The organism is Paenibacillus sp. F024 (assembly GCF_057814255.1).
Genome location: NZ_JBVASZ010000006.1, coordinates 113,861 through 171,531, shown reverse-complemented (window position 1 = coordinate 171,531; position 57,671 = coordinate 113,861). Strand labels below are relative to the sequence as shown.

Here is a 57,671-nt window from a genome sequence, read left to right as displayed (position 1 = left end):
CGCAAATTAGCGAACTTTTGCCAGTAATCGCCCGGCATTTTGTTCAGGAGGGATTTTTTGCCGTGCACCACTTCGTCATGTGAGAGCGGCAGCACATAGTTTTCGGAGAATGTGTACATAAAGCTGAACGTCAGCAATTGATGGCTGCCGCCCCTAAAGTACGGATCCGTCTCCATGTACTTGAGCATATCGTTCATCCAGCCCATGTTCCATTTATAGTTAAACCCCAGCCCGCCCTCATGAACAGGAGCCGTTACGAGAGGCCAGGAGGTGGAGTCCTCGGCCATCATCAGCACATGCGGATCATAGCCAAAGACGGTATGATTTAATTTTTTTATAAATTCGATCGCTTCGGGGTTCTCGTCCCCCCCATGGGCATTCTTCACCCACATTTCGCGGGGTTTACCGAAATTAAGATACAGCAGGCTCGCCACAGCATCCACCCGCAGACCGTCAATGTGATACTTATCCAACCAGAACAAGGCGTTCGAGATCAGAAAACTGACCACTTCCGGCTTGGAGAAATCAAAGCTGAGCGTTCCCCATTCCGGTTTTTCGGCGCGTACAGGGTCGTTGTATTCGTAAAGCGGTTCTCCATCGAAGCGGCGAAGCCCATGATCATCCTTTACGAAGTGTCCCGGCACCCAGTCCATGATCACCCCGAGTCCCGCTTGGTGGCAGCGATCTACAAAGTACATGAAATCCTTCGGCGTGCCGAATCGGCTCGTCACCGAGTAATAGCCAGTCGCCTGATACCCCCAGGAACGGTCATAGGGATGCTCAGCCAGAGGCAGAAGCTCGATGTGAGTATATCCCATGTCTTTGACGTATTCGACAAGCTCCTCGGCCAGCTCGCGATACGTATAATAGCCTCCGTCCGGCTTCTTTTTCCAAGTGCCCAAGTGAACCTCATAGATGTTCATCGGACGATGATAGGCCGAAACGGTCTTTCTTTTCTCCCTCCACGCCTGATCCGCCCATTCGTATCCTTCGAGGGAAGCGATTCGGGATGCGGTTCCCGGCTTCACTTCGGAGCAGAACGCATAAGGATCTGCCTTATACAGCCTCGTGCCTTGTGGAGTAACAATTTCGTACTTGTAATATTGCCCCTCTTTGGCAGCAGGCACAAACAAGGACCAAACGCCCCAGAGGCTGATTTTTTGCATGATATGCTTGGAGCCGTTCCAATGATTAAAATCCCCGACGACTCTCACTTCTCTGGCATTTGGCGCCCATACGGCGAAGCGCACCCCGGAAACGCCCTCTTCCATCTTCAAATGGGCACCGAGCATGCGGTAGCTCTGGAACAAATTGCCCTCATGAAATAAATACAAATCCTCCGGGCCGGGGATTAAGCTTGTCACCATTCATTCATCCCCTTCTCGATTGAATTTCTTTGTTCTATTACACAAATACTACACTTTTGAATAATTTCCTTTCCTTCTTTTGCAAATTCTGCATGAAGGCCGCGAAAGTGTTGGATTCTGTTTTCAGGTGAGATGAATCCATGGCGTTATGCTTGGGAACCCAGATTGAAGTATATTTCAACAAGCTCAAAGATATGTTTGAAGATGTGGTGAACAAAATGTGCTATCGGATAGTCCCTTTTTTGACTCGCGGATGGATTCGGCCGCCCGAATCGTGTAGAATGTGAAAAAGGATTACGGCTTTAGGCCGGTTAAGCATTAGAACATAAACAAAGGATGGTCGCTATTTATGTATGCAGCACAGGATTGGAAGGATTATGAGCTTATCGATACCGGTAACGGTGAAAAGCTCGAAAGGTGGGGCAGCATTATTCTAAGACGCCCTGACCCGCAAATTATATGGCCATTGTCCAAAGAAACCGGTGCTTGGCGGAATGCCGATGCACACTATCACCGCAGCTCCAGCGGCGGAGGAAGCTGGGATTACAAAAAAGACATTCCGGAGCGCTGGACGATTTCTTATCACGGTCTTTCCTTTCATATTAAACCGACCAGCTTCAAGCATACCGGGTTGTTCCCGGAGCAGGCGGTGAACTGGACATGGATGATGAATAAGATTCGCAATGCCGGAAGACCGATCCGCGTCTTGAATTTATTCGCCTATACCGGGGGCGCATCGGTCGCGTGCGCTTCAGCGGGAGCTGAAGTATGTCATGTGGACGCATCCAAAGGCGTTGTGCAATGGGCTAAAGATAATTTGCAGCTTTCCGGCCTCGGTCATCGTCCGGTCCGCTTCATTACCGATGATGTGTTTAAGTTCGTCCAGCGGGAACAGCGCCGCGGAAGCAAGTACGATGCCATCATTATGGACCCTCCTTCCTACGGCCGCGGCCCGAACGGAGAGACGTGGAAGCTCGAAACCAACCTGTATCCGTTTGTGGAAACGTGCATGAGCATTTTGACCGACAAGCCGTTGTTTTTCCTGATCAACTCTTATACGACAGGCATTTCGGCTACCGTGCTTCATAACATTTTGGCGTTATCGCTCGGACGTTCGTACGGGGGGACGATATCCTGCGGGGAAATCGGGCTGCCGATCACCGCCAGCAAGCTTACGCTTCCATGCGGAATTCTTGGGCGTTGGGAGGCGTAACGAATGTCCGGCGCTTCTCATCCCCTTCAGGTGCTGTACGAGGATAATCATGTCATTGTCGTCATCAAGCCGCCGAACGTGCCTACGCAGGAGGATGACTCCAGGGATCCTGATATGCTTACGCTGGTCAAAGCCGACCTGAAGGAACGTCATCAAAAGCCGGGCAATGTGTACCTCGGACTGGTCCACCGGCTTGATCGTCCGGTCGGCGGGGTCATGGTATTCGCCAAAACCTCCAAGGCAGCCTCGCGGCTTTCCGATGCCGTTCGCACCCGCTCGATTCGCAAGGTGTATACGGCGGTGGTTCACGGACATCCTAACCCGCATCAAGGTACGCTGAGACATTATCTGTTGAAGGACCCGAAGACGAACACGGTATCTGTCGTGCCGCCGACTAAACCCGGTGCCAAGGAAGCGGTTCTTGACTATCAGGTTCTAGGTCATCAAGACGGTCTTTCGCTTTTGCAGGTAGAACTGCACACCGGGCGTCCGCACCAAATTCGCGTACAATTTGCAAAGATCGGCTGTCCGCTGGTAGGAGACCAGCGGTACGGAGGCCGCCTCGCTCGGCCGGGTCAGCAAATCGCACTGTGGTCCACGCTGCTCGGCTTCGAGCATCCGGTAACCAAAGAAGCATTAAGCTTTTCTTCCCGCCCTCCCGGCGCGTACCCTTGGAACTTGTGGAATGATTAAAACGGAGGATGCGTCGGGCCTATCAACGCTGACTTACTAGTTCAACAGGCCGAACAAAATAGGCCGAACGTCTTTTCAAAGCAGTCCAAAATGTGTTAATATAATCTTACATAATACCTTTACTGAATAATCCAAGAAGGACCGAAGATGTTCGCAGCATCCACGGTCCGAAAAACAATAGATTGCCCTCAAGGGCGATCGGCACAAGGTTAAACCAAGAATGTAGACCTCCCGGCTACCAAGGCTCAAGGGAGGTCTACTTCTTTTTCAAGTAGGAAAGTAAAGCCAGGATGAACATGCCGAACATGAACATCATGGATACCGCATCCTTTACTTCCATGGCATCACCTCCTTCCAGGTCCGCTTCCGCGAACCGGTAAGCTACGAGGTTTCGCCAACCGCCCTTGAGTGCCTATTCCATTGTCTTACACATTATACCATATGGCGCTATAAATGAGAACATATTTTCGTATTTTACGAATGTAATCAGGTTTATGCATTTGCAACTTTTCCAAGTAAATAGACGAGAAGCTGCTGGTTATGAGACGAAATGCGGCTGAGATAGTTCTGCAAAAAGCGTTCCCGAATCTGTATACCGCGTTCGCATTCATCTCTTCCCTTATCCGTCACCAGCACCCATACAATCCGCCGATCCTTCTCATCACGCTCTCTGGCAATCAATCCCGCCTTTTCCATTCGGTCAAGAAGCGTTGTAACCGCTGCCGGCGTCGTCGCCAGCACATCGGTGAAATCCGATGGCTTCATCTTCTGGTGTCCGGAAAACATCAAAAGCTCCAGCACCGTAAGCTGCCCTTCCGTCAGTGTAGGGGCCAACTCCGTTTCCATATGGGTTCTCAGATCCTTTGACAATTTCCACCAGAGCTTGGCAAACTCCTGGGTTACCACAGTCATCACTCCCGCAGGGCCATTTCTTACCTAAATTATAACATTTCTGCTTGTCTTTTTAAAGGTTAATATCATAAATATTTTAGGACATAAAACGATAAAAACAGGTACCAATTGACGCCGTTCAACATATAATGCATAAAGGACGTCCGCCTATCGGCGGAGCTTGTCAATCCGTGTAAATGAGGAGTGAACAGCATTGGAAGCCTGGAAGAAGAAAATCGGGGAAACCGCCTTGCAAAAAGGGATAATCAACGACCCACAATGGCTCGAAAAGCTGGACGATTCGATGCCGGTGTGGGCCGCGTTGCAAATGATGCTGGAGCTGCTCGAAAAAATAGAGCCGAACTACACCAGCTATGATTAAAGAATTAAGTAAATTTCAGCAGAACGTTAATCGTATCGTTCTTGCCCAGTGGAATCATCTGCTTCCCGACGGATTTGCGCTCCTCGATCGGCGCTTTTTCTGTCGAGAACTCGGCTCTTTCGCCGGTGCTTAAAACCGCGGTCAGGTCGTACGGTTCTTTCACTACAAAAGCGCCGCGGATTCCTGTTCCGTTCGGCTTCACCCGCTTGCCTTCCTTGAACTCAAAGGTAAACACACCCTTACCCCCGCGCCCTTGCACAGGGTAATCGACAACGAGCGAACGCTTGGCGTATCCCAAATCGGTTACAACCAATACTTCTCCTTCATCTCCATCCAGCCACTCTGCGGAGACCACTTCGTCGTCTTCCTTCAGTTGAATTCCGCGAACGCCCGCCGCAGCGCGCCCCATCGGGTTAACCTCATCTTCCTTGAAACGGATAGCCATCCCGTTTTTGGTTACAAGCAGCAGCTCTTGGGAGCCGCTGCTCAGTTTAACATCGATGACGGCATCCTGCTCCGCCACCTTGCAGGCGACGATTCCTGTGGAACGGTTCGTGGCATATTCCTTAAGCTCCGTCCGCTTGACCTGCCCTTTTCGCGTAATAAACAAGAGCGATTTGCCCGCCTCTTCAAAGTCCTTCACAGGAAGAACGTGAACGATCCGGTCATCCTTGGAAATCGGGATGACATTCACAATGGCTGTACCGTTCTCTTTCCACTTGTATTCCGGTATTTGATGCACCGGAAGCAGGAAATACTGGCCCTTTTGCGTGAAAATCAGCAGATTCTCCAGCGTATTGACATCCAGCAGGCTGCGAAGGTAATCGCCCTCTTTCAGTCCTGTTTTGTCAATTTCCCCGCCGGAACGGATAAATGAGAGCTTGCCGGTACGTTTGATATACCCTTCGTTTGAAAGCGTTACGAATACGTCCTCGGCGGTCACCATGACTTCCAGATTGACCTTCAGCTCCTCCACTTCATCCTGAATATTGGAACGCCTATCGATTCCGTATTTATCCCGGATTTGCGAGATCTCCTGCTTAATCACGCCAAGCAGCTTTTTTTCGCTCCCGAGAATTCCCTGCAGATAAGCGATCGTTTTCTGCACATCTGCGAGTTCTTTTTCCAGCGAGTGTATTTCCAAATTCGTCAAGCGGTACAGCTGCAGTGTCAATATAGCATCCGCTTGGCGTTCGGTGAACCCGAACTTCTCTACCAGATTCTGCTGCGCGTCCTGGCGGTTCTTCGATGCTTTGATCGCGGCAATGACCTCATCAAGGATATTCAGCGCCTTAACCAAGCCTTCCAGCACATGCGCGCGGTCCAAGGCTTTTTCAAGCTCGAATTGAGAACGGTGGGTCACCACTTCCTTCTGGTGCTCAATGTAGGCCACCAGCATTTCCCTTAGCCCGAGCTGCTTTGGTGTCTTGTTTACAATCGCGACCATGTTGAAGTTGTACGTCACCTGCAAATCCGTCTTTTTCAGCAAATAGGCCAAAACGCCCTGCGCGTCTGCATCCTTCTTCAGATCGACAACAATCCTCAGACCCTCTCGGCCGCTCTCGTCGCGAACCTCCGAGATGCCTTCGATTTTTTTCTCCAGACGGATGTTCTCCATTGCCGTAACCAGTCGGGACTTGACCACTTGATAAGGAATTTCCGTAATTACGATCTGCTGGCGACCGCCGCGCAACTCTTCGATGGACGAACGCGCCCTTACATAGATGCGGCCTTTGCCGGTCCGATACGCTTCACGGATTCCCTCCGAGCCCATGATGATGCCTCCGGTAGGAAAATCAGGGCCTTTGACGACACCCATCAGCTCCTCCAGCGTTAAGGACGGTTGGTCGATCAGCGCAATGCAGGCATCAATGACCTCGCGCAGATTGTGCGTCGGAATCTCGGTTGCAAAACCGGATGAGATCCCGCTTACCCCATTGACAAGCAGGTTAGGATACCGTGAAGGAAGCACGACCGGCTCCTTCGTCGTATTATCAAAGTTATCCTTAAACTGTACCGTGCGCTTTTCAATATCTCGCAGCAGCTCCATCGCGATTTCAGATAAACGCGCTTCCGTATAGCGCATCGCCGCAGCCGGATCGTCATCCAGCGAGCCCCAGTTGCCATGTCCGTCAACCAGAACATGTCCCATTTTCCATGGCTGCGCCATGCGTACCATGCCCTCGTAAATGGAAGAATCCCCATGTGGATGGTAATTACCCATGACGTCGCCGACAGTTTTGGCCGACTTGCGGTAAGGTTTATCCGGCGTATTGCCGGCATCGTACATGGCATAGAGGATGCGCCGCTGTACCGGCTTCAGCCCATCGCGCACATCCGGAATCGCCCGGTCTTGAATAATATATTTGGAATACCTGCCGAACCGGTCGCCTACAACTTCTTCCAGAAAGGCCGGCAAAAAGTTTTCGAGTATGCTCACAGAAGGTCCCCCGTATACTCTGTTTATAATTTCTTATGATGACTATCATCCCGCTTCAGCTTTCAGTTCATGCTGATTCAAATGCGGGATGGCACTTGTTATTCTTCGAATTCCGTAAAGTCCACATTCTCGATTATCCAGCGCTTGCGCGGATCCACCTTATCCCCCATCAGCGTGGAGACGCGCCGTTCGGCTTTGGCCGCATCTTCAATCTGCACCTGCAGCAGCGTCCGCGTAGCCGGATCCATAGTCGTCTCCCAAAGCTGATCAGGGTTCATTTCTCCAAGCCCCTTATAACGCTGGAGCTCGATATTCTTGCCAAGTTCCTTGGTCAATGTCTGAAGCTGCTCATCGGTCCAGGCATACTTGACCGAGCTTGCCTTGCCCGCCTTCTTGGTCACCTTGTACAGAGGCGGCTGGGCTATGTACACTTTGCCGGCATCGATCAACGGCTTCATGTAACGATAAAAGAACGTCAGCAGCAGAACCTGAATATGGGCTCCGTCGGTATCGGCGTCGGTCATAATGATGATTTTGCCATAGTTGCTTTCGGATACATCGAATTCCGGGCCGACGCCTGCGCCGATCGCCGCAATAATGGCCTTGTACTCATCATTTTTCATAATGTCGAGAAGCTTGGCTTTCTCCGGGTTCATCGGCTTGCCTTTCAGCGGCAGGATCGCCTGATGACGCGAATCCCGTCCCTGTTTGGCCGATCCGCCCGCCGAATCCCCCTCGACAATGAACAGCTCGTTGCGGGTAAAATCCTTCGACTGTGCCGGCGTCAGCTTGCCTCCCAGATTGGAGCTCTCGCTTTTGCCTTTCTTCCCGCTGCGGATTTCCTCACGCGCCTTGCGCGCCGCTTCGCGGGCTTTAGCCGACTGAATAGCCTTCTTCATAATCAGCTGCGCAACCTGCGGATTTTCTTCCAGAAAAACGGACATTTTCTCGGAGACGACCGAATCGACGGCACTGCGCGCAGACGCACTTCCGAGCTGGTCTTTCGTTTGGCCCACGAATTCGACCTCGCCCATCTTGATGTTGATGACCGCCATCATCCCTTCGCGCAGGTCTTGTCCATCCAGATTTTTTTCCTTTTCCTTGAGCATCCCGTTTTTGCGGGCATAGTCGTTCATCACCCGTGTATATGCGGTCTTGAAGCCGGTCTCGTGCGTACCGCCGCCGCGGGTTGGAATGGAATTGACGAACGATACCAGCGTCTCGGTGTAGCCGTCGTTGTATTGAAGGGCGACCTCAACCTCAATTTCGTCCTTCTCCTGAAAAAAATGAATCACGTCGTGCAGCACCGCTTTGTCCTCGTTCAAAAATTGAACGAACTGGCTGGCGCCGCCTTCGTATTGAAATGTCTCCTGCTTGCCGGCGCGCTCATCGGTCAATGCGACCTTAAGACCCGAGTTCAAAAACGCGATTTCCTGTAAGCGCTCATAAAGCGTATCGTAATTGATTGCGATACCGCCCTGGAAAACGCGTTTGTCGGGCTTAAACGTCACCTTGGTCCCGCTTTTGCGGGTCGTACCGGTGACTTCAAGTCCGGTGACCGGTTCACCTACATGCTCTTTACCCTGCTCGTCCACCCAGTATTCAAACCGCTGACGGTGAATTTTGCCTTCGCGGTAAATTTCCACTTCGAGCCATTCGGACAGCGCGTTCGTGACGGAAGCGCCGACGCCGTGCAGACCGCCGGACTTTTTGTACCCTCCGCCTCCGAACTTGCCGCCCGCGTGAAGAATCGTAAACACCACCTGCGGTGTGGGAATGCCTGTCTTGTGCATGCCGGTCGGTATTCCGCGGCCGTTATCCTGTACCGTCACCGATTGATCCTTATGGATGATGACGTCGATTTGCGAACAATGCTTGGCCAAATGCTCGTCCACGGCATTGTCAACGATCTCCCAGACCAAGTGATGCAGACCCGATGAGCTGGTGCTGCCGATATACATCCCCGGCCTTTTACGCACCGCCACAAGTCCCTCCAGCACCTGAATATCGTCCGCACCGTAATCCTCCGGCGCTGCTCCATTTCCAAAGAAATCTAGTTGTTCCGCCATTGAAGCCTCCTACACACCATTTATCTCCATTCAGCTAACATGCATTATAACATTTGAACGGATTAGTTCAATACATCTTTTTTCGTAAATACTACAAAAGATACAAGAACGGAAACCAGTCCCCATACCGTTAAGACGGCTAAAGAAAACGGCAAATCCATGCCTTTGATGGGCGGAAGCGAACCCGCCAAATAATCGGTGAGCTCCAAATTGACCATAAAAAAATATTTGGCCGTCTCCCACGAGGATACCATGTTGCTAAGAATCGTACCTGAAATCAGCACCGCCAGCATGATGCCCATTCCTGCCGCCGTACTGCGGAAGATCACGGATACCATCAGCGTCATCAAGGCTACCGTCAGAGCGGAATACCAAACCAGCCCAAACTGCATTAAAAGATACAGCCACTGCTCGACCGGGCGGACTAAAGAGAAATCGACCTCGGTTCCCGAGAGTTGAAAGCCGAAAAAGACAGGCATGTCCCAGCCCCCGTAACCGAAGACTGCGCCGGAAATAAGATAGGCAAGCAAGCCCGTGGCAATGACGATAATAGAAGTAAACAGAATTAGGGTAATCAGCTTGCTAAGCAATATTTTCCACCGTTGAACAGGTCTGGTAAGCAGCAGCTTGATCGTTCCGGAGGTATGCTCACCAGACACCAAATCGGCGGCGATCACCATCACCATCAGCGGGATGAACAGGCCAACCGCATTTTTGACGAACTCTCTTGTAAAGGTTACCCCGTTCGGAGAAGCCGGATTCACATCTTTATCCAGATAATACTGCGCCAGCATCACCTCGACTCTGCGCCACTGCTTCCACTCCTCGGGCATCCGGTTGCTGCCGAGGCTGCGAGTATAATCAACGATTTTCTGGCGCTGCTCCGCCCGCCAGTCCGTGGTTCCAAACTGCTTTTGGTTGTTTTGGGTCACTTTCATTTGAGCGTAGGTAAACATGGGAATGATCGCAGCAAGGATCAGCAGCACGACCAGCAGTCTCTTTTTCATCACGATCTTGATGCATTCGTTTTTGACAAGCGGATACAAACTAACCAATGCGCTCTCCCTCCGTCAGCTTCAAAAATAAATCCTCCAGCGTCGGATGCTTGATCTCAATACCGTACAGCTGCACCCCGGCCTCCACCATGCGCCGCGAAACCTCCGGTATAACCTCCGGATTCAATTGCGTTATAATTTTCGGCAGGGTGATTCCTGTCCCGGATTCGCCTGCTTCCAGTTCCGCATCTTCACCCGATGAAATCACCGCTTCAGGTACGGACTGCAAAATATCAAGCGCCCGGTCCATCGGATTTACGCTCCAGACGACCGTACTGTTCGACTCATCCACCAAGGCGGATACCTCTCCGACCTTGATGACCTCTCCTTGGCTGATGATGGCCACCCGGTCGCACATTTGCTGAATTTCGCTAAGCAGGTGGCTCGATATGAAAAGGCTGAGGCCCGAATCCGCCAGACGGCGGATAAATTCGCGCAGCTCCTTGATGCCCTGGGGATCGAGTCCATTCGTTGGCTCATCGAGAATCAGCAGCTTCGGATCGTTCAACAGCGCCTGGGCAATGCCCAGCCGCTGCCTCATCCCCAGTGAATAGGTCTTCACTTTGTCATGGATACGGCGGTCCATACCCACGATGTCGACAACCTCCCGGATCCGTTTTTCGCTTATTCCGGGCAGCATGCGGGCAAAATGCTCTAAATTCTCCCAACCGCTCAAATATCCGTAAAGCTCGGGGTTTTCCACGATACAGCCGACATACTGAAGCGCCTCGTTATGCTCCTTTTGCACGTCATATCCGCAGATTCTGATCGAGCCCTCCGTAGGCCGGATCAAATCGACCAGCATGCGGATCGTCGTCGTTTTCCCTGATCCGTTCGGACCGAGAAATCCGAAGATTTCACCGGCATTTACCTCAAACGAAATGCCTTTGATAATCAAACGTTTGCCGATTTTCTTCTTCACGTTGTTCACGGATAGAACCACTTGAGCATCTCTGCCCTTGGCCTGCGCTTTTTCCAGGGTATTGACCGGTGTCATATCTCCAACCTCCCTCATGCCCCTATTTCAAAATTTCCACAATCCGCTGCGCAATCCGTTCATAGCCCAACTGATTCGGATGGAAATGATCGGTATACAAGTATTTATTCAGATTCAGCTGGAACAGATCGTAGGTAGGTACTACCGTAATATTCGGATAGCGGCCGGCCAATTCGAAGGCGGCCGTATTCCAGCCTTGTATGACCGTAGCACCCGCACGATTCGGATCCAAATCCAGGAACGGATGGTACAAGCCCACGTACATGATTCTTGCGCCGGGGTTGGCCCTGCTGACCCGATCGAACACTTGCTCCAGACGCTTCAGCGCTTCCGGAATTCGCTGCGCAGCCGACGCCGGATTAAACCCTTCGTCCGTATCCGGTGTCCCCTGGGATGTCTGCGGGCTTGTTCCCTGCGAGCCCTCGGCCGAATCGGCAGCTCCTTGGGGCACAACCGTGCTTTGGGTATCCTGTCCGCCCCGGGAATCGAATATCCCATCACCGCCCTCAAACAGATCGTTGCCCCCGATCGTCAAAAGCACCAGATCCGCGTCGCCCAGCGCTTTCTCGATATCCGCTTTTTTGACGTCCCAATCCTTTAACAGATCATACGTTCGGAATCCGGGTATAGCAAAGTTATTATAAACGAATACCGGTTTACCAAGCTGGTCCTCCAGCCGATCCCGGACTTGTCCGACGTAACCCTTTCCCGTCAAATCTCCGGTTCCTGCTGTCAACGAATCGCCCAGAGCTACAATGCGGATCTGCTCTTTGGCTTCCCAGGCATCCTGCTTCGGTTGCTGCTCCGCAGGCTGAGAAACCTCTCCCGGAATTTCCGAAACAACGGGTTTGGGAAATATAATCTGATTTACGGCGTACGCGAACCCGGCCACGCACAGCAATGTGGACAATAGCGCTGACAGCCCGACCGTGCGCCATAACCACCGCGAAGATTTCACCTGCTCTCCCCCATTTCTTTCGTTGAAATCAAGCTTCATTCTTTTTTAGAGTAGCGGTTTAAGCCGAGTTTTGCAAACTTGCGGAAGTGTTAACATCGGGCTGCACGTCAAAAAAACGTCTTATTACGCAGACGTCTAAACAGGTATCGGACCCCATTCGGCCGCATAAACTCATGGGTATCCTATACGATTTGTATCGGGCTTTACCTGAGAGGGTGACAAAAGCCCGCAGAGGAAACAGCGAGGAGCTATAGTGCAAGAGGAAAAATCCATACCGTCGAAGTCCATCCTACCGGAGCATCCATGACGGACCGTCACGGATCGAATCGTTATAAACTGAAATATTTCATCGGGTTTAGCTGATGTCCGTTTTTGATGATTTCAAAATGCAGATGTACCCCTGTAGAGTTGCCGGTACTACCCATCACACCGATTTTTTCTCCCTTTTTAACGACCTCGTTCAAGCGGACCCCCAGCTTGCTCAGATGCCCATACAGCGTTTCATAGCCGTTTCCGTGATCAATAATAATGCAGTTGCCGTAGCCGGATTTCCAGCCGGTAAATACAACCTTTCCGTTGTCTGCCGACAAAATCCCGCGCTCATCGGATACGAAATCGGTGCCTTTGTGATTTTTCCCCCAGCGAAGACCAAATTCACTGGTCACTTTGCCACGCAGCACCGGCAGGGCGAATTTCCCTGTTCCCATCCCGGGGATCACCTTGGTTCCTTGACGAACAACGCTTTGCACAGGGGGCTCAATGAGCACCTCGCCAACCTTTTTCTTTTCCTTCAGCTCGCCATTCACACGAATGATTTGGTAAGATACCTGCTTTATACCGGCCTTGCCGCTGGATACAAGCTGAATTATTCCTGATTTCAATTCGCTGTCCTTCTCATACTTGACTCCGCTTGGCACCTTTACTTGTTCCGTTCGTGTTTCTGTCGTCACTACAGAGAGCAATGGCTGCTGTACGGTCAAGTTCAGTTTTTGTCCGATCCGGAGCAAATCGTTTTTAATCCCGGGATTATTCTGCCGAATCTGATAGGAAGAGATGCCGAATTTCCGCGCGATGCAGGAGATGCAATCTCCCTTCCGTACCGTATATTCCAAAGGCTGGACATCTCCGGTCACAATCCGGTTCAGCACCGTCTCGTAAGCCTCCACTTGTCCGGGAAACACCGCCGTCTCCAGCAGCGCCACCTTTTCCACAAAATCGGAGGTTGTCCTTACCTCAGGCATTTTCCTTTCGGATTGAGCGGAAGACAGCGCCGTTACCTCCTTCCGTTTATCGGGTACGGTATAAGGGGCCTTCACTTGCTCCAGTACAGCGGCTGCCGTTTCGGGATCCTGAACAATCCCCGCCGTTTTTCCGTCAATTTGAATCGCCACTGCATAGTAAGTAAACAGAACTTTATCGTTCAACGCGGCCAGGACCGCCTCATGGTCTATCATTGCGGGGGGCTTGGTGTTCTCTTCAAAACGAAGTCGATCCAAATTGGACGTGAACCGGTAGGCGGAGGCATGCTGCTGCACCGCTTCCTCATAACGATCCGCCTTCCAACGCCGGATGACATCCGTATCGGATACAGTACCAACCCATTGGTCGTCCAAGAATACATCGTACAAGACCACGGTATGAGCCTTTACAAACCACCGCCCCGAAGTGATGACGGCTACAATCAAAGCTAAGGCTGTAAACCATTGAACGAAAACCAGCATTTTTCTCATTGCGCTCGTGCGGTTCTTCAATGTCTTTTACCCCCTTGAGACGGTTTTACAAAATATGAAAATCCATACCCTGCGGTTTGGTACCTTCACCATATATATGTCGCTCATGCCTATATAAGACAAGAAAACAAAAAAACTCCCTAAATCCCGCTTTGAAACGAGAAAAAAAGGAGGATAACGGCGGATATCTTCCGCTGACTTCGGCGCATGTTATTTTACTCTCCAAAGCTTGAAATTCTGAGTATGGAATAACCCGTTTAGTGTAAAAAAGGGCTGCCCTCGAAACGGACAGCCCCCCAAAAAAACGATCATTTATGCCGATGGACTAATACAATTCAGTAACCGGCTGTGCTTGGCCTGCAGCTCGTTGAGGTCGAGCTTCATCTCAAGCGCCTCGATCAAGCCGGAGGCATGCTCCTCCAGCACTTGGCGCAGGCGGTCTGCCAGCTCAGCCGTCGCACTGCGCAGCTGGGCCTCATATGCGGCTGCCAGCAAGGCGGTTTGCGCTTCGACAAACCGGTCCATCGGACCGTTTAATCTGGATTCCAGCTCGCGGCGGAGCTGAGCCTTCCCGTCACCCTCGAAAAAGTGCTTAGGGTTCTTATAATAGCTCACCAGCCATTTGATTTGAATATCCTCCGCCTCCAGTGTCGGCGACAGCTCCGGTGTCCGCAGCTTCTTCGGTTCAAAGGCCGGGGCGTCAAAGGAGGAAATCCCTGTTCGCTGAATGGCCTCCACCCATGTTTTGCCCGATTGGTTCAACAGCTTGTTGATTTTGTTCTCAATGCGCAGCGTGGTGGCAAGCACCTCCTGCGTCAGGTCATAAGAAATCATACGGCGCAAGTCTTCCCAAGCGGATTGAAGCACCGTTTTGATGTCTCTGCCGTCCTCACGGAATACCGACGGATTGAACGCCAGATTGAACAGCTCACCAAAACGGTACTGCGTCCGCTGCTTGACGTAATAGAGCAGCTCCTGAATTTCCTTTGCCAGCTCCCGTGCATCGACGTCTGCGTCCTGTCTCTCCAAAAGAGAAACCCCGGCAGCCACGGATGTACGAAGCGCATCCGCTTGACCTCGTCGTTGTGCCGCATCCTCCCTTGCGCTATCCATCCACCGCTGCAGCGTCTCGGCCGCACGGCGAATTTCCGCATCTCCCGCCTGGATCGCCATTTCCATAAGCTCTTCGAAGGTAAAGCGCACAAACTCCCGCTCGAAGCGAAGGATGCCGGATTGGCTGACCATTTCATCTTCCTTGCTCAGCTTGCCTTCCAGTGCATAGTAGCTGGACAACGGGTAGATCCGGGGATTGCGGATCCCATGCTGCAGCAGGTTGCTTTCCACATGGCTCACAACCCCCTCCAGCTCCTCGGCTGAAGACGCCAGATCGGCGGCATTGACGATGAAGAACATTTTGTCCATCTCGAAGCTGTCCTTCACCCGTCCAAGCTGAAGCAGAAATTCTTTGTCCGCATGGGAAAACGCGTGATTATAATAAGTCACAAAAAGAATCGCATCGGCATTCTTGATATATTCAAAGGCTACTCCAGTATGACGGGCGTTGATGGAATCCGCTCCTGGGGTATCCACCAGCACGACGCCCTGCTCCGTAAGCGGATTGGCATAATAAAGCTCAATCAAATCGACAAAGCATGACCGCGCTTCGTCAGCCGCATAGGCACCGAACTGATCGGCCGTAATGCGAAGCTCCTGCCCGAGGCTTGGGCTCATCTCCTCCCAGCCCTTCTCCACCGCTTTGAGGAAAGCGTAGTGCGGCTTCCCTTTGCCCGGGACCTGATCGGCCTTCAAGCGGCGGATGACCTCCAATGCGTTATCCAGCGAAGTGGCCGGAACTCCAAGCACCTCCAGCGAGTAAAGCAAATCGGACGTCAGTCTGTCACGGCTTTTCATTCGAACCTTGGCCGTAGCGTGCGGCCAGCCGGCTTCCGGATCGGGCGGCATAATCTTGTTGATCGCCGCTGTCGTCGGATTCGGTGAAACCGGCAGTACCCGCTCGCCGATCAAGGCGTTGGCGAAGCTCGATTTGCCCGCACTGAAGGCGCCGAACAGCGCGACTGTGAAGCGGTTGTTGGCCAGCCGCTCCGCCTTCTCCTGCAAGGAGCGGCGGACGGATTGCAGCGCTGTCAGGCCGTCGAGCTCCTGCGTGGCGGCGTTCAGCCGCGCTGCCGTTTCGCGCAGCCGGCTGCGGTGGCCGCCCGCGGCAAGCGCAGCGCCGCCCGCGGCCGGGCCGCGGCCCGCCTGCTGCGCGAGCCAAGCGAGGGACTCGCTTGGCTCGCGCACGGCGGGCTCAGCGGCCTGCGGCGCCTGTGGCGCAGCCGTCGCGGCAGGCGCGGGCAGCGCGGGCGCCGCCGCGGCGGGCAGCTGCGCCAGCAGCGCCTCGCCGTAGGCGGCCTCCGCCTGCGCGAAGCGCTCGAGCTCGCGCGAGGCGGCAAGCCGCGCGTCCAGCTCGGCGACCAGCCCGCGCAGCGCCGCAAGGCGCGGCTGCAGCGCCGCCGCAAGGGCGTCGGCCAGCTCTTCGGCCGCAGCAAAAGCATGCTTGCGGTAGAGCGCCTTCGCCTCCGCCGCAATCTGCTTCGAATACGTCATCGTGTATTCGCCGCCAAAGCTGGCCGACTCATTCACCTGAGCCGCCAGCCATTCGGGCGTGATCTGCGCATGGATCCGATCCGCAAACTCGATCACCGCATCGGCCGGCAGACCGTGACCTTCAAAGGTCTTCTTGACCGACTGCTGAACGTGCCGCTCCACCTGCGTCTCCACCTGCGCCGCAAAATCGCGATAAAGCGCGGCAAGACGCTGCTCCCGCTCCGCAGCCGTTTTCGCCGCCGAGCCCAGCCAGCCTACCTTGAAGCCCGGCCGGCGGCTGTCGAGATAGACCTGCGCGAGATCCCGCGTCACGGCAGGAATGACGTTCGCGGCTTCGAGTACCGCCGGCACGTCCTTGCGCACCGCCGACACCAGCTCCTGCGGCAGAGCGGCCAAGCGCTCCAGCTCGGCATTCGCTTCGCGCAATTGCTCCTGCGCAGCCTCGTAGCCCTCGTCCGCGGCAATCCGGGCGCGCAGCTCCTCCTTGGCCGACTCATTCGCTTCGGCCAGCTTCGCAGCATGCGCCGCAGCCAATGCGCGCGCCGACTTCTCGAGACTGAGCCGCACCAGAGGCTCTCTGAGCTCGATCAGCCGGCCGAGCAGACGCTCCAGCTCGCCCCACTCGTTGGCAGGATGATCCGGCTTCTTCACCGAAGTATAAACGATACCTGCGGGCGTTACCCCCCAGTTCGCGAACGCCTCGCGTACCCCGGCTTGATAAGCAGCCAACGGCACTTCATGTTCACGGTGCTTGTCAATCATGTTCACGATCAGATAGAGCGGCTTGCCCCACTCCGTCAGCTTTTTCGTAAACGCGAGATTGATTTCCGATTGCACATGGTTATAATCCATCACATAGAAGACGACATCGGCCAAGTGCAGCGCCGATTCCGTGGCCAGCTGGTGCGCATCGTCCGTGGAGTCGATCCCCGGCGTATCCAGAAGCGCCGCCTGCCCCTTCAAAAATGGAATGGGGTAGCGGATTTCCACCGTTTCGATCGCTTCCCCGTTGCGGCAGTGCTCCGCCAAATCCTCCAACGCCACCTGCTCCACTTTTGGAGCGCCGCCTTCGCCATCGTTCAGCTCCCGATGAATGACACGGGCGCCGGCTTCCCCGTCTATAATACTGACAATATTTGCGCTTGTCGGAATCGGACTGGAAGGCAGCAGCGTATGTCCGCACAGCTTGTTGATCAAGCTGGATTTCCCCGCCGAAAAATGCCCGCAGAACGCCAAATGAAGCCGGCCGCTCTCCGATTTTGCCAGCAGCTGTGTAAGCTTGCGGGCATTCTCCTTGTCCCCGGCCTGATCGACCTTTGTCAGAAGGTGACGAACGGCCTCCTCCATCGTTGCGTTCAGATTTCTTTTCCCCTCTTGCTCTTGAACCGATATGGCTTCACTTGAAGTCATTACGCTTTTCATCCGTTTCTCTACCCCTAATCCTCTGTTTGAAAATAAATAAAAAAAACCGAATTGCTTCGGTTTTAGTGTACCATATTTTCCGTCTCAGGGATAAAAATTTCGAACACGTCTCGGTGCTGCAAAATGGTAATATCCTTGTCCTTCACCTTCATGACCACAACTTCGGGACGCTGCTTCATACGGTTCAAATAATTTTCCGGAACGCTGCCGGACTCCGAAACGGTAACGCCGTCCACCTGCTTTTCTTCATTTTCCTGAAGGGGAGTTTGAAGCACCTTCTCATAAATATCTGAGAACACTTCAAAATTATTGGTATATACCGATATGCATTTCATTCTTAATCCGATCCTTTCTCATTTACACTTTGACTGTTTTTCCCTTTGGTATAGATTTCCTGTTCGGGTTCGTTTTCATACGTTTTTTTCCTTCTCGGCAATGCTCCAGCAAAGGACACAGCTCACATTTCGGATTTTGCGCCTTACAGTGATAACGTCCGAAAAAAATGAGCCGATGGTGCGTCTGTGTCCATTCCTCACGCGGCACCTTTTTCATTAGCTTTTTCTCAACTTCGAGTACGGAATCCTTTTCTCCAGCCAGCCCTAACCTTTTGGACACCCGCTCTACATGAGTATCGACGGCGATCGCAGGCACGCCGAAGGCGTTGGAGACCACGACATTCGCCGTTTTTCGCCCGACACCGGGCAGCTCGACAAGCTTCTCATGCTCACGGGGTACTTCTCCATCAAACTTGTCCAATAGGAGAGCGCATAGCGCTTGAATGTTCTTCGCTTTGTTCCGGTACAGCCCGATGCGCCGGATGTCCTGCTCCAGCTCCTCCAGCGGCACAGCCAAATAATCCTCTGGACGCTTGTACTTTTGAAATAAAGTGGCGGTCACTTTATTCACCGTTTCGTCCGTGCATTGAGCAGACAAAAGAACGGCAATCGTAAGCTCGAATGGATTCGAATGGTGAAGCTCACAATGGGCATCCGGAAACATTTCGGCAATGTGATCAAGGATGACTCTAGTCTTCGTTGGTTTCATCATCTTGCCCCTCTTTCCGCCCATTTCTTACAGTTTACCGAATTGAGCAGAACGAATCAATGACCCCGACCGACAAAATGCGAACTTTTTACGAAAAAAACCGCCTGTGCAGTAAGGTTTCCTTACTAAACAGACGGCAGGCGGGCGATAAAAGTTTCTTATATATTAAAAATCAGGGCTTTTCAATCTCAATAATTTTATCGTCCAGTACATAAATCGTGACCTCTTCATTCTCCATGAATGCATTGGCAGCTACGGTTTGATTTCCTTTATGCAAGTAAGCTTTGGCGAAGAAGCTGTATGACGTCTTGTCATTGTTAGCTGTTGGCTTGAGAATCAGCTGATTTACCGTATACATGTAAGATGAAATGATACGCTTGGAAGCGGCAGCCACATGAATCGTGATTTTATCGTTTGCGTCACGAATCAGCTCCACCCGATCTTCCGGCTTCAAAGAGGTAATCGCCGACGATGTGGTCCCATTCAGCTTAATCGTAAATTGAGACCCGAGCGGCTGCACCTGGATGTTGCCTTGGAAATCCTGTACCGTGACGGTACCCAGCGAAGCGTCTACAGCCGTCACTTTGCCGCGCAGCGTATTCAGAATCCCGATGTTCTCCAGCGACGCGCCGTTAAAGCTTGCCTTTACATACTCATCTACCTGGATATCCTCAAAAGCAGGCGTTGTTTTACCCGGATTGCTAATCTTATCGTTGCTGTCTACTACAAAGGTAAGAAGCGCACCGTTCTCATCCTTCACATTCACCTGACGGGTAGCCGGTGTGGTGTAAAGCACCTTATATACTCCAGCCTTTTTCATCACAATATCGGAAATGATCGTTTGATCCCCGAGGTTGATATTCGCGCGGATCGAATCTCCTACCTTCAAATCCGCCAGCGTCCCGTTCGGTTTACTCTGCAGCTCCACTTTGGTGCTCGCATACGCCTTGAACGTCAGATTGTGTCCTCCCAGCGTACGGATGGTCATCTCGTTCGTTGTGCTGTTGATCTGTGCGACGGTTCCCTCGATATACTGCGTCATTTGAACCTGTACGACTTTATCCTTGGATACCTTCAGGTCGATTTTTCTTTTATTGTTTCCATTTGCGATGAACATCGATTGGAAATTGGAAACCGGAAGCGAAGCGTCCCCAATACGTACGGCCGTCGAGTCGGTCAGTCGGAATACGCCGAATTCTCCGTTGTCCGCTTCAATGGTAAGCAATCTCCTATCGGCATCATAGCCGACAATGGAAGCAAATACATACTGCTTCACCGTACGGCTTGTTACGGTTACCTTCACCACTTTATCGTTGACAAGGTCCAGCTTCAGCGTATCGCCGGTTTCGATATCGTACAGGCTGGCGTTCGGCAAGCCGTCGATCGATATCAATACATTGTCGGCAATGAAATAAGCGCCGAGAGCGCTGCCTCCGGATTTTTTAACCGTCATAATTTTCTTGTCATCGCTTAAACTTTCCAACGTGCCTTCCACCGATTGCGTAACATCAGCCTGCTTGCGGATGACGATGGAAACCGCCTCGTTCGATTTAATATTGTAAGTAACCGTGTCGCCGACGCGCAGCTTCGACAGGTCGGAAACCGTACCGTCAGGCAGCGTAACCGTAGCCAGCGTAGGGAAAGGATAGGTCTCGTTTTGTCCCGAAATTTGTTCCAGGAACGTTACCTGCTTTTGCTCCAAATTAATGCTTAGCACCGTACCTTCCGCGGTTTTACTCAACGGAACCTGTTTGACGATGATTTGCGAAATTTCATTTTCCTGCAGCAGCATATTGCGCTTTAACTGCAGGATGCTCCCCGGTTCAATCGAGCCTAGGCTTAGACCCCGGCCCGATGCATCCGTTACCGTCACGTTGGAAGCGAGCTTATACAAAGTGCTTTGAGTTCCCTGCTGTATAGAAATCATCATTTGATCCAGGTAAGCTTGGCCAAGCGTACCCTCGTACGTTTCCATTTGCTCCTGATCGTTCGTCAGCTCAACATACAAGGCCCCGCCTTGATTATGTACGACATAGACTTCATTCGTCAGCTTGATCGTCGACAGAGGAATCCGTGAATCGTCCTTCGCGTTATAGATGACCGTATCCGACGAAAGGGTATAGCTGTCCGTTGTTCCTTGACTGTTCAACACGCTGATTTTACGGTCGGTCAGCTCCATCACATAACCGATCGACACCCGGTCGGAACGGGTGGTCAATTCTTTGTCCGCGCGGCTTAAGAACGTAGCCATTTGGGCTCTGGTTACTTTGCCCTGAGGCTGAAATCCGTTATCTTCAAAGCCTTGAACGATCTTGAGCTCCGCTGCGGCATTAATATACCCATTGGCCCATGAGGACATCTTTTCGGCATCTGTAAACATGGACGGCGAAGCCGTCAGCTGGCGGGCAAGATCTTCTTTTCCGATCGCACGAATTACCAGCTTGGCTACCCATTCGCGAGTAGCGTCACGGGAGCCCCAAGCTGTTTTGGAGGCCGTTTCTCCCGCCTCCTCTTGTGTCAGGATCAACCCTTTGTCAAACGCAAAGGCCACATACGGCTTTGCATAATCGCTGACCTGTACAGGAAGTACCGTCTCTACCTTATTATCGAGGGCCTGCTTCTCCAGCCCCATCATTCGGATTGCCATAACAATGACATCCTGCTGGGATACCGAGTTTTCAGGACGGTATTCCGCTCTTTCATACCCTTGAATAATGCCGATAGCAGCAAGCTTGGTAATATGCTTGATGGCCCAATGCTGCGGGCTTACGTCAGAGAAGCGCTGAACGGTCCCTGTTGTTGAGCTCGCTATTGTACCCGTGGCGCTTGAGCCTGTCCCCGTTTGCTCGGCAAAAGCCGGGCCGCTCACCGTCAGAGAGAGTGCCAGTACGGCAGCGGCCAGCCTGCGTGCTTGCTTTTGTTTCTTGCTCTTCATGTACCTAATAACTCCCCTCGGATATCTTGAACTCTGAACAAATCATCTTGGCTTAGCTGCGTTTGATCGGATGCGGCAAATCCATATGGCCCATCAAGCTCTCAACCTGTTTGCCGTCTACCAGGACCTGAATCGCCTGAACCTCGGAGAACTGAAACAGTGTCTTTTGCAGAGCATCCAAGAGCATCTCCTCTCCTCCGGAACCCAAATGCGATTCGGGAGACATGGACAAATCGATGGTCAGCTGACCGCTGGATAAATGAACCGTATTAAACGTAAAGCCTTTAAACAGCGGCAGCGATTGATTATCCGGACTTGTCTTCAGCTGCTCAAGCGCCGCTTTATACTTGTCCTGATCCCGGTTATAGCTGATAGTCGCATCCTTTTCGACCAGCTTCTCAAAATTAGCGTCACTGTAGTAAGTCTTTATCTTTAGTTCCTTCTTCTGCTCCTGGTTTGGTGCCGGCGCTGTGGTCGGAGGCGGCGTACCCGTCCCCTGCTGCGATCCCTGCTCCGTATTTGCCGGGGGTGTTGTTGCTCCAGGGCTCTGCGCGGCTGGCGGCTTGCTCTGTCCGCAGCCCGCAAGCAGCAAGGTAAAGACGGCCGCAGCCGCCAAGCTTTTTTGCCATTTTTTGTGCATCGTTACCCACTCCTTAGCTGAGATTTAACTGCTTCTTAATAGCAGCAACGATGGATTCGGCAACCCGATTTTGGAATGCATCCTGATACATCAGAGCTTCCTCCGCAGGATTGGACAAAAAGCCGATTTCCAGAAGTACGGACGGCATCGTGGTGTTACGAATCACATAGAAGCGCTCCTGCTTGACCTTACGGTCGGGAAAACCTGTTGCTTCAAGAATAGAACTGTGCATCAAATTTGCAAAATTCAAGCTTTGCGGAGTCCAGTAGAACGTTTCCGTTCCGCCAACGGATTCCTTGTTAATCGCATTGGCATGAATCGAGACGAACAAATCGGCCTCGGACTGCTCCGCTTTGGCAACCCGGTCCGCCAGTTCTATGAACGTATCGTCGGACCTTGTCATAATGACTTCGATTTGGGGCTCTTTTTGCAGAAGGCTGGCTACTTTATTTCCCAGAGAAAGCACAAAATCTTTTTCCCTCCGGTTCGTGTACGAGATCGCGCCGGTGTCCTTGCCGCCATGTCCGGGATCAATGATCACCCGGAAACGATCTTTGCCCTTGTCGTTGACGAACTTGCCGGTGATCAATCCGCTTGGCAGCATGTTCGATAGAGTCAACTCTGATTTTTTCTGCAAATCTATTACTATTCTAACGATAGACGGGGCGTTTGAAAATAGCGAGAAACGAATTTTCGCGACATTTTCATGCTGTTGAGTTAAGGCAATCGTGCCTTCCTTGTTTTGATTGACAAGCGCAGTCAAGTCCGCATCAAGCTCCGCGCCCGGTAAATCGATCACGATCCGGTCCGGTCCTGATAGCTTGAACATACTAGGCTTAACTGCACCGCCGGTCGTTTGAATGCACAGCATCTCGCCTTCTAAAGCGATACCTTGGACCTTGACCAGCTTCACAGCTTGATTCTTATCCATGGCTATGCCTGTACCGGACGTATTATTCTTAACCACCGCAGACGTCAATTGGCTGTTATCGTTTTGAGGGGCGGCACAGCTGAATGCAGGATTGTTCCCACCTGGATTGGCAGGCTGCTCACCGGCTTTGACCGGATTGCCCGACCCGCCTGAAGAAGCGGGCTTATCGTTTGCAGAATTATTTCCGCCTGCCGCTGTACCCTTACCCGGCTTGCTTGGATTTCCCGTCGCTTTGTCGTCTTCTGCAGGAAGCTGATCGCTTTCAGAACTTTTTTGTTCGTACAGGAATACGGAACGGGTAGGCTCATCCCATTTGACCTCCACACCCAGATTCTCGCTTACAAAACGAATAGGAATCATGGTGTTCCCGTCAATGATGGTCGGCGCGGTCTCCAGAGTATAAGACTTGCCGGCAACCGTCGCTTGTTTCTTGTCGATAAACAACTGGATGCTGGTTCCCTCTTTTTCCACCGACACTTTGCGTAATTTCCGATCCCATGAAACCTTGGAGCCGAGCGATTCCGCAATAATACGGATCGGTACGATCGTATTATCGTTTACGATACGGGGGGCAACCTCGGGTACCAGCTGCTTGCCGTTCATGAACAATTGGATCGGCTGAGCCGCGGCCAGTGCCATCACGGGCAGCAAAAGAAGTGACAGAAGCAACATCGTGAACCAGGCAGTTAAAACCTTCATCATGCACCTCAATTTATAATATGGTTCTATGTAGAATGCCGAAAGGTTGTGAAACTTTCGGACGGCAAAAGGAAGACGGTGGTGAAATCTGCCAATATATTAGACTATCAAATTACAAAAAAGTTGCACTTTTGGCGAAACAAGCTGAAATACGGAGAAAAACAAAAAAAACCGAAGGCGAGCCGCCTTCGGTCTATCGATTTCTTCCATATTCTATGCAATTTGCTGGCTTATGGAGCTCTGCAGAAGCTCTCTGAACTGATTGCCGGACAGCACTTCCTCCGCAATCAAAATGTCGAGAGATTGCTCGAATACCTTCCGATGCCGCTCCAGCATTTGGCGTGTAGCAGTCATCAATTGATCCAGAATCGCCGCATTTTCCTTCATCAGCTCTTCCTTGGTCACCATGCTCCGATCGATAATACCGAGCCTTGTGAGCCCGGAGTCCATCATCGTACGGACCATATTCAACGCCTGCTCAAAGTCGTTTCGCGATCCTGTGCTGCGACCGCCGTAGAACATTTCTTCTGCAGCCGCGCCCCCAAGCGCAATCATGATTTGGTGCTCGATTTGTTCTTTGGTGTAAAGATACTGATCCTGCTGAGGGTTATGCCGTACAAAGCCCAGCGCTTTGCCCCGCGGACTCAGCGATACTTGCGACACCGACCCCGGACGAACCAGCTCTGCGGCAATCGCATGCCCAAGCTCATGCATCGCTACACGCTCCCGCTCCTCTTTGGTTGACTCGCGGTCCGTTTTCTCCCCGAGCATGACTTTATCGACCGCCAAAGACAGATGCTGCTGTCCGATCTTTTCCGCGTTTTCCCGCATCGCATAGATGGCCGCTTCGTTCATGACGCTCTCCAGCTGGGCTCCGGAAAAATGAAAGGTCTCCCTCGCAATCAGATCCATATCAATATGGTCCGAAAGTGGTTTATTTTTTGCGTGGATGTTTAATATATGGAGACGGCCCTTTTTATCAGGCAGATCAACTTCAATGTGCCGGTCAAAGCGTCCGGGACGAAGCAGCGCCGGATCAAGCATTTCTTTACGATTGGTCGCGGCCATGATGAGCACGCGCGGCGTATCGCTGGTATGAATCCCGTCCATCTCGGTCAAAAGCTGATTTAACGTCTGGTCGTATTCCCGATGCTGACCGCCGTCCCGCTTGCCCCCGATTACATCAATTTCATCGATAAAGACGATGGCGCTGTCTTTATTTTCTTTTGCCGCACGGTTCCTGGCGTCTTTAAACAGGTCCCGAATCCGGCTCGCTCCGACCCCGACATACATCTCTACAAACTCGCTGCCCGAAGCCGCCACAAATACCGAATTGGTATAATGCGCCGCCGCTTTGGCCATCAGCGTTTTTCCCGTTCCCGGGGGTCCTGTCAGCAAAATGCCTTTCAGCGGTCGGATGCCAAGCCTCTGAATATCTTCCGCACGAATCAGAAAGTCGAGAGCCTCCTTGAGCTCCCCCTTGGCCCGGTCTTGTCCTCCGATATCATCGAAGGTCATGTAACTAGGCGCTTTATTCCTGGTTTTCCGTTCGGCACCGACATTCATTCCGTTTCGCATCCGCGCCATATACACAAAGGTTCCTAGAATGGCAGCCATAAATACGATGGGGATAAGATTTATGCCAAGAAATAACAAAAAGGCGATGAGAACTGGTATTGCACCGATCAATATTTCTTTACCGTATTTACTCATTAGGCCACACCCCTAGCTTGGCAGGCGTTCTCGGAAGCATTACATACTTGCTGTCTTTCCCATCCGTTATCGTAATGTATACAAATTGATCATCCATCTCGGTCGATGCTTTGATCCCTTCACTTTGGGCTGTACGATCCTCAAGCGTTTTTGGAATTTGCGCATACTGCTTCGTTTCCATCGCCTGAGCTACCTCGAACAGCGCCGAAGACCACCACTGCTCCAACCGGTCGGACGGAGTATTGACCACTTTGAGTTTCAATTCTCTGCTGCCCAGCGTCGAACGCCCTTCATCTTGAATCCGATGATATACCTCACGCAGGCTTGTCCCGGGAGCAACCGTAAGCTCCAGCAGCGCTTCATTGCCCGATAATTTTATAGCTCCAAGCTCAACGCCGGGAATAGCCGACACTACTTTTTCAAGAGGGCTTTCCATAGCGTAGCTTTGATATGCGAAATAGCCGCCGAATAACAAGGAGGCTGAAACTAGAACACTCAATACAACAGGTAAAAGACGTAGTTTCACGAATCAACGTCCTCCTTCCGAATAATTAGTATATCATAATGCCTATACTGAAAGTATATCACATGATATTTACTCGTGGCGATGCAATGTGTGGAAAATGCGTGAATTCACGTTTAAACAAGGCCGCGGAAAGGTTGGCTTCTCAGCTTACTCCCCGCGGCCTGTATCGTATCTCATGCTGTTATTGTATGGATAACCGCCATGTATCCAACGGCCGTCCGTCTTTAAACGTATAATAATCGTAAAAATATTGCGTCCGGCTAGTATCCTCCGGTTTCATCTTGTAGAAAACCTCCCAAACCGGCTGTCCGTCTTGAATGCCCGGCAGTACTCTCAACACTTCCGCCTGAGGATGCTTGGCTGTCACCATAGCTTCGGCCTGTTCGGAATTCAACCCGGCAGCCCCCATTTCGGCGCGTATCTCATCTTCGCCTACCCATACGTAGACCGGCTGTCCAATTTTGTCTTCCCCAATAATGACAGTATAGGTCTTGTCCCCGACAAACCGGTCCACTTTTACGGCTTTAGCCAATATGGTCTTCTCGTATGCCGTTTGAACCGCCATTCGTTGAACGTTCCATGCGTCTTCCGTCACTGAACGAAAAGCAAAGAACAACCCGATACATAGGGCGGCCGCCGCAAGCAGCGCAGTTGCGGCGATCTTCCAGCTTTTGTTCACCGCCGAGTCTCCTCCCTCTTGATGCGTCTTCCATTAACCGGCCGTTAACCGTTCAAAGCATTGCTGCGCTTCAAATTTTATTTTCTCCTCATCCAGCGTCAGGCACTCATTCTTTCTGACCACCCACCGGCCGTCGATGCAAACGTCCGTAACGTCTCTGGAGCTCGCCGCATACACAACATGAGAAATAAAATTTGTACGCGGAAAATAATGAGGCTGCTGCATATCCAGGGCGATGAAATCCGCCTTCATACCGGATTTAAGCGCGCCTGCATCCTCAACCCATATCGATTGAGCGCCGAACAGCGTTCCGAGCTTTAACGCCTCCCAAGCGGGTACGGCAACGGGATCGCCTGAGACCCCTTTATGAATCAATGCGGCTAATCGGATTTCCTCTAACATATCCAGATTATTATTGCTCGCCGCTCCGTCCGTACCCAGTGAAACTATAACACCGGCCTTCAGCAGCTCAGGAACGCGGGCCACTCCGCTCGCCAGCTTTAAGTTGCTCCCTGGATTATGAGAGACACGCACATCATATTTCTTCAATATAGCGATTTCTTCATCTGTCAGGTGTACCGCATGAGCGACAAGCGTCGGTCTCGAGAATACGCCCAGCTTCTCAAGATGGGCTACAGGCCTTGCGCCATACTGTTTCACATTCTCCTCTACTTCTCTTGCCGTTTCCGACATATGAACATGGATCGGAAGGTTCAAATCGTGAGCCGCCTGTACAATTCGTTCAATATAGTCCGGAGGGCAAGTGTAAGGGGCATGCGGCGACATCATCGTTGTAATTCGTCCGTCCGCTTGTCCGTGCCATGTCTTGGCGAATTGGATGGCCTCCTCCAGCTTGGCGTCCTGCTCCTCACGGGAGCACAAACCGATCACACCGCGGGTCAGGCAAGCACGCATACCGCTTTCAACCGAAGCCTCCGCCACTTCATTCATGTGGTCATACATGTCCACGAACGTTGTCGTACCGCCCTTTAGCATCTCCAATACAGATAGCCGGGTGCCCGTCCGTACATCATGAGCGGTAAATTTCCCTTCCATAGGCCACATTTTCTCCTGCAGCCATACCTGCAGCGCCAAATCGTCCCCGTATCCCCGCAGCAGCGACATAGCCGCGTGACCGTGCGTATTGACCAAACCTGGCATGAACAGCTTCCCGCTTCCATCCATCGTCTCATCGAAAGAAGCCTCCGGCGACGGAGCCTGCCCACCTATATATGTAATGCGATTTCCTTCCATTGTCATAAATCCGTAAATGACCGGTGCTTCCTCATTCATTGTAATAAAAGTGCCGTTTTTAATGAGCGTTTTCTTCATTAGACCTGTTCCTTTCCCCAGCAGATACCATCTCGATTTCACTGTACAACTTCAGCGTGGCAAAATCAAGCCGGCCAAGTGCTTGTCACCACGTTAACCCTTACATAACTACAGCAAACTTTTCATATCCTAACTCGAGAAATCTTCATTGCTTTCCATCTGCCGATTGTGTTATTTTTAATTTTGTGAAAATCGGACGCCACATTTCTACATATTTTTTATGTGCCTTGTGATCTTCATTATTATTTAACATTTTGGGAGGCCAATGAACAATGCTTTTCTCTAAAAAAAACGATACGGATTTTCTTCTCCTGCTGATTAAGGCATCGGAAAATACACTGCAAGCGGCACAACTGTTTCGCACCGCCGTCATGGGTGACCAGCCTCCGGCTAACTTCTACCCGCAGCTAAAGGAACTCGAGAACGCCGGCGACCAAATCACGCATCAAATTTTCAAAGGGCTTAATAAAGTGTTTATCACTCCTATAGATCGCGAAGATATTATGGAGCTTGCCGCTAAGGTTGATGACGTAATGGACGGGATAGAGGCTACCATTGCGCGATTCGATTATTTGAATATCACCGAGTCCGATAAATATATGAAAGAATTCTCGGCCGTGATTGTCGCAAGCTGCCAGCATATTCTGGATGCGTTTAAGCTGCTTTCCAAAAAGAAATACATGCAGCTCACGGAACACACCGTTCAAATCAACAGCCTGGAAAATGAAGCTGACCGCCTGATGCGCGAAGGCATCCGTGAAATTTTCACCAATCCGAAGGACCCGTATCACGATTTCAAGCTTAAGGAGCTTTACGAACGTTTGGAGCAGACGACCGATGCATGCGAAGACGTAGCCAACATTCTGGAGAGCGTCGTGTTGAGATATTCCTGAATTACTGTCGTACCGGTCACACAGGAATACCCCAGCATGCTTAGGAGGACATTATGTTAACCATACTTATCATCATCGTAGCCTTGGCATTGATCTTTGATTTCATTAACGGATTTCATGACACGGCTAATGCGATTGCCACTTCCATTTCTACCAGGGCACTCCCGCCGCGCTTTGCAGTGCTTTACGCTGCGGTATTAAACTTTGTAGGAGCGTTATTTTCATCCGAAGTAGCCAAAACTGTAGGCGGAAGCGTAGCGAATCCGGCTACGATCGAAAATGGCATGTATGTCGTTATAGCGGCATTATTGTCAGCGATCATCTGGAACCTGCTGACTTGGTATTACGGGATACCCTCATCGTCATCCCATACGCTAATCGGGTCGTTGGCCGGAGCGGTAATCGCAGGAGCGGGCTTCAGCGGAGTCAATTGGTCCGGATTTCAACAGATCGTGCTGATCCTGGTATTATCTCCGATCGTCGCCTTTGCTACCGGATTTATTATTATGTGGATTGTCCGTAAGCTGATACTGATGACCGGAAATCAGTCACGTTCCAAGCTTAACCGTACCTTCCGCGGCTTCCAGGTTATATCGGCCGGTCTGCTGTCATTTTCGCATGGAGGAAACGATGCCCAAAAGGCCATGGGAATTATCGTATTCGGTTTGGTGGCTCTAGGTTACCAGTCGGATTTGGAAGTTCCGCTCTGGGTAAAGCTGTCTGCAGCCACCGCTATGGGACTTGGAACCTCGATCGGCGGTTGGAAAATTATTAAAACCGTGAGCAAAAAGCTGCTTAAGATCGAGCCGATCAATGGCTTTGCCTCCGACCTGAACTCTTCCATTGTCATTCAAACGTCGACCCATCTGGGGATGCCGCTTTCGACGACCCATGTCATTTCGTCATCGATTATCGGTACCGGTTCGGTCCTAAGATTCCATGATGTCAAATGGGGCACAGTCACCCGGATGGTCATGACTTGGGTTATCACCATCCCGATCAGCATGGTGCTGGCCTTCTTGATTTACAAAATCATCTTTTCCTTTGCATGATACAAAATGAAAAGCCCGGAGCAACGTTACGTTGTCCCGGGCTTTTACGTTTGATTAATCCAAATAATAAGCCAGACTTTGCAGTTCCGTCGTAAAATCCGCATGGTGGACGCGAATCAAACCGGGCACCTTGATAATCATCGGAGCAAAGTTCAGAATGGCTTCTACCCCTGCCTCGACAAACTGATTGGCCACATGCTGCGCCTCTATTGCCGGAACCGTAATGATCCCGATCCGCACCTTCAACGCTTGAATCGTATCGCAAAGGTCTTCCATCGGTTTTACCCTCAAATTGTTAATGGATTCCCCGATCTTGGCCTTCTGCGAGTCAAACACGGCCACAATTTTCATATTATCCTTAAGATAAGCGTTATAATTGCAAAGCGCACGGCCGAGATTGCCTGCGCCGACCAGCGCAACCGGAATCACCTTGTCGAGCTTCAAGATTTGCCGGATTTTTTCAATCAGGTAGTCTACATCATAACCAATGCCCTTTTTACCGAACTCTCCAAAATAGGCGAGATCCTTTCGGATTTGCGCAGGGTTCAAATCCAGCTTTTGACCCAAATCCTGCGACGACACCGTTTGTACGTTTTTCTTGCTTAATTCATTTAGAAACCGGAGATAGATCGGAAGCCGACGAACGACCGCTTCGGATATTTTCGGTGTTTTCATTCTTCGTCCTCACCCATCCACTGCTTTATTCTTGGCACCAGCTGATTCGAATACATGTGCTCAATCCTCGGACCAGGCAGCGAATATAAAAAATACTTGCCATAGTTCGTATCGATAACCCGAGTGTCGTAAATGATTACGATCCCCTTGTCCGTAGCCGTGCGCACCAGCCGTCCGAAGCCCTGCTTGAAGCGAATTACCGCTTGAGGCACGGACAGCTTCATAAACGGATTCTGGTTCTTTTGCTTTATTTTTTCCGTCTTGGCTTCAATGAGCGGATGATTCGGAGGCTGAAACGGAAGCCTCACAATCGCCAGACAGCTGAGCGCATCGCCGGGGATGTCGACGCCTTCCCAAAAGCTGCTGGTGCCGAGCAGCACACTGGCCGAGCTGCTCTGAAACAACCGGGTAAGCTTGCTTCGATTACTGCTGTCTATTCCTTGACCCAGAACGTTAACGCCGAACGGTGAGAGCATGTCCTTGAGTCCCGCATGAGCGGCCTTAAGCATCCGGTTGGATGTAAACAGCACCAGCATCCTGCCTCGCGTTTCAAGTGCCACTTCCGCAAGCGACGGCACCAGCTTATCTAGAAATTCCTTCTCGCCGCTGGCTCCGCGCAGGGTCGGGAAATCCCTTGGAATGGCAACCAGTGCCTGCTTGCGATAGTTGAAGGGTGACGGCAATTGAACGGTTTTGAGTTTCCCGTCCGAACCTCCGTTCTTCAGCCCCAGCTGCTCACAAGTGTAGTCAAATGATTTGCCGACGGAGAGTGTAGCCGAAGTCATAATCACACTGTCCTTCACACCAAAGAAGGTTTGCTGCAGCATTTCGCTGACATCTACCGGCACACAGAAAAGCTGAAGCGAACGGTTCTTGTTGTACATGCCGCCTTCAAGCCAATAAACATAATTGTCATCCGGCATCGTCATAAAAAAATGCAGCGCATCCCGGTGCCTGTGCAGCTCCTTTACGGTTCCGCTCAAATCAGTGATGGAGCTCTGCACATCATATTCGTCCTGAACCTCTTTGATTTCCGCAATCATCAGATCCAGCCGTTTCAATGCATCATTGAAATGGAGCTGCATGTTCTCTTCTATGATCAGCAGTTTGTCCCAGCCGGCCGGCAGCATGTCTTTTTTTACCCGGTAAACCAAGGAGTTCCCCTCCGTTTGGTTTCCATCCCCCCCGGAGACCAGCAATTGAAAGAGCAGCTCGCTCAGTTGATCCCATTCCTCTTTGAGCTTCACCAGATGCTCAACGGCCTGATCGATCACGCTGCACCAGCCTTGCGTGCGTTCCTCCTCAAACTTCTGCAAACGCAAGCGCAGGGAGGACAACTGACCGGACCGGGAATCTTTATACAGCCAATGCAGCGTATTCATCAAGCCATGGTAATGCAGATCGATCCCTAAATGCTTGCCGGCTACCTCTTCAAAATGATGCGCTTCATCAATTACCAAATGCTTGTAAGTCGGTAAGAGCCGGTTCTCCGCCTTCGTGTCTGTAAACAGCATCGAATGGTTTGTAATAATGACATCCGCCGTGTTGGCATCATGCCGCGCACGGTGGTAGAAGCACTTTTTAAACCAAGGGCACGCACGGTTCAAGCAGGAATCCGTATCGCTCTCCACCGTATGCCAAAACTGCTTGCCTTTGTTCGCAAAATGCAGCTCCTCTTCATCCCCGCGCTTGGTTTCCCCAAGCCACACTAACATTTGACCTGCGGTAATTCGGTCTTCCCTTCCGTTCTCAAAATCAAGCGTATTCAGTTTTTGCTCAAATTTGCGCAAGCATAAATAATGACTTCGGCCTTTCAGAACGGCCGCCTTGAAATCAACCGGAAACAAGTCCTCAAGCAGCGGAAGATCCCGCTCTCTCAGCTGCTCCTGAAGATTGATGGTATGTGTGCTTACCAGTACCCTTTTGTCCTGCTTCAAACCGTAATAAAGCGAAGGAATCAAATAGCCCAGAGACTTCCCGGTACCCGTTCCGGCTTCAATAATGAGATGCTGGCCTTGTTCCAAAGCCGATTCCACTTCTTTGAGCATCGTCACCTGAGCTTCCCGGTCCTCGTATGCGTCAAAACGCTGCTTCAGAATCTCCCTCAGCTGATTGTAAAATGAATCAAAGTCGACCGGCAGTTCACCTGCCTTGTTCCCATCATCCTCCGGTTCTTCGGTTCCCCAATCATCGACATTCAAAACGAATTGACGGAAATAACGGTCCGAATCCATATCGAGGGGATTATGAAGTTCCTTGTATTGTCTCATTTCATGGATAAACCAGCCAAAATCGTTTGCGGAGTCCTCGAAGATCATCTCTAATCTCTGGAGAGTAAGTAGTGGAAGCGATTGAAAGCGTTCCATGCATTGAAGCCAAATCAAAGCCGTTGCCTCGGCATCGCTGTCGGCTTGATGAGGCCTGTCGTGTTTGATTCCGAAAGCCTGGCTTACCATGGACAGCTGCAGGCTGGAGAGGCCGGGATAAAGAACACGTAAAGCATCCATCGTATCCAGGACTCTGCCGTCGAAAGCAAAATATCCGCACTCATCCAAAGCGCGCTGCAGAAAAGCCAAATCGAAAGGTGTGTTATGTCCTACCAGAACTGCATCCTGTAAAAGGGGCACCATTTCGGCAATGACAATGTCTATGCCCGGTGAATTTTCCACCATTTTATCATCAATGCCGGTTAGCGAAGTAATAGAAGAAGGTATACTTATGCCCGGGTTGACGAGGGAAGTATACCTATCTGTAATTGTATCATTGTTTATAATAAAGAGCCCGACTTGGATAATTCGATCCGCAGCCGTGCTCCCGGTCGTTTCAAAATCCAAAACCGCAAATTTCATTGGTAATGTGTCAATCCCTTCATTCCCACTATTTCTTTAGGATAACAATACTACGGGAAAAAAGGAATAGCAAACTTATCCTACAGTTCAAGAAGGTGCACGAGAGAGGGAAAAAGCAAATTGGAGCCCGCCTTTTTTCTCGCAGCAAACCCCCAAATCCAGCAGCGGTTGAACGCTGGCCGGATCGGTACGGTAAGCCATAGTAAAAAATTCACAAGCTTTTTCCAAATTGCACCGCTCGGCTTGAATGCAGCCCATCGCATTATATGAAATGGCCTTTAATTGCAAATTTTCCGTAAGCTGAGTCAAAAAATGAAAGTGCGTATAGCTCTCATTTGTATCCCCATTGCGCAGATAGGACATGGCAAGATAAATGCGCGCCAGGTTGAAATCCGGTTGAAGCTTGACCAGTTTATGAAATTCATGTATCGCTTCGTCAAACATATGCAGCTTATAGTAGCCTTGCCCGCGAATAAAACAATCGGTACGTTTGCCGGCAAATTCCGGATCGAGCGGGTCGCTTCCGCCAAGGGACAAGCCGGGAACGTTCATGAGCTTGCCCATCTTTTCTTCGAAAAGCATCCACTCTTCGATGCAAGCATCGCTCATCATTTTTAACGCCCGCAGCTTTTCCTGCAGCTGTTTACGTTTGCTGCCTGTAGAAGACGGGTACTCCGATATCACTTCATCGAGCATTTCGTTCATGGAAGCAAAAAGATGTTTGAACATGTCTCTAATCAGCCACCTTCGCTTCTCGCTGACCATAGACAGGAGCTTGTCGGCCCTGCTTCGGCCCTCGACTTATTGTATCTTCATTGTTTGTCTCCCCGCCCTGTTTCATTCTCTCTACAGCACAGTGGAATGAATTTCTTCTTTCAGCACACTAATGACTTTATTCTGATCGCCCATGATGGCAATATGCGGTGTGTGCGTTCTCGCTTCCTCGTCGGTAAGCATCACATAAGATAAGATAATGACCGTATCCCCCGGATGGACCAATCTAGCCGCTGCGCCGTTCAAACAGATCACGCCAGAGCCGCGGGGACCGGGAATAATATAGGTTTCGAAGCGTGCTCCGTTATTGTTGTTAACGATTTGCACTTTTTCGTTTGGAAGCATGTCGACGGTATCAAGCAGATCCTGATCGATTGTAATGCTGCCGACATAATTCAGGTTGGCTTCCGTTACGGTAGCACGGTGAATTTTGGATTTAAGCATGGTGCGAAACACGGCTTTCGCCTCCTGTACATAGAAGTTCTTACGTCCTTAAGTCAAATAAACGGTTGTCGATCAAACGGGTGCCGCCGAATTTTACAGCCAAGGCCACAATGATTCGATCCGCTTGCGTTAATGTATGCAACGGTTCCAATGCCGGGTAAATCAGTACCTCGGCATAATCAATTTCAGCTAAGGGAGCCTTACGAATCGCAGCGATCACAGCTTGGCGCAGCTCGTCTGCCGAGAGCCCCTCGCGGCTATCCCGTAGCATTCTTTCCGCCGTATCGAGCGCTTGAGAAAGTACGACAGCCTGACGCCGTTCTTCATCAGTTAAGTACACATTACGTGAACTCATGGCTAGTCCGTCGCTCTCCCGAACCGTTGGGCAGGGTACAATCGTTACAGGGATATTTAAATCCAGCACCATCTGTTCAATAACAGCCACCTGCTGCGCATCCTTCATTCCGAAATAAGCGAAATCCGGCTGGACGATATTCAGCAGCTTGGTCACGACCGTCGCGACGCCGTCAAAGTGACCGGGACGTGAGGCTCCGCACAGCCGCTCTGATACCCCGGAGACGGAAACGATCGTTTTGGTCGGAGCAGGGTACATTTCCTTTACTTGAGGAAAAAAAACGATATCGGTCCCGGCGCTTTTGGCGACGGCCAAATCCCTCTCTTCATCCCTCGGATACCGGCTGAGATCCTCATTCGGTCCGAACTGAAGGGGATTGACAAAAATGCTGAGCACAACGACGTCGCACTCCCGCCGCGCAGCATCAAGCAAAGATTGATGACCTCGATGGAGATAACCCATGGTGGGTACAAAACCGATTCTGGCCTCCGGACGGTTCACTCTGGTCTGCCGGATAAGCTGCCGAAGCTCTTGTATATGCTTTACGGTATGCATGGAACTCTGTTCTCCGATCTTTTTATCTAATAGGTGAAGCTGCGCTTCCGTACAAGCTGGCGGCAAATTCCTCTTCCATTCGGAAAGCATGCTCTTCAGCAGGAAAGCGGCGTCCCTTCACTTCATCCACATATTGGCGGATACCGCTGCGGATCGAATCTCCAATCGACGCGTACTGTTTCACAAAACGTTTCGGGTGCTGCTCCCCCCCATACCCGAGCAAATCGTGAAATACGAGCACCTGACCGTCACAGGCTGCGCCGGCGCCGATACCAATGGTAGGTATGGACAGCTGTTCGGTAACGTGTGCCGCGAGCTGATCGGTAACCAGCTCCAGCACGATGGCAAAGGCTCCGGCTTCCTCTAGTGCCTTGGCTTCATCGATGAGCTTTTTCGCAGCTGCCGGTGTTTTGCCCTGAATCTTATAGCCGCCGATCTGATGGATCGATTGGGGAGTCAGACCGATGTGCCCCATAACAGGAACACCGGCCTGCACCAATGCCTTCACGGCAGGGGCGATTTCCGCTCCGCCTTCCATTTTTACCGCTTTGCAAAGCCCCTCCTGCATGAGTCTCGCGGCATTCTTCATGGTTTCATCGATGCTGCCGTGATAGGTCATGAAAGGTAAATCCGTTACGACAAAGGTGGTTTTCACCGCTCGCGATACTGCCCTCGAATGATAAATCATATCGTTAAGCGTTACCGGAATGGTGGAATCGTAGCCTAGCACCACATTGCCCAGCGAATCTCCAACCAGTATCATATCGATGCCCGCCTGCTCCGCCAGCATGGCGGATGGATAATCGTAGGCCGTTATCATGCTGATCGGAATCCGGTCCTGCTTCATTTTTTGCAGTTTCGCCGTCGTTATCGGTTTACGTGATTCCATAAAGCACCTCCGTCCGTATTTTTGTACTTAGTATTTCATTGAAAGGCCGGATTGTTGCATAAGCAAAAAACCTTTTAGCCGGGAAAGATGAGGCTAAAAGGTCACATGTTCTGTGTCATATGATCCTTCTGTCTCGGTCCGGTCAGGCTCAGAGCAGAATCCAGCATATTGCATCGCAAAGCTTTTCAGTTGTAGTAACACAAAACGTTGGAGTGCAATTCCGGCCGGATACTGCCTCCGTGTGTTAATTATACCAATCATGACATGAAAAGTCACCTGAATTCGACATCGCCGGAATACATTTTCTTGATTGTCCCGTCCTTCAGTCTAAGCTCAAGAGCCCCCAATTCGTCAATTCCTTCAGCGTAGCCCTCTACAGGACCTTGTACGGTTTGGCAGCGGATCGATCTGTGAAGCGATACTGTCAGCGCCTCCCAAAGAAGCTTGATAGGGGTAAAGCCCTGCTCATGGTAAAGAGCATACAACTGCTCCCACTCCAGTAAAAAGCGGCACAGCAGCTCTTCTCTGTCGATGCGGTGTCCGGCCTCAATAGCTAGTGATGTCGCCACCTCACGGAGTTCGGGCGGGTAATCGTCCGGTTCCAGGTTAACCCCAATACCTACCCCGGCAACAATATGCTGCAGCGTTTCATTCTCAGCACTTGACTCGAGTAAAATTCCGGCAACCTTACGCCCTCCGATCAGCAGATCATTCGGCCATTTGATGCCTGCCTCTACGTTTACCGTATTGCGGATGGCACGGCATAAGGCAACGGAAACCAGCAGCGTAAGCTGAGGGGTAAAGGATAAGGGAATATGATTCGGTTTGAGGATCATGCTCATCCAAAGACCTTTGCCTTTCGGAGAGTGCCACTGCCTTCCCATCCGCCCCCGGCCCGCCGTTTGAAGCTCAGCCAAAACGAGTGTTCCTTCAGGAGCCCCTTCCGCTACAAGCGATAAAGCCACGGTTTGGGTTGAATCCACTTCATCATAATATTTGATCTGTTTTCCGAACCGCTCGGTCTTCAGATGGAGTATAAAAGCAGACAAATCGAACTTATCGGGCTTTGCAAGCAAACGGTAGCCCTTTCTCGGTGCAGCCTCAAATCGGAACCCCTGCCGCCTTAGTCTTTCGATCTGTTTCCAAACGGCGGTTCGGCTGATTTGCAATCGTTCGCTAAGCTCTTCTCCCGACAGGAAAGCTCCATTCGATTGCTCGAACAGCTCTAGTAGTCGATCGGTCATAAGGTCTCCTTCTCCTGCATTCTGACATACTCCTTTTCAGCCATTCGAAGCAGTTCTTCCGTTTCGTTCGGAAGCACTCCAAGGGCTACCCGCTCCAGCAAATCGTTGAGCAGTCTGCCGGTCCATGGTCCGGCCTTCACTTTCAGACGCTCAAGCACCGCTTGTCCTGTAACGGACAATTCCGACAAATCGCCTGCAGGCATCGCTTGCAGCCAATCGATTCCGTGATCCCTCCACCGCGCTGCCGAACCGGCAGCAAGGGGACTGCCCGACCTCGCTTCAAACCATAGGGCTTCGGCTTCCAGCAAATCCCGAACACCTTCTAGTGCTTCCTTACCATATTGTAAAGCCGTACGAAGCCATAATCGTTTGTAGTCTTCCTCTTCCGGGCAAGCACGGTCAAGCCGATCAAGTCCTTGAACCAGCATGTCCGCCGCGGCCACGATCCGCTTGATCTTTTCCATCATTTGTTTGGAAAAGGTCAATGCTTTCATATCCTTTGCAGCATCAACAGGAGAGACACCCGTACGAAGATAAAGATAGGCCCACCGCAGTTCCTCGCGGGCAATCCGTTTTAAATCCGTCAAGCCGCCGGTCTCATGGACTGCCGCCAGCCTGAGCTCCCTCTTGACGTGATATAAGGCTCCTGACTCGGAGAGCAGCTTGAGCGCCCGGTTCGGAGCACTTCCTGCCAGCATTCTCTCCAGCTCCAGCCGGACGCGCTCCATTGCAATGTGCCGCAGAAGCGGCATGCATGCGATCAGCGCAGCCCAAGTCGGAGCTTCCACCTGCAGGTCGTATTCCGCAGCAAAACGTATACACCGCAGCAAACGCAGCGCATCCTCCCGAAATCTCTCTTCCGCTTGTCCTACGCAGCGAAGCACACCAAGCTGCAGGTCGTCTCTGCCTCCGAAAGGATCGATCAGCCGGCCTTCTCCGTCGATAGCCATGGCATTCATTGTAAAATCCCGTCTTTTAAGATCCTCATGCAGGCTGTCGATGTATTCCACCTCGCTGGGGCGGCGGAAAGCTTCATATTCTGCCTCCTTGCGAAAGGTGGTCACTTCAAAAGGCCTTTTGCCGATCATCACGGTGACGGTCCCGTGCTGTAACCCCGTCGGAACGGTCCGTTCGAACAGCTCGATGACCTGTTGGGGTCTGGCCGAGGTTGCGATATCGTAATCCTTGACAGGACGGCCGAGCTGTTCGTCTCTGACACAGCCGCCTACCAGGCAGGCTTCAAAGCCCTTGTCGGTCAGTCGGCGAACAATAGTCATCGCTTGATCTCTTAACGATTCGGTCATAATTATCGTTTCCTTTTCAACATTGCAAAGGTTTTCTGCTCATAGCCTTCGGTACAGGCCGCTCCAGCACCCGGTAGTAAAGCTCTTCATATTGTCGGGTAATCAGATCATTGCAGAAGGTATATCTGGCTCGGTACAAACAAGCCTCTTTCATGCGTTCATATGCATCGCCGTCTGTCAACAGCATTCGCGCAAAAGACGCCATTTGCTCCACGTCCCCAATGTCGGCCAGATACCCGGTTTCCCCATGAGTAATAAGCTCGGGAATGCCTCCCGCATTCGATGCGATGGTTGGAACTCCACAGGCCATCGCCTCCAGCGCCACCAGACCGAAGCTTTCCTTTTCCGATGGGAGCAGCATAAGATCGGCAAGCGACAAAAGCTGTGCGACATCATCCTGCTTGCCGCAGAACGTGACACGTTCCTGAAGACCCAGCTCCTTCACCTTGCACAGCACTTTGGAAAGCTCAGGCCCTTCACCGACAAACAGCAATCTGGCCGGGATGTCCCGGTGAACACGATCGAATATATCCACGACATCCATGACCCGCTTAACCGGACGGAAGTTGGAAATATGAATTAATATTTTTTCATCCGGATGGGCAAATTCCTTACGGAGCATGGTAACCTCCCGCGGAAAATATACCCGTTTGTCTACAAAGTTATAGGCCAAATCGATCGGCTTCTCAATCCCCAGCAGCTGGTGCGTTTCATGAATCAAGTCCTGGGAAACGGCCGTCACCGCGTCGCTTTGATTGATCGCGTAACGGATCAAATCGCTTAGAGATTCGTCTTGAGCAAGCACGGTAATATCCGTCCCGTGAAGCGTCGTAACCACCTTCAAGTGGGAACCTACCATCTGCTTTGCCAGCAGTGCGCAGACGGCATGCGGGATGGCATAATGCACATGGAGTAAATCCAGCTCCTCCTGCTTGACTACCTGAGCCAATTTGCTGGCGAGCGAAAGATCGTAAGGCGGATATTTGAATACATAGTAATCGTTAACCTCTACCTCGTGATAAAAAATATTTTTATCGAATTTTCCCAGCCGAAAAGGCATGCTGTGGGTTATAAAATGAACCTGGTGCCCTTTCTCCGCAAGCAGCTTGCCGAGCTCTGTAGCTACGACTCCTGAACCGCCCAGCGTAGGATAGCACGTTATCCCGATTTTTAACCGTTCCATCCTGCGGCGCCTCCCTCGATCACAATCGATATTCGTTTTAAAACAAATTCGTCAAGTAAGGCTGCTTACTGATGAAGCCTTCGGCATAAGACACCGAACGCTGCTGTCCAAGCAAAAGATCTCTGGCCTCAACCCGTTCCAGGTAACCTTGATTTAACGGTGTACGGACATAATCGTTCCCTGCGCCTGCCGACTCGAATTGTGAACGGTATGCTCTCAGTGAAGAACGCTTCTTCTCATAGACAGCCGTTACGTCTACCATGACATCCGGGGCAATCACATCGTTAATGAAATAAAAGTAGCTTTCCTGCACCGTATGCGCCGGAGCATGCGGCACATATTTTCTTAGCTTAGCATTGAACAGTGCTTCTTGAACAAGCTTGCTGCATGCGGTATGATCCGGATGCCGGTCTTCCCAATAAGGAGCAAAAACGACGCGCGGCCTCCATTTGCGGATTTCAAACACGATGCGCTCCACATATTCCGGCAGAAGATAAAGCCCGCGGTCAGGAAGCTCCAAATTGCTCCTCATCGCAAGCCCAAGCTGCTGCGCGGCTTCCGCCGCTTCTTGACGTCTGCTTTCCACGGTACCGTTGGAAGACATTTCAGCTAATGTTAAGTCACAAATGCCGACACGGAATCCCTGCTCCGTATGCTTTGCGATGGTACCGCCCATTCCGATTTCAGCATCGTCCGGATGAGCGCCGAATATAAGCAAGTCTAACGTTTCATTCATTCATCTACACCCGGCTTATATTTATGTACGAGCTCTCTCCAGGCAAAATCGCCCCGATCCAGCGCCTTAACCAGTATTTCAGCTGTTGCGATATTCGTGGCGCATGGAATTCCCTGTACGTCGCATAGTCGAAGCAGCGCGATAATATCCGGCTCATGAGGCTGTGCCATCAGCGGATCGCGCAGAAAAATAATCAGATCCATCTCATTGGTGGCTACCATGGCTCCGATTTGTTGATCGCCTCCAAGCGGTCCCGACATAAAACGATGGACGCTCAGCTTGGTTTTCTCCATGATTCGCGTTCCCGTCGTTCCTGTGGCATAAAGCTTATGATTCGCAAAGACCCTTTCATAGGCCGTTACGAAATTAACGATTTCATCCTTTTTGCGGTCATGTGCGATCAATGCAATGTTCATTGACATGTCAACCAGCTCCTCTCCCGTTTCCCTATAAAACAAGGACACTCGAACGGACCTTTCAGCCTGCTCCATGTCCTCTTCTTTATTTCTTAATCGATAAAATGCTCAAATCCATACACCATGCCTGCATACTCCATCACTTTTTTGACGGCTACATTCACCCCTGGCATATAGCCTGCTCGGTCATATGAATCATGGCGAATTTTCAGCGTTTGACCAAACGCGCCGAAAACCACTTCCTGCTGAGCAAAGATCCCCGGAAGCCGAACGCTGTGAATTCGGAAGCCTCGATAATATCCGCCGCGCGCGCCTTCAATCGTCTCTTCCTCTTTCGGATTCCCTTGGCGAAGCTCTTCACGAACCTCGGAGATCAATTCTGCGGTTTTGACCGAGGTTCCCGACGGAGCATCCAGCTTCTGGTCTCCATGGTACTCGATAATTTCCACATGAGGCATGTATTTTGCCGCTTGAGCGGCAAACTTCATCATCAGAATGGCCCCGATAGAGAAATTCGGCGCGATCAGCCCGCCGATGCCTTCCGCTTTGCACTGCTTGTCCAGCTCTTCTATATCTTCAGGAGTAAAGCCCGTCGTTCCCATGACCGGACGAACCTTGTGCTTGATGGCAAGCCTTGTGTTTACGACAGCCGATTGGGGAGTCGTAAAATCGACCAGCACATCCGGCTTGGATTCGACAAGCGCCAGCTCCAAATCGTTAGTCACCTGAATTCCGCACGGCTCCAGACCGACAAGTCTTCCTGCGTCCATATTTGTCGTAGAGCGGGCCACCGCCGCCGCCAATTCCAGTTCAGGGTCGCCAAGCACCATTTTTACCACTTCGCGTCCCATTCGGCCGCTTGCTCCGGCTACAGCCACTTTAATTCGAGTCATTTCGTTGTTTCGTTCCTTTCCCCTCTGATTCGGAGTTCATATATTGTTTCCATTTCAGCTCATAATCCTTAAGCAGCCGTTTGCCTATAGCATGCTGAGGGTCCAGCTTCAAAAGCTCCTTCACCGTTCTCACCGCCAAACTGTACTCCTCAAGGCGAGAATAAGCAACGCCCAGCAGGAGGAATCCCTCAATGGAAAGCGGGTCAAGCTCCACGGCCTGTTGAAGCAGCGTAACAGCCAGCCATAAGCGTTCATCCAGCTCATCGAACAGCTTTTCCGCTTGATAGATCAATTTCTTGGCTTGCAGATGCTGCAGGTGAAACGAGTAATGCTCATCCCCCGGGTTAAGCCGAACGGCATGCGTCGCATGATCAATCGCTTGCTCCAGCTTATTGCTGCGGGCAAACGTGATCGAAAGCTTATAATGATAAGCCGCACACTGAGGATCCAAAGCGATAGCCTGCTCAAACCAAGCAATCGCTCCTTCGAAGTCATGCTTCAATATCGATTCATATGCCTTTTTGATCGCGGTTTCTCCGTTCATGATGACCATCTCCTTTCCAAACCCCGAACCATTATTCCTTCGAGATGTGGTCTGCAGCATATCAAGGTGATGGTACATTATATGAAAAAACGGAGTTACGTGTTCAATCGTGTCCACCGGTCGGCGTCACGTGTGCGAAACTTATGCATGATTTTGTCGTGCGCCTCGGTAAGATCGATACCCTGGGAGTTGGCAAAGCAGATCGTAATGAACAGAATATCGCCCAGCTCAAGCTCGATGGAGTTGTCTTCCTCCGTCGCTTTTTTCGGCTTTTCCCCGAAGTGATGATTTACCTCCCGGGCCAGCTCCCCAACCTCTTCCGACATTCGGGCCATCATAGATAGCGGACTGAAATACCCTTCTTTAAATTGAGATATGTATTCGTGCACCTCCTGCTGGAGGTCCTTTAACGATTTTTCCGACATTCTTTACGCTCACCTGCCTTATATTATATATAGTTTAACCATATGAGAGCATTATCACCATGTTAACGCAAAACACGCCGTCATGACAAATTTTTTTTGAAAAAGAAGGGAAACGATATATTATACCGAATTTCATGTTTGTTCATAACGAATGGAGGTGAACCATGCAGCTCTCTGAAGCTTCCACCCATGCAAAGAATATCATTCCAATTTGGATCGGTACGGCGATCTATGCCTTCGGGCTTCACTATTTTGTTATTCCCAATGAACTGATGGAGGGCGGCGTGACCGGCGTCGCCCTGCTGTTAAATTACATATTCCATCTTCCGCCCTCCCTAACCACGCTTTGCATGAATATCCCGCTGTTTTACTTGGGATGGCGTATTTTAGAGAAATCCTCTATGGCCTACACCATCATAGGCACATTTTCGCTATCTTTTTTTCTATGGATCATGGAACGGTTAATTGGCGCCGGATGGCTTATGCCTTATCGTACGGAGCACGATTACTTTCTAGTTACCGCCTATGCCGGCTTTACGCTGGGATTGGGACTGGGCATCGTATTCCGTTTTGGAGGGACCACCGGAGGAGCCGATATTTTGGCACGCGTCACCCATAAATTGAAAGGTTGGCGCATAGGGCAAATTATTCTGGTGATGGATGTGATTGTCATTGGGTCCTCTCTGTTTTTTTTACCGAAAGAGAAGATCCTGTATACGCTTGTCGTCGTGTTTATCGCTTCTAAGATGATCGACATTCTGATCGAAGGGGCCTATGCCGCAAGAGCCTTCACTATTATAACCTCTCTGCCCGAACCCGTTTCCTCCGCCATTACGGAAGGACTGGATCGGGGAGCAACATTATTGCCGGCTGTCGGCGCATTTTCCAAACAGCAGAAGCATATCGTCTATTGTGTAGTGGCCCGCAGTGAAATGAAAAGGCTTAAAGACCTCGTCCGTTCCATCGATCCTCTCGCGTTCATCATCATAACGGAGGTACACGATGTTGTTGGAGAAGGCTTTAAGCCTAAATAAATCAAACACAGAGTCAAGGCGTATCATCTCTGCCGCGGCGGCGAACCGGCACCAAGCCGTTGTGCTTCTTGGAAAGCCGCCACCCGGCAAAAGCAAGCGAACTCAAAATGATCAATCCGAAGGTCAGCGTCCAAAGAATCGGATTCTGCGGCTCCGGATATGGCAGATAAGCTGTCGTTTCCTGTTTCATAAAAAGTTTGTCCAACATTTGCCGCATCGCAGGGACGGCATTAAGCACATTATTGAAGGGTTCGCCTTGAAGCAAAGACTGCGTTCGGACGTACGTAACAAGCGAATCCATTTTTACCACATCGGAGGGAGCTCGGCCGATTAGCAAGCTGGGGTGTACGATACTGTAATGATGCTCTAACCGGGAGGCGGCGGATTGTAAATCCGGCTTTCTCTGGTCTCTCGCCGCTTGCTCCAAAGCGTTAACGTCATCATGAAGGCGGTTGTAATATTGAAGCCATAACGGCTGCCTGGGATGGGTTAGCGCATCGGCCGCCAGCCGGATTTTTGCCGCTGCAATTTGCCGATCATTGGGCTGCCCTTCAGCCAAATCAAAGATGCGCTGTGCATCGGTAACCGTTTGAGTAAGAGAGGTCATTCCTTCGGCCGATGTCAGACCCTCATAGTGAATTTGAGCCAATTGATCGTTCAACTGCTGCAATACGATTCGGCTTTCCCCGACCTGCCCTTGCAGCACTTTTTGATACAGGTCTTCGGCGGTCCGGTTCAGCAAATCCGCCTTCTGATACTGCTCCGGGGTAGGCTTTGGCCACTCCCCCCCGCTTTCAGCCTTATTGTTTCCGCTGCAGCCTCCAAGCAGAACAACGGCGAAACACACAGCTATGATCAAACCGAGTCTCTTTACATGATTAGCTCCGAACATCGGTACATCCCCTCCTAAGTACATCGTATGGAGGGATGTCCACATTTAGACCGACTTTATAGCGTTCTCTTTCCGTTCCTTCCATACTCTCCATCTCCACAGGAGCAAAGCTGCTGCGATGCTGACCCAGCTTAATAGCATCGTAAAAGCGGCTATTGGAGTCAAATCATCCTCCAACACTTCAGGAAGCCAAGGATATACGCCTGCGGCATAATCCATGATATCGTTTAATAGCACCCAGCAGGCGACGATTAGAACCGCTGCCCATCGGAAACGGTAAAAGCGGTAGTAGAGCAGCACCTCCAAGGCCATCCCAAGATGAGAAATCGTCAGCATCCAATCCTGCCAAACCAACCGGTCTCCTTGATAAGCTCCAGCCATAATCATGACTACCGCCCATATCCCGTATTTAAATGAAGTGATGACGGCAAAAGCCTCAACAAAGCTGCGGATTCCGCCAGATCGCAGCCGGTCAGCGTCTTTATCGTTCGCTCCTCTCAGCAGCAGCATGAGCAAAAACCATGTGAAAAACAAACTGGCCGTAGGGCTGTCCGGGACAAAGGGAAGATACAGCGGAGACATGTTTTCTGCGGTGTACTTTAATTGATTGCCGTACCATATGTATCCGTAAATTGTGCCAAGGAAGTTCACCCAAAACAAAGGCCACAGCATCCACCGGCTGCCTAAAAACTCGCGCGAGAAAAAGAAAGTCCAGCCCCGATATGACAAAAACGACCCCTCCTGCTTTCAAAAAAACCTGACCGCTTATGCGATCAGGTTTTTCTTGTTAATTATTAATTATTGTTTTTTCTGTTTGGAGAGCCAGTCCGCAAGCTGATCGATTTCGGCTGCGGTCAGACCTTTGCCAATATTGGCATCGTATTGAGCAGGCATCTGACCTATACCGTTATGGATAATACCCATAATCTCATCTTTGGAGTGCAGATCTCCAACTCCGCGAAGCGCAGGGATCTTAGCCGCAGGCATTCCCTTTAAGTCTCCGCCGTGACAGGAGAGACAAGTCGACTTCGCGTAAATTTGCGCTGCCGGGTCATCAGGAGCCACAATGGCAGCCGCTTGCTGTGCGGGCTGTTTAGCTCCGCCCCCGCCTGCGCCGCCTGCCGCACCTTTTTGGGCATGCATTTCTTCTTCACGCTTGATATGCTCCGGTATGATATTTTTCTCCTTGAGCTCCAATTGATAGTGGTGCCAGGACACAACCGTCAAATAGGTACAAGCGATCAGGCTCAAAAACATCAACGTCGATGCGATCGGACGTTTGTAAAAGCGTCTTTCCTTGCCAGTATCCAAGAATGGAGCCAACAGCAAGGCGCCGAAGGCGATACCCGGAATGGCAACGGTACCCAACACTACGAAATTCTCAGAAGTATAAGGATACTTAAGGAGCTGATACATGAACAAGAAATACCAGTCCGGCATTGGAATGAACTGGGTGTTCGTCGGATCAGCCGGATAGCCGAGCGGAGCCGCATGAGATACCGTCAGCGCCAAAATACCGACCAATACAACAACGCCAACCATCCATTCTTTCAATAGGAAGTTCGGAATAAAGACTTCCGATTTACCAGGGTAAGCAGAAAAATCTTGCGGAATCAATTTTGATGATTTTACTCGAACGCGCGAATCCCCAACGTAAACGATTTTCTCGTCCGATTTATGACCATGAGCCACGGATCGCTCCTCCTTCTCGTTTTCTTGGTAGAAAACCGTAAGCTGCAAATTTTAGCGAAAATCTTATAGCGGCCCGGAAATTCCTTGCTTGCGAATCATGAAGAAGTGTCCTGCAAGCAGAGCCAACAATGCGCCCGGAAGGAAGAACACGTGCAATGCAAAGAATCTCGTCAACGTCTGAGCCCCTACGATTTCCCCGCCTTGCAGGAGGGTTTTTGCATATGGACCGATATACGGTGCGGATTCAACGATTTTAAGTGTAACGCTTGTTGCGAAATAAGCTTTATTGTCCCAAGGGAGCAAATATCCTGTCAAACCTAGACCCAGCATGACAAAGAATATTAACATCCCGACAACCCAGTTCATTTCACGAGGAGCCTTATAGGATCCTGTAAAGAACACGCGAAGCGTATGTAGGAACATCATGACAATAACGAGACTTGCGCCCCAATGGTGCATCCCCCGTACAATCACGCCGAAGGCTACCTTATGCTGCAAGTAGTCTACGCTCGCATAAGCGTTGATAATATCCGGCACATAATACATTGTCAGGAACATACCTGACAAAATTTGTATAACTGTGATAAAGAACGTCAATCCACCGAAGCAATACACGAAAGCGGAGAAGTGATGAGCCGGGTTAACGTGCTCCGGCACCTCGTGGTCCGCTACGTCTCTCCACATCGGCGTGATATCCAGGCGTTCATCGATCCAGTTATAAACCGCTTTAAACATCTGATGTTACGCCTCCTTATTACACCCGTTTGTTAGGTCTGAGCTGACCAACATACACAACGCCGTTCTCGATCTTCACTTCGTATTCGTCGAGCGGCAATGGCGCTACGGCTAAGTTTTTCCCGTCAATCGTGTAATGAGCACCGTGACAAGGACAATAGTACTGGTTCTGGAATTGCGGGCTGCCATTCCAGTTTACCGTACAACCCAAGTGTTTGCACGTCGGATTCAGAGCAAAGATTTTGCCATCCTGGCCTTTGGCAATCCACGCTTCCAGTTCAGGATTACTCTCGTACCATCCGTCCACTTGATGCACTTGAAACTTGAAGGATTTGGGTTCGTTCGTAACCTGAGCCTCTTCAACAACCTTTACCCATTGGGCTTGAGTCTTAGGCTGAAGAACCGGATCCACCGCAAAGCGAACCATCGGAACCAGCATCCCGGCGCCCATGAATGCTCCTGCTCCACCGAGGGTGTAAGAAAGAAACTGGCGTCTGGACATTTCACGACGTTTTACAGGTTTCTCGCCGTGATGCTGCGTCTCTTGATTCGTGTGATCGTTCATTCTCGTTCTACCCCCTTTTTGCAACATATATCAGTCGTTCGACATAACTTTACACCATACACTAGGACATAACTAATAATAGCTTACACCTCAAAGTGCGTCAAGAATGGAGTCTCGTTATTCCTAGGTGTATTCCGAGGTGTCAAAGCCACATGTAACGAAATTGTCACAACTGGTGCCGTTGGGTTGATGTGTTAGACTGTTACATAGAATTCTCAACATTCCCAATAATCATACATCCCCTATACGTTTTGACTAGCACTCCATAAGCTGGCCATCCGCTCTCCCGCTTCCCGCTTCACATCGCCGCTTGAAGCCTTAAGCTCTTCCGGAGTGAAGCGCAGAACCAAGTCCGCATGCTTCGTTCCAAGAACTGCTTCTCCCAGTTCAAGCTCAGTCTTGGCCGTTACGATGACAACAAAGCGAAATCCTGCTCGCTTAAAGCCTTCACAGACCTGATCAAGCAATGCGCCTGCAGAATCTTGACCCTCACCGCTTACGAAGTGCATTGCGGGGTATGTCACGATACGGCCTTTGAACGGAAGCTCGATCAAATCAAGCGCATCGCGTAAAGCTTCCAGCTCCTTGGTGGTCTCCCAAGGCGTCTCCCTTCCAATTAACCCCGTAACCGGGAGTACCGCGGTATCCAGATACGGACGGAGCTCTTCCCATGTCCGCTCCTCTATGTCGCTAAATTTCAATGAATTCACCTTCTTTCCCTGTACCACTTTAGCACAGAAAAAAAGACATATGAACCATCTTCATATGTCTTTCAAAAAAATGTCATCATTGGCGTTCATTCCATTTAATTTGGATTCATTCACCCAAGTCTCGCAGTGTATTCAGTTCGGTTGTTAGGGCAATAAAGGATTGTTCGTCACCATTAGCCAATGCTTGGTCTATTTCTTCATACAATATCTGCTCTTTGTATTTACGCAGCGCTTCATCAAGCACCATTTCTGCAAACAAACTCAGCATCATATCGTTTGTCACGTTCATTTTGCCCATGAGAACCTACCTCCAAACCGGGTCATGATGATCCACTGAAACCAATTACTACTTACGGCTGTCCCTCAAATACTCCGAGCCTTTGACGCAGTAGCTCTCCATCGTTCGTTTCATCCGCTCCAGATCAGACTGTTGCAGTTCTCTTATCACTTTTGACGGTGATCCGAGAGAAAGCGTGTACGAGGGGATTGTTTTGTTCTCGGTCACAAGCGTTCCTGCCCCTATTAAAGCATATTCACCGATGGAAGCCCCGTTAAGTACAATCGCCCCCATACCGATTAATGTGCCTTTACCTACATGGCAGCCGTGAATGATAGCCCCGTGTCCTACGGATACTTCATCTTCGATAATCAACGGTTGAGCCGTATTCACATGGCCGATACAGCCGTCTTGAATGTTGCTTCGTTTCCCGATCCGAATAGGGGCCAAATCTCCTCGCAGCACGGTGTTGTACCAGATGCTCGCCTCTTCTTCGATGATAACGTCCCCGATAATTTGTACACCGGCCGCCAAGAACACCGTAGGATGAATCTGGGGCAGAACCCCGTTATAACTATGCAGCATAAACGGATACACTCCTTAGATAAGGCGCTGTGAAGGCCGGAAGCTCCTTTCACGATAAAGCCGCCTCGAATTTTGGAGTGATTGTAGCAGTACCCTCAAGGTTTGTCAAACTTCAAAAATGATCTTTTCTTCATCGGGCACAACCGTTCCTTCAATGATGTGGCTGCCCAGCTTGGTAACCTGAATGACGCGTCCCCACCTTTCGTCTTCGCCGATCCTCACAAGTCCCAGATGCATCAGCATATGAATAATCCTTTGCTCCAGGATCGAATCGGCCGTGTCGTAATAGTAAGGTCGAACCAATGGCGTCAACGCTTCGCTCAACGAGTGATAGGTAGTCCATGCTTTGGCTAATCTACTTAACCAATGGACAAGTGATTGAAGGTTGGGAATAGGACCTTTATACAGCCTTAACCAGAATCGGTAGACTTGAACCGGATCGTCTTTTTGACCTTCGTCCACTCTCGCCGCGCCCTTGCTTGTAAGAGCCAGTACTTGGTTGTGTTCCGTAATCAGATCATTGTAATAGCAGTAATCGTAAATGAAAGAAAATCGGTTAGGGTACTCACGGAACATCCTCCCATAGCCGAATCTCCACGCGGTCTTGCCAACAGGGTCTTCCCTTACCGCCAAGCGTTCCAGTATCTGCTGCAGATTGCGTTTGTACATGACATTCTCAGCAGTAAGAATGACTTCCTGACTCCGGAGTATATGAAGAAAGCTCCAGATATCATCCGTTATCAGCCTCTGCTCGTCCCGGTATACAGGAGGTTCTTCGGTCGTTTGAAGCTTTTGCTGAAATTGCCTGGCAAGCACGTAAATGAATCTTCTTTTCAAATCGGCAGGCACTTGAAACAAGTACCGCGTTTGATGGGAATATCCGCTAAACAACCATCCCCTTTGCTTGAAGCGTGTAATCATGTCACGCGGATTCCAGGCTTTGTTCTCGTCATCCTTGGTAAATCGGCTTTGCTGAACCCGGGCAATCAGCTCCTCCAGACTAAACGATCCGCGCTGGTCAAATAAGAGTGAGTTGAGAAAACGGATGTCTTCGAGCGATAAGGCTTCAACCTGAGTATCGAATACCTCACGCCGACCTACCGCACACAAGATCGACTGGATGAGCTCGTTTTTCGAATGGCCGTTACACTCACATTGATACGTATCGGCAATACGGCTCAGCTCCTGGATATCCGCGTAGCTTAACATGTCGGCTAGATTCATGCGTCTTTCCCTCCAGAACTTCCTACTACCCATTATGGGAAAATGTTCAGGTTTTAAACGCAGTTTGACAAAAGTTGCAAAAAAAAGCGGATTCCCATGCAGCATGATGCTTTGCATAAGAATCCGTAGTTTTCGTTCAAACCTTATGATGCTGCTCCTGCTCCAGCTTCGCCAAATGTGAAGTGCAGTTGAGGAGCCGGCAGTGCCAGACTTCTTCCACCCGCTCGATCACGGTTAAAGACGTATTTTTTAAATGCTCCTCTATCGTCCGACCCAAATAGGAAGCAAGAACAGGCGCGATATACCCTCCGTGGCTAACGATCAAAAGGCGTTTGCCCCGATGATCCCGCTCCGTATCGAGAAGAAACGACTGCCAACGTGCCAGAAGCGCCTCATCGCTTTCCAGACCGAGGTCAAGCTCGCGCCAATTCTCCCCCCATTTGGAGAGGCGATCTTCCAGCGTAGTCCCTTCCAGCTGGCCGAAAGCTCTCTCACGCAATCTCGTATCAACGCCAATCAGAGGTGTTCCAGTAACTTCAGCTATTTTTTGGGCCGTTTCCCTTGCTCTAATTAAATCGCTGGAGATCACCCCGTCCCAATCCTCTCCTTGAAGCCTTTCGGCTAATAAGCCAGCTTGTATCCTCCCGACTTCGGCCAAAGGCGTATCCTTTTGGCCCTGCATACGGCCTGCCAAGTTCCACTCTGTCGTTCCGTGCCTTACGAATCCAAGTGTAATCATCTTGTTTTTTACATCCCTTCTATATCTCAATCAAAAAAAAGAAACGGCCCCGGGGGGCCGGATTTGCAGATCCGCTAACTTCTTGTTCGTGAGAACCAATTCATAATAAGTAAAGTGGAGGTCAACCCTAGAAGAGAAACGAATAACATATAATCCTTCACCGTCTGAATCGGTCCGACACGATACATGAACGGCTCATTAAATCCTTTCAGACTGGCTACAGCCGTTGGCATGGAGTGTACATTCATCGACTCCCCCCCGCTTGCCGCCACGACAACCGGATCACCCAATCGACCGAATACGCTGGACTCTTGAACAAAAGGGCTACCGTCCATACTCACTTCATTGAATAATGAAAAGACAAAAGTGAAGACAAACAGTGCGATACAAAGGGAGATCACCGCTGTGAAATTGCGCCGGAACTTGTATGAGAATTGATGAAGCCGGTCAGGGGCCGGAATTCGCCAGGACTCATCATCATATATCCGCTTCATCACAGTAGGTGAAACCGACTTATTCACTGACGCGACAGGAGCTTCATACACAGTCGATCGAATCAGTTGAGTGCTTTCCTGCCAAATCTCGAATTCCTCTTCACAAGCTTTACAATGCTTGATGTGCTCATCCACCGCCTGACGTTTTATATCATGTTCCGGCAAGTCCCAATAAACGCCGAACCATTCATGGATGTCTACGCATTTCATCTTTGATTCATCCCCTCATACTCCTCAAATATAGGTTCAAGAAAGTATGGTTCCAACTGAAGCTTTACGCTAGCCCTTGCTCTGAATAACAAAGATTTGACCGAACTGACCGTCTGACCAAGGATATTCGCTATCTCTTGGTAATCAAGCTGGTCATACTCACGCAAAATTAATGCGGAACGCTGCTTCTCAGGCAAATTATTAATGGCATCCCTTACCATAGAGACTCTCTCATTCCGTAGAACGGCTTGCTCCGGGAGTGCGTCCAAGGAAGTCTGAGGCGTATATCCGCTTTGCTCCAAAGAAACCTTTACGTTTTTATTTTTACGCAGCTCGCTTAATACCGTATTGCGCGCGATCGTATATAACCAAGTGGAGAAGGTCGCTTCTACCTCACGAAACGAATGAAGACTTTTATAGGCCTTGTAGAACGTTTCGTTGCATAGGTCTTCTGCCAAAGACTCCATCTGCGAGCTTTTCAGCATGTGAAAAATAAATGCCAAAATTTTTCTCTCATAGCGGCGCATCAATTCATCATATAGCTGGACGTTGCCATCCTTTATTTCTCTGATCAACTGGGAATCGGTCATGCAGTTCGACCCTCCTTGTGATTCCTGCTTGCCCCCAGCGATACTACATGTATGTACTGTATGGGGAGTGTAAAAGTTGCGGTTGTTTGAAAAAAAATTCACTCACGAACCTTGATTGCTATACTATTCGTGATATAAGGTCAAAATTCCTGCTTTATCGACAACTTCATAGGCTCCGCCAATAAAGATGTACAATACATACAACGATTCGTTCATCAAAATAAGATATGCTGAAGCGGAGTTCATCATGAACAGATCTGCCCATTCCTAACCTGGGCATAAAAAAAACCGCCTGATTCATCAGGCGGCAGCACATTGTGCCATTATTCGGATAGGAGTGGAGAGAAACCATACTGTACTTTTATTATATGTATCCGTTTACAAAATGTCAACGGTTTTTTTGAAAACGTTTCCTGATATTATTACTTCCTTTAGAGTAAAAAAATCATATTAAATTGTGGGCTGACAACCATTGTTCAAACCTTTTACACCGAGATGATAATCAAGCTCCTTTATTTCGATTGAAAATCATAAAATTATCTTTTAAAAGCCACAGCTTCTAAATCAAAAATCATTTTCATAAAAACCTAAGTGTACACGGTATCTATCGTCATATAACAGGTTCAAAGTCCCCCTCCATCTTTAAACTACATTACTCACCTTGCCCCCTCAAAATTCTTACTCGTATATTGATTGTACCAAAAATTCAGATCGTATAAATTGCAGCATAGTTCTTTCACAGGGTCAAAAAAAAGATTACACGTGAACCGTGTAATCTTTTTTCAATAGCTCAAGCGCTTTATCCATATCGTATTCCTCTCGGAATGACAATCGCAAAACGCCGGGAATATCTTCCCTGCTCTCAATAATTTGAATATTGCTCAAATTCACACGATGGCTTCCCAGCAGCATGGTGATTTGACCAATCACGCCGGGATGATCAGGCACATCAACATAAATATCGTAGAAGGAATGGATAACTCCCTTGCGGCGTTCCGGCAATCCTCCACGGAAGCGGCTCGCCTTTTGAAACTCCTGTTCGATTCCTTCGCCGTTTCCTATCTCCAGCAGGTTAATGAATCTGCCGACTTCTTCATTCCAATCCTTGAGCAGATTCAGCATTACGGTTTTGTTATTGATCAGAATATCCCGCCATATGATCGGATCGCTCGAAGCGATTCGCGTTATGTCGCGGAACCCGCCCGCGGCCAAATTCTGATAAAGCTCGTTGGACTCATTATAGCGCGCCACCTGATTCACGAGAGCAACGGCAATGATATGCGGCAGATGACTAATGGCGCCTACGATTTCATCGTGAAGCTTGGCATCCACCTTGACGATGTGAGCCCGTGTCCATTGGAGCAGCTCTATCAAGCGGTCATACGCTTCTTCAGGAGTATCCTTATCCGGCGTCAAGACGTAGAAAGCATTCTCGAACAAATGAGAGGTGGCGGCTTCAACACCGGACTTCTCCTTGCCCGCCATCGGGTGGCCTCCGATAAAGGATACGCCTGGCAGATTCAGCTTCGACGCATATTCCGCAACAGAAGCCTTCGTACTGCCGACATCCGTAATGATGCAGCCGGGCTTCAAAGAGAGAGCGGAAAGCTTGTTCAAATACTCTTCCAAATTCCCTACCGGAACGCAAAGAAAAATAAAGTCCGCGCCTTCAGCGGCTTCCTCGAACGATGTGGTGGCATGATCGACCACTTCACGTTTCAAGTACTTTTCTACGGAACGCGGATTACCGGAATGACCGACGACCGTTATCCCCGGCTTTCCTTTAAAGCACAGGGCGAGCGACCCTCCGATCAATCCGACGCCGTAAATGGCAATTTTGATCATGAAACCGCCACTTCGCTCAAAACCTGCTGCAGCGCCTCAAGGAATTTACGGTTTTGCTCCTCGCTGCCTACCGTTACGCGAATTTTGGTTGGGTAGCCCCAGCTCGGGTCATGGCGCACAATGATACCTCTTTTCAGCAAGCCCTGAAATACCTCTTGCCCCGGACGCTTCACATCGATCATGATGAAATTTCCGTGAGCTTCAAAATACGGAAGGCCCAGCTCGTCCAATTCGGCCGTCACTTGCTGAATTCCAGCCGCATTCGACTCACGGCACGCCTTGATAAACTCTTCATCCTTCAATGCCGCAAGCCCGGCCGCCTGTGCAAAGCTCGTGGTATTAAAAGGTTCGCGTACCTGATTAATCGAACGTACCACATCCGGATGTCCGATACCGAAACCGATACGCAGGGAGGCCAATCCGAAAATTTTGGAGAACGTGCGCAGCACCACGATGTTCTTATATTTGTTCAGCAGTGAAATGCTGTCCGGATAATCTTCGTTTACGGTGTACTCGGCATAGGCTTCGTCGAGAACCACCATGACATGATTTGGAACGGCTTCAATAAAGGATACGATTTCCTGTTGGGTTAACATGGTACCCGTCGGATTGTTCGGATTGCAGATCCAAACAATCTTGGTACGCTCGTTTACTTTGGCTAGCATAGCCTTCAAATCATGCTTTCCGTTTCCATCAACAGGGACTTCGATGAAGGTAGCCCCTTCGACTTCTGCGTTATGCTTGTATTGTGGGAACGTAGGGAATGCTGAAATCGTTTCGTCATTCGGCGTTAAGAAAGCGCGCGCGATCATCAGAATCACTTCGTCCGAGCCTGCGCCGAAAATAATTTGATTAGGCTTTACACCAAAATGCTCGGCTACAGCATTCGTCAGCTCCACGGCTCCGCCGTCCGGATAAATGCTGACTTGATCGAGTAAGGAAACAATGGCTTCTTTCGCTTTCGGAGAGCATCCGAACGGATTCTCATTGGAGGCCAGCTTGATGACATCGGTAAGACCCAGCTCCCGCTTTACTTCGCTAATCGGTTTTCCCGGTTGATACACCGGAAGATGTAAAATATTTTGTTTAGGCTGCACTTCGGTAGTCACCTCGTTTTAGGATGAATGAGCAGGAATATGAAATCAGTTCCCCATCAATTTTCGCACAAATTCATGAATTTGCAAGAGTCCTTGTGATTTTGTCGAGTCCTGTGTCAGAAGCGGCAGCGCTTCTTCCACTTTTCTCACCAAGGCGCTCCCCACGACGATTCCGTCGCAGGTCTCTGCAAAACGGGCATATTGCTCGGGTGTGGATATGCCAAAGCCGATCGCGATCGGAAGATTCGTCGATCCCTTTACGGTTTGCAGGAACTCGTCAATACCGCTGTGAAACACCGTCCGTGTTCCCGTCACGCCTAGCGAAGATACGCAGTATACAAACCCGCTTGCCCGCGAGGCTATTTTTTGCACCCGCTCCTTGGAGGTCGGAGCTACAAGCGGAATCAAATGAATGCCGTGCTTCTCGGCTAACTCGCGAACCTCTCCATCCTCCTCCATGGGCAAATCCGGAATGATCAACCCGCTGATGTCGCTTTCTTGAAGAAGTGAAAAAGTCCGGTCAAGTCCCGTTTGGAGCACAGGATTGAAATAGGTGAATAAAATAAACGGCAGCTCGCACCCTTCACTTCGTGCTTGCTTTGCGGCTTCGATGCAATCCAGGATCGTGATGCGGTTTGCTTTCAAGGCCCGCATGGAAGACGCCTGAATGACGGGGCCGTCGGCAAGAGGGTCCGAATAAGGTACCCCTAACTCAACCATAGCCGCTCCCGCTTTTTCAAGCTCCTTGATCACATCGATCGAGGTCCGAACGTCGGGATCCCCGATCGTCAGGAAAGGGATAAAGGCCGGTTTCTTTTGTTCCCGCAGCTCGGCAAATTTCCGGTCAATGCGATTCATCGGCATGTCCTCCCAAATAGCTCATGATGGCTTCGACGTCTTTATCTCCGCGACCCGAGAGACTGACAACAATAATTTGATCCTTGTCCATAGCCGGAGCCCGCTTGATCGTCTCGGCAATTGCATGCGCGCTCTCGAGCGCCGGAATGATGCCTTCCTTGCGGCTGAGCAGCTGCAGCGCATCCAACGCTTCCTGGTCCGTAATCGGAACATATTCGGCGCGGCCGGTATCCTTCAGATGCGAATGCTCAGGTCCGATCCCCGGATAGTCAAGTCCGGCGGAGATGGAATGGGCCTCCTGCACTTGACCGTGCTTATCCTGCAAAAGATAGCTGTAGGAGCCTTGAAACACTCCTTTGCTTCCCATAGTCATCGTAGCGGCGTGCTTATCGGTATCTATACCGCGGCCTGCGGCCTCAACACCGATCAATCGAACGTTCTCATCGTTGACGAATGGATAAAACATGCCGATCGCGTTGCTCCCGCCGCCTACGGCAGCAATGACCGTATCCGGAAGCCTGCCTTCCTGCTCAAGAATTTGCTTTCGCGATTCGTCGCCAATGATGCGTT

Annotated in this window: 55 protein-coding genes (2 of these 55 running past the window's edge); 6 read left to right on the top strand and 49 right to left on the bottom strand. The window is 50.5% G+C overall.

The genetic code is table 11. The features are described 5' to 3' along the window. Positions 1 to 1,367, bottom strand: the 5' portion of a protein-coding gene (gene glgB / locus ACZYR9_RS09275; protein WP_488978190.1) for a 1,4-alpha-glucan branching protein GlgB. The gene continues 580 nt to the left of window position 1, outside the view; only the first 1,367 of its 1,947 coding nucleotides appear in the window; its start codon is at positions 1,365 to 1,367; the stop codon falls past the left edge of the window. A gap of 349 nt (positions 1,368 to 1,716) precedes the next feature. Here glgB and ACZYR9_RS09270 point away from each other — a divergent pair, with 349 nt between their 5' ends. Together ACZYR9_RS09270 and ACZYR9_RS09265 are read left to right on the top strand one after the other, a co-directional pair. Beyond that, complete coding sequence (locus ACZYR9_RS09270) at positions 1,717 to 2,580, top strand: class I SAM-dependent methyltransferase (RefSeq protein WP_488978189.1); 864 nt, start codon at positions 1,717 to 1,719, stop codon at positions 2,578 to 2,580. A 3-nt stretch (positions 2,581 to 2,583) separates the two neighbouring features. Beyond that, entirely contained in the window at positions 2,584 to 3,273 is a 690-nt protein-coding gene (locus ACZYR9_RS09265) for an RluA family pseudouridine synthase (protein WP_488978188.1), read from the top strand. 256 nt (positions 3,274 to 3,529) lie between these two features. Here ACZYR9_RS09265 and ACZYR9_RS09260 read toward each other — a convergent pair whose 3' ends face one another. Continuing rightward, positions 3,530 to 3,613: a putative holin-like toxin gene (locus ACZYR9_RS09260; protein ID WP_488978220.1), complete on the bottom strand. Its 84-nt coding sequence runs from the start codon at positions 3,611 to 3,613 to the stop codon at positions 3,530 to 3,532. A gap of 152 nt (positions 3,614 to 3,765) precedes the next feature. Beyond that, positions 3,766 to 4,185, bottom strand: coding sequence for a MarR family winged helix-turn-helix transcriptional regulator (locus ACZYR9_RS09255; RefSeq protein ID WP_488978187.1), 420 nt, complete (start codon positions 4,183 to 4,185; stop codon positions 3,766 to 3,768). Between the two features lie 193 nt (positions 4,186 to 4,378). Between ACZYR9_RS09255 and ACZYR9_RS09250 the strand changes: the two genes are divergently transcribed. Next, on the top strand, positions 4,379 to 4,546 hold the full coding sequence (locus ACZYR9_RS09250) for a hypothetical protein (RefSeq protein ID WP_488978186.1): 168 nt from the start codon (positions 4,379 to 4,381) through the stop codon (positions 4,544 to 4,546). Between the two features lie 4 nt (positions 4,547 to 4,550). Here the strand turns inward: ACZYR9_RS09250 and gyrA are convergent, their stop codons facing one another. The 16 genes from gyrA to ACZYR9_RS09170 form a co-directional block, all read right to left on the bottom strand. Further along, complete coding sequence (gene gyrA / locus ACZYR9_RS09245) at positions 4,551 to 6,986, bottom strand: DNA gyrase subunit A (protein WP_488978185.1); 2,436 nt, start codon at positions 6,984 to 6,986, stop codon at positions 4,551 to 4,553. Positions 6,987 to 7,084: 98 nt separating this feature from the next. Further along, on the bottom strand, positions 7,085 to 9,055 hold the full coding sequence (gene parE, locus ACZYR9_RS09240; RefSeq protein WP_488978184.1) for a DNA topoisomerase IV subunit B: 1,971 nt from the start codon (positions 9,053 to 9,055) through the stop codon (positions 7,085 to 7,087). A 62-nt stretch (positions 9,056 to 9,117) separates the two neighbouring features. Then, positions 9,118 to 10,110, bottom strand: coding sequence for an ABC transporter permease (locus ACZYR9_RS09235; protein WP_488978183.1), 993 nt, complete (start codon positions 10,108 to 10,110; stop codon positions 9,118 to 9,120). Further along, entirely contained in the window at positions 10,103 to 11,107 is a 1,005-nt protein-coding gene (locus ACZYR9_RS09230) for an ABC transporter ATP-binding protein (protein WP_488978182.1), read from the bottom strand. The genes ACZYR9_RS09235 and ACZYR9_RS09230 overlap by 8 nt, the downstream gene beginning before the upstream one ends. 22 nt (positions 11,108 to 11,129) lie before the next feature. Further along, positions 11,130 to 12,065 (bottom strand): GDSL-type esterase/lipase family protein, encoded by a 936-nt coding sequence (locus tag ACZYR9_RS09225; RefSeq protein ID WP_488978181.1) that lies wholly within the window; start codon positions 12,063 to 12,065, stop codon positions 11,130 to 11,132. A 329-nt stretch (positions 12,066 to 12,394) separates the two neighbouring features. Next, complete coding sequence (locus ACZYR9_RS09220) at positions 12,395 to 13,816, bottom strand: peptidoglycan DD-metalloendopeptidase family protein (RefSeq protein ID WP_488978180.1); 1,422 nt, start codon at positions 13,814 to 13,816, stop codon at positions 12,395 to 12,397. 291 nt (positions 13,817 to 14,107) lie between these two features. Then, positions 14,108 to 17,824 (bottom strand): dynamin family protein, encoded by a 3,717-nt coding sequence (locus ACZYR9_RS09215; protein ID WP_488978179.1) that lies wholly within the window; start codon positions 17,822 to 17,824, stop codon positions 14,108 to 14,110. Between the two features lie 62 nt (positions 17,825 to 17,886). Next, complete coding sequence (locus ACZYR9_RS09210; RefSeq protein ID WP_488978178.1) at positions 17,887 to 18,159, bottom strand: NAD/NADP transhydrogenase alpha subunit; 273 nt, start codon at positions 18,157 to 18,159, stop codon at positions 17,887 to 17,889. A 22-nt stretch (positions 18,160 to 18,181) separates the two neighbouring features. Further along, positions 18,182 to 18,868 (bottom strand): endonuclease III, encoded by a 687-nt coding sequence (nth, locus tag ACZYR9_RS09205; RefSeq protein ID WP_488978219.1) that lies wholly within the window; start codon positions 18,866 to 18,868, stop codon positions 18,182 to 18,184. A gap of 172 nt (positions 18,869 to 19,040) precedes the next feature. Beyond that, on the bottom strand, positions 19,041 to 21,803 hold the full coding sequence (locus ACZYR9_RS09200; protein ID WP_488978177.1) for an S-layer homology domain-containing protein: 2,763 nt from the start codon (positions 21,801 to 21,803) through the stop codon (positions 19,041 to 19,043). A gap of 52 nt (positions 21,804 to 21,855) precedes the next feature. Next, a complete protein-coding gene (locus tag ACZYR9_RS09195) occupies positions 21,856 to 22,443 on the bottom strand; it encodes a GerMN domain-containing protein (protein ID WP_488978176.1) in 588 nt (195 codons plus the stop codon). A 13-nt stretch (positions 22,444 to 22,456) separates the two neighbouring features. Next, complete coding sequence (locus tag ACZYR9_RS09190; RefSeq protein WP_488978175.1) at positions 22,457 to 24,076, bottom strand: N-acetylmuramoyl-L-alanine amidase family protein; 1,620 nt, start codon at positions 24,074 to 24,076, stop codon at positions 22,457 to 22,459. Between the two features lie 210 nt (positions 24,077 to 24,286). Beyond that, positions 24,287 to 25,786, bottom strand: coding sequence for an AAA family ATPase (locus ACZYR9_RS09185; RefSeq protein ID WP_488978174.1), 1,500 nt, complete (start codon positions 25,784 to 25,786; stop codon positions 24,287 to 24,289). After that, positions 25,779 to 26,312 (bottom strand): hypothetical protein, encoded by a 534-nt coding sequence (locus ACZYR9_RS09180; protein WP_488978173.1) that lies wholly within the window; start codon positions 26,310 to 26,312, stop codon positions 25,779 to 25,781. The genes ACZYR9_RS09185 and ACZYR9_RS09180 overlap by 8 nt, the downstream gene beginning before the upstream one ends. Positions 26,313 to 26,493: 181 nt before the next feature. Continuing rightward, positions 26,494 to 26,991: a cell wall elongation regulator TseB-like domain-containing protein gene (locus ACZYR9_RS09175; protein ID WP_488978172.1), complete on the bottom strand. Its 498-nt coding sequence runs from the start codon at positions 26,989 to 26,991 to the stop codon at positions 26,494 to 26,496. Positions 26,992 to 27,024: 33 nt separating this feature from the next. Next, positions 27,025 to 28,323: an amidohydrolase gene (locus ACZYR9_RS09170; protein ID WP_488978171.1), complete on the bottom strand. Its 1,299-nt coding sequence runs from the start codon at positions 28,321 to 28,323 to the stop codon at positions 27,025 to 27,027. A 272-nt stretch (positions 28,324 to 28,595) separates the two neighbouring features. Between ACZYR9_RS09170 and ACZYR9_RS09165 the strand changes: the two genes are divergently transcribed. Both ACZYR9_RS09165 and ACZYR9_RS09160 read left to right on the top strand, forming a co-directional pair. Continuing rightward, positions 28,596 to 29,216, top strand: coding sequence for a DUF47 domain-containing protein (locus tag ACZYR9_RS09165; protein ID WP_488978170.1), 621 nt, complete (start codon positions 28,596 to 28,598; stop codon positions 29,214 to 29,216). Positions 29,217 to 29,269: 53 nt separating this feature from the next. Beyond that, the gene (locus ACZYR9_RS09160) at positions 29,270 to 30,268 is read left to right on the top strand and encodes an inorganic phosphate transporter (RefSeq protein ID WP_488978169.1); all 999 of its coding nucleotides are present in this window, start codon (positions 29,270 to 29,272) and stop codon (positions 30,266 to 30,268) included. Between the two features lie 54 nt (positions 30,269 to 30,322). Here the strand turns inward: ACZYR9_RS09160 and ACZYR9_RS09155 are convergent, their stop codons facing one another. From ACZYR9_RS09155 to ACZYR9_RS09090, 14 genes are all read right to left on the bottom strand, one after another. Next, complete coding sequence (locus ACZYR9_RS09155) at positions 30,323 to 30,943, bottom strand: redox-sensing transcriptional repressor Rex (protein ID WP_488978168.1); 621 nt, start codon at positions 30,941 to 30,943, stop codon at positions 30,323 to 30,325. Next, positions 30,940 to 33,792, bottom strand: a complete 2,853-nt coding sequence (gene dinG / locus ACZYR9_RS09150) for an ATP-dependent DNA helicase DinG (RefSeq protein ID WP_488978167.1) — start codon at positions 33,790 to 33,792, stop codon at positions 30,940 to 30,942. Before dinG ends, ACZYR9_RS09155 begins: the two co-directional genes overlap by 4 nt. An 87-nt stretch (positions 33,793 to 33,879) precedes the next feature. Then, a complete protein-coding gene (locus ACZYR9_RS09145) occupies positions 33,880 to 34,521 on the bottom strand; it encodes a tetratricopeptide repeat protein (protein ID WP_488978166.1) in 642 nt (213 codons plus the stop codon). Positions 34,522 to 34,638: 117 nt separating this feature from the next. Then, positions 34,639 to 35,022, bottom strand: coding sequence for an aspartate 1-decarboxylase (panD, locus tag ACZYR9_RS09140; RefSeq protein ID WP_488978165.1), 384 nt, complete (start codon positions 35,020 to 35,022; stop codon positions 34,639 to 34,641). A gap of 28 nt (positions 35,023 to 35,050) precedes the next feature. Further along, entirely contained in the window at positions 35,051 to 35,920 is an 870-nt protein-coding gene (gene panC, locus ACZYR9_RS09135; protein ID WP_488978164.1) for a pantoate--beta-alanine ligase, read from the bottom strand. A gap of 22 nt (positions 35,921 to 35,942) precedes the next feature. Continuing rightward, on the bottom strand, positions 35,943 to 36,809 hold the full coding sequence (gene panB / locus ACZYR9_RS09130; RefSeq protein WP_488978163.1) for a 3-methyl-2-oxobutanoate hydroxymethyltransferase: 867 nt from the start codon (positions 36,807 to 36,809) through the stop codon (positions 35,943 to 35,945). A 272-nt stretch (positions 36,810 to 37,081) separates the two neighbouring features. Next, positions 37,082 to 38,053, bottom strand: a complete 972-nt coding sequence (locus ACZYR9_RS09125; RefSeq protein ID WP_488978162.1) for a biotin--[acetyl-CoA-carboxylase] ligase — start codon at positions 38,051 to 38,053, stop codon at positions 37,082 to 37,084. After that, positions 38,050 to 39,357, bottom strand: coding sequence for a CCA tRNA nucleotidyltransferase (locus ACZYR9_RS09120; RefSeq protein ID WP_488978161.1), 1,308 nt, complete (start codon positions 39,355 to 39,357; stop codon positions 38,050 to 38,052). Before ACZYR9_RS09120 ends, ACZYR9_RS09125 begins: the two co-directional genes overlap by 4 nt. Before the next feature lie 16 nt (positions 39,358 to 39,373). Then, a complete protein-coding gene (bshA, locus tag ACZYR9_RS09115; RefSeq protein WP_488978160.1) occupies positions 39,374 to 40,540 on the bottom strand; it encodes an N-acetyl-alpha-D-glucosaminyl L-malate synthase BshA in 1,167 nt (388 codons plus the stop codon). A gap of 37 nt (positions 40,541 to 40,577) precedes the next feature. After that, positions 40,578 to 41,276: a bacillithiol biosynthesis deacetylase BshB1 gene (gene bshB1, locus ACZYR9_RS09110; RefSeq protein ID WP_488978159.1), complete on the bottom strand. Its 699-nt coding sequence runs from the start codon at positions 41,274 to 41,276 to the stop codon at positions 40,578 to 40,580. Next, a complete protein-coding gene (locus ACZYR9_RS09105; protein WP_488978218.1) occupies positions 41,273 to 41,692 on the bottom strand; it encodes a methylglyoxal synthase in 420 nt (139 codons plus the stop codon). Before ACZYR9_RS09105 ends, bshB1 begins: the two co-directional genes overlap by 4 nt. A gap of 92 nt (positions 41,693 to 41,784) precedes the next feature. Next, positions 41,785 to 42,585, bottom strand: coding sequence for a 4-hydroxy-tetrahydrodipicolinate reductase (dapB, locus tag ACZYR9_RS09100; RefSeq protein WP_488978158.1), 801 nt, complete (start codon positions 42,583 to 42,585; stop codon positions 41,785 to 41,787). Further along, positions 42,572 to 43,129: a tetratricopeptide repeat protein gene (locus tag ACZYR9_RS09095; RefSeq protein WP_488978157.1), complete on the bottom strand. Its 558-nt coding sequence runs from the start codon at positions 43,127 to 43,129 to the stop codon at positions 42,572 to 42,574. The genes dapB and ACZYR9_RS09095 overlap by 14 nt, the downstream gene beginning before the upstream one ends. Positions 43,130 to 43,224: 95 nt before the next feature. After that, positions 43,225 to 43,554, bottom strand: coding sequence for a nucleotide pyrophosphohydrolase (locus ACZYR9_RS09090; RefSeq protein ID WP_488978156.1), 330 nt, complete (start codon positions 43,552 to 43,554; stop codon positions 43,225 to 43,227). 164 nt (positions 43,555 to 43,718) lie between these two features. On the opposite strand from ACZYR9_RS09090, the gene ACZYR9_RS09085 reads away from it, so the two are divergent. Further along, entirely contained in the window at positions 43,719 to 44,588 is an 870-nt protein-coding gene (locus tag ACZYR9_RS09085; RefSeq protein ID WP_488978155.1) for a YitT family protein, read from the top strand. Positions 44,589 to 44,601: 13 nt separating this feature from the next. Here the strand turns inward: ACZYR9_RS09085 and ACZYR9_RS09080 are convergent, their stop codons facing one another. The 16 genes from ACZYR9_RS09080 to trpB form a co-directional block, all read right to left on the bottom strand. Next, positions 44,602 to 45,480, bottom strand: a complete 879-nt coding sequence (locus ACZYR9_RS09080) for a sporulation protein YpjB (protein ID WP_488978154.1) — start codon at positions 45,478 to 45,480, stop codon at positions 44,602 to 44,604. A gap of 45 nt (positions 45,481 to 45,525) precedes the next feature. Beyond that, positions 45,526 to 46,209 carry a DUF1405 domain-containing protein gene (locus tag ACZYR9_RS09075; protein WP_488978153.1) on the bottom strand — a complete coding sequence of 228 codons (684 nt, stop codon included), beginning with the start codon at positions 46,207 to 46,209 and terminating at the stop codon, positions 45,526 to 45,528. A gap of 69 nt (positions 46,210 to 46,278) precedes the next feature. Continuing rightward, positions 46,279 to 47,172 (bottom strand): c-type cytochrome, encoded by an 894-nt coding sequence (locus tag ACZYR9_RS09070; RefSeq protein WP_488978152.1) that lies wholly within the window; start codon positions 47,170 to 47,172, stop codon positions 46,279 to 46,281. 63 nt (positions 47,173 to 47,235) lie between these two features. After that, on the bottom strand, positions 47,236 to 47,907 hold the full coding sequence (gene qcrB, locus ACZYR9_RS09065) for a menaquinol-cytochrome c reductase cytochrome b subunit (protein ID WP_488978151.1): 672 nt from the start codon (positions 47,905 to 47,907) through the stop codon (positions 47,236 to 47,238). Between the two features lie 19 nt (positions 47,908 to 47,926). Beyond that, positions 47,927 to 48,472, bottom strand: a complete 546-nt coding sequence (locus ACZYR9_RS09060) for a Rieske (2Fe-2S) protein (RefSeq protein WP_488978150.1) — start codon at positions 48,470 to 48,472, stop codon at positions 47,927 to 47,929. Between the two features lie 242 nt (positions 48,473 to 48,714). Continuing rightward, positions 48,715 to 49,182, bottom strand: a complete 468-nt coding sequence (locus ACZYR9_RS09055) for a DUF2487 family protein (protein WP_488978149.1) — start codon at positions 49,180 to 49,182, stop codon at positions 48,715 to 48,717. A gap of 106 nt (positions 49,183 to 49,288) precedes the next feature. Then, positions 49,289 to 49,480 (bottom strand): IDEAL domain-containing protein, encoded by a 192-nt coding sequence (locus tag ACZYR9_RS09050; protein WP_488978148.1) that lies wholly within the window; start codon positions 49,478 to 49,480, stop codon positions 49,289 to 49,291. 48 nt (positions 49,481 to 49,528) lie between these two features. Next, on the bottom strand, positions 49,529 to 50,044 hold the full coding sequence (locus ACZYR9_RS09045) for a gamma carbonic anhydrase family protein (RefSeq protein WP_488978147.1): 516 nt from the start codon (positions 50,042 to 50,044) through the stop codon (positions 49,529 to 49,531). A 105-nt stretch (positions 50,045 to 50,149) separates the two neighbouring features. Continuing rightward, complete coding sequence (locus ACZYR9_RS09040; protein WP_488978146.1) at positions 50,150 to 51,268, bottom strand: hypothetical protein; 1,119 nt, start codon at positions 51,266 to 51,268, stop codon at positions 50,150 to 50,152. A gap of 136 nt (positions 51,269 to 51,404) precedes the next feature. Then, entirely contained in the window at positions 51,405 to 52,007 is a 603-nt protein-coding gene (locus ACZYR9_RS09035; RefSeq protein WP_488978145.1) for a histidine phosphatase family protein, read from the bottom strand. 74 nt (positions 52,008 to 52,081) lie between these two features. After that, positions 52,082 to 52,711: an anti-sigma factor family protein gene (locus tag ACZYR9_RS09030; RefSeq protein WP_488978144.1), complete on the bottom strand. Its 630-nt coding sequence runs from the start codon at positions 52,709 to 52,711 to the stop codon at positions 52,082 to 52,084. After that, a complete protein-coding gene (locus tag ACZYR9_RS09025; RefSeq protein WP_488978143.1) occupies positions 52,708 to 53,301 on the bottom strand; it encodes an RNA polymerase sigma factor in 594 nt (197 codons plus the stop codon). The genes ACZYR9_RS09030 and ACZYR9_RS09025 overlap by 4 nt, the downstream gene beginning before the upstream one ends. Positions 53,302 to 54,057: 756 nt before the next feature. Next, the gene (locus ACZYR9_RS09020; RefSeq protein WP_488978142.1) at positions 54,058 to 55,146 is read right to left on the bottom strand and encodes a prephenate dehydrogenase; all 1,089 of its coding nucleotides are present in this window, start codon (positions 55,144 to 55,146) and stop codon (positions 54,058 to 54,060) included. Then, positions 55,143 to 56,243, bottom strand: a complete 1,101-nt coding sequence (hisC, locus tag ACZYR9_RS09015) for a histidinol-phosphate transaminase (protein WP_488978141.1) — start codon at positions 56,241 to 56,243, stop codon at positions 55,143 to 55,145. The genes ACZYR9_RS09020 and hisC overlap by 4 nt, the downstream gene beginning before the upstream one ends. A gap of 45 nt (positions 56,244 to 56,288) precedes the next feature. Next, complete coding sequence (trpA, locus tag ACZYR9_RS09010) at positions 56,289 to 57,101, bottom strand: tryptophan synthase subunit alpha (protein ID WP_488978140.1); 813 nt, start codon at positions 57,099 to 57,101, stop codon at positions 56,289 to 56,291. Further along, a protein-coding gene (gene trpB / locus ACZYR9_RS09005; protein WP_488978139.1) for a tryptophan synthase subunit beta crosses the window boundary here: on the bottom strand, positions 57,088 to 57,671 show its end. The gene runs 622 nt beyond the window's last position; only the last 584 of its 1,206 coding nucleotides appear in the window; the start codon falls outside the window, past its right edge; its stop codon occupies positions 57,088 to 57,090. The genes trpA and trpB overlap by 14 nt, the downstream gene beginning before the upstream one ends.

Excerpts from the sequence above, each read along its gene's own strand:
- ACZYR9_RS09270 (WP_488978189.1), top strand. The coding sequence starts at position 1,717 with ATGTATGCAGCACAGGATTGGAAGGATTATGAGCTTATCGATACCGGT.
- ACZYR9_RS09265 (WP_488978188.1), top strand. The coding sequence starts at position 2,584 with ATGTCCGGCGCTTCTCATCCCCTTCAGGTGCTGTACGAGGATAATCAT.
- ACZYR9_RS09260 (WP_488978220.1), bottom strand. The coding sequence starts at position 3,613 with ATGGAAGTAAAGGATGCGGTATCCATGATGTTCATGTTCGGCATGTTC.
- ACZYR9_RS09255 (WP_488978187.1), bottom strand. The coding sequence starts at position 4,185 with ATGACTGTGGTAACCCAGGAGTTTGCCAAGCTCTGGTGGAAATTGTCA.
- parE (WP_488978184.1), bottom strand. The coding sequence starts at position 9,055 with ATGGCGGAACAACTAGATTTCTTTGGAAATGGAGCAGCGCCGGAGGAT.
- ACZYR9_RS09230 (WP_488978182.1), bottom strand. The coding sequence starts at position 11,107 with ATGACACCGGTCAATACCCTGGAAAAAGCGCAGGCCAAGGGCAGAGAT.
- ACZYR9_RS09215 (WP_488978179.1), bottom strand. The coding sequence starts at position 17,824 with ATGAAAAGCGTAATGACTTCAAGTGAAGCCATATCGGTTCAAGAGCAA.
- ACZYR9_RS09210 (WP_488978178.1), bottom strand. The coding sequence starts at position 18,159 with ATGAAATGCATATCGGTATATACCAATAATTTTGAAGTGTTCTCAGAT.
- nth (WP_488978219.1), bottom strand. The coding sequence starts at position 18,868 with ATGAAACCAACGAAGACTAGAGTCATCCTTGATCACATTGCCGAAATG.
- ACZYR9_RS09200 (WP_488978177.1), bottom strand. The coding sequence starts at position 21,803 with ATGAAGAGCAAGAAACAAAAGCAAGCACGCAGGCTGGCCGCTGCCGTA.
- ACZYR9_RS09195 (WP_488978176.1), bottom strand. The coding sequence starts at position 22,443 with ATGCACAAAAAATGGCAAAAAAGCTTGGCGGCTGCGGCCGTCTTTACC.
- ACZYR9_RS09190 (WP_488978175.1), bottom strand. The coding sequence starts at position 24,076 with ATGATGAAGGTTTTAACTGCCTGGTTCACGATGTTGCTTCTGTCACTT.
- ACZYR9_RS09185 (WP_488978174.1), bottom strand. The coding sequence starts at position 25,786 with ATGAGTAAATACGGTAAAGAAATATTGATCGGTGCAATACCAGTTCTC.
- ACZYR9_RS09170 (WP_488978171.1), bottom strand. The coding sequence starts at position 28,323 with ATGAAGAAAACGCTCATTAAAAACGGCACTTTTATTACAATGAATGAG.
- ACZYR9_RS09165 (WP_488978170.1), top strand. The coding sequence starts at position 28,596 with ATGCTTTTCTCTAAAAAAAACGATACGGATTTTCTTCTCCTGCTGATT.
- ACZYR9_RS09160 (WP_488978169.1), top strand. The coding sequence starts at position 29,270 with ATGTTAACCATACTTATCATCATCGTAGCCTTGGCATTGATCTTTGAT.
- ACZYR9_RS09155 (WP_488978168.1), bottom strand. The coding sequence starts at position 30,943 with ATGAAAACACCGAAAATATCCGAAGCGGTCGTTCGTCGGCTTCCGATC.
- dinG (WP_488978167.1), bottom strand. The coding sequence starts at position 33,792 with ATGAAATTTGCGGTTTTGGATTTTGAAACGACCGGGAGCACGGCTGCG.
- ACZYR9_RS09145 (WP_488978166.1), bottom strand. The coding sequence starts at position 34,521 with ATGTTCAAACATCTTTTTGCTTCCATGAACGAAATGCTCGATGAAGTG.
- panC (WP_488978164.1), bottom strand. The coding sequence starts at position 35,920 with ATGCATACCGTAAAGCATATACAAGAGCTTCGGCAGCTTATCCGGCAG.
- panB (WP_488978163.1), bottom strand. The coding sequence starts at position 36,809 with ATGGAATCACGTAAACCGATAACGACGGCGAAACTGCAAAAAATGAAG.
- ACZYR9_RS09125 (WP_488978162.1), bottom strand. The coding sequence starts at position 38,053 with ATGACCGATCGACTACTAGAGCTGTTCGAGCAATCGAATGGAGCTTTC.
- ACZYR9_RS09120 (WP_488978161.1), bottom strand. The coding sequence starts at position 39,357 with ATGACCGAATCGTTAAGAGATCAAGCGATGACTATTGTTCGCCGACTG.
- bshA (WP_488978160.1), bottom strand. The coding sequence starts at position 40,540 with ATGGAACGGTTAAAAATCGGGATAACGTGCTATCCTACGCTGGGCGGT.
- bshB1 (WP_488978159.1), bottom strand. The coding sequence starts at position 41,276 with ATGAATGAAACGTTAGACTTGCTTATATTCGGCGCTCATCCGGACGAT.
- ACZYR9_RS09105 (WP_488978218.1), bottom strand. The coding sequence starts at position 41,692 with ATGAACATTGCATTGATCGCACATGACCGCAAAAAGGATGAAATCGTT.
- dapB (WP_488978158.1), bottom strand. The coding sequence starts at position 42,585 with ATGACTCGAATTAAAGTGGCTGTAGCCGGAGCAAGCGGCCGAATGGGA.
- ACZYR9_RS09095 (WP_488978157.1), bottom strand. The coding sequence starts at position 43,129 with ATGAACGGAGAAACCGCGATCAAAAAGGCATATGAATCGATATTGAAG.
- ACZYR9_RS09090 (WP_488978156.1), bottom strand. The coding sequence starts at position 43,554 with ATGTCGGAAAAATCGTTAAAGGACCTCCAGCAGGAGGTGCACGAATAC.
- ACZYR9_RS09085 (WP_488978155.1), top strand. The coding sequence starts at position 43,719 with ATGCAGCTCTCTGAAGCTTCCACCCATGCAAAGAATATCATTCCAATT.
- ACZYR9_RS09080 (WP_488978154.1), bottom strand. The coding sequence starts at position 45,480 with ATGTTCGGAGCTAATCATGTAAAGAGACTCGGTTTGATCATAGCTGTG.
- qcrB (WP_488978151.1), bottom strand. The coding sequence starts at position 47,907 with ATGTTTAAAGCGGTTTATAACTGGATCGATGAACGCCTGGATATCACG.
- ACZYR9_RS09060 (WP_488978150.1), bottom strand. The coding sequence starts at position 48,472 with ATGAACGATCACACGAATCAAGAGACGCAGCATCACGGCGAGAAACCT.
- ACZYR9_RS09050 (WP_488978148.1), bottom strand. The coding sequence starts at position 49,480 with ATGGGCAAAATGAACGTGACAAACGATATGATGCTGAGTTTGTTTGCA.
- ACZYR9_RS09045 (WP_488978147.1), bottom strand. The coding sequence starts at position 50,044 with ATGCTGCATAGTTATAACGGGGTTCTGCCCCAGATTCATCCTACGGTG.
- ACZYR9_RS09040 (WP_488978146.1), bottom strand. The coding sequence starts at position 51,268 with ATGAATCTAGCCGACATGTTAAGCTACGCGGATATCCAGGAGCTGAGC.
- ACZYR9_RS09035 (WP_488978145.1), bottom strand. The coding sequence starts at position 52,007 with ATGATTACACTTGGATTCGTAAGGCACGGAACGACAGAGTGGAACTTG.
- ACZYR9_RS09030 (WP_488978144.1), bottom strand. The coding sequence starts at position 52,711 with ATGAAATGCGTAGACATCCATGAATGGTTCGGCGTTTATTGGGACTTG.
- ACZYR9_RS09025 (WP_488978143.1), bottom strand. The coding sequence starts at position 53,301 with ATGACCGATTCCCAGTTGATCAGAGAAATAAAGGATGGCAACGTCCAG.
- ACZYR9_RS09020 (WP_488978142.1), bottom strand. The coding sequence starts at position 55,146 with ATGATCAAAATTGCCATTTACGGCGTCGGATTGATCGGAGGGTCGCTC.
- trpA (WP_488978140.1), bottom strand. The coding sequence starts at position 57,101 with ATGAATCGCATTGACCGGAAATTTGCCGAGCTGCGGGAACAAAAGAAA.